Origin of the sequence: Bacillus sp. RK1064, assembly GCF_051488405.1 — a bacterium.
Taxonomy (GTDB): Bacteria; Bacillota; Bacilli; order Bacillales; family Bacillaceae; genus Bacillus.
In genome coordinates this window covers 1376007-1433677 of the sequence record NZ_JBPSCZ010000001.1, presented here as the reverse complement: position 1 = coordinate 1433677, position 57671 = coordinate 1376007, and the positions used below count along the sequence as shown (strand labels likewise).

Below are 57671 nucleotides of genomic sequence, written 5' to 3'. Positions count from 1 at the left end.
CCCAGTTAATTTGCGGAAGTAGTTCAGTGGTAGAACACCACCTTGCCAAGGTGGGGGTCGCGGGTTCGAATCCCGTCTTCCGCTCCAATAATGGCGGCATAGCCAAGTGGTAAGGCAGAGGTCTGCAAAACCTTTATCCCCGGTTCAAATCCGGGTGTCGCCTTTTTTGAAAAGACTGCCGGGGTGGTGGAATTGGCAGACACACAGGACTTAAAATCCTGCGGTAGGTGACTACCGTGCCGGTTCAAGTCCGGCCCTCGGCACCATTGTTTTTTTATAATAAGTTGCGCTCTTTAATGATCATGCCGGTGTGGCGGAATTGGCAGACGCGCACGACTCAAAATCGTGTTCCTCACGGAGTGCCGGTTCGACCCCGGCCACCGGTATCTATTAAAAGTTTCATGATCGGTTTTTACCGTCAGCCTAACGTTTCACCATTGTGGTGAAACGTTTTTTTGTGGTTAAAACGAGTTATTTAGATGAAAATATAAACTTATTAGAAAATTTTGCAACAGCAGTTAGGCGTTATACCACTCTTATCAAGCAGAGCGTGTAGCTGCCTCCCTTGAAATAAGAAGGACCAATAGAATATGCTAAATGCTGAAGGAAATGAATTCGCCTAGGATTATCTCGATTTTGAACATGGCTTGTGTTTAGATGACTACGGGGAGACATTCTCAGCAGCTGAAAGCGTGTATCATGTTGAAGATCGTTGGGAGAACTACGATAAAATCAAAGAAGTGATTCAAAAGCGTTATATAGATTGGGTGAATCAACGTTAAGGAATCTAGTTTTGTTTCAATAAATAAGAGCTTCTCATCTTTGTACTGTTTCATGTGGACATTACAATTGGCTATAGGAGATAAATAGAATGAATTTAGAGGGGCGGAGTTGTTATCTTGCAAACGAAGACGATATTACAGACCATCATTGAAGACGAGGGATCACGAGATTATCCGCTTTTTAGACAGTACTGTGAGAGAAAAGAGCAGGGTCTGCGTAAAGATGCGCTTAAAGTTCTTCAGTCCTTTATTGCGGAGATGAAGGAGAACGAGGTTGAAGCAAAGCGTGTATTTGTTGCTTGGCTGTTTGAGTGGATTGAACGGTTTGAGGATGGTCATCATTTGCTTGTGTTTCCATTGGTAAATGAGGTGATTCAGCCTGTTTTGCAAGAGTGGGAGAAGGTTGATCCAATGGATGTGAGACCGTATCGCTGGCAAGGCTTGTTTGTGCATCAGGGAGAAGGGCTGCCTTACTTATTGAAGGCACTAGAGCTTGGAGGCAGCAAGGAGCAGCGTGTGATAGTTCAAATTTGTGAAACCTATCTATCGGCCTTATGGTATTCGTTTCATCATATACATGAAGATCTTTATTTAAGCACCTATGAGAAAGATCAAGAGCGAATTCAGGGCATTGAAGATGTCATGACACTGATTGAAGATAAGAGGATTCGTACCAATGTTGAAAAACATTCGGTCTACTATAACCAGCTTTTATCGGATTGGAAGGAATTTCAGCAGACGGAGACAAGAGGCTTTATGAAATGGTGTGCGGAGCGTAAGAAGCCCTATGAGTGGGTAGAGGCATTTTATTATCATCAATAGATGAGGAAACGGCAGAATTCATTCTGCCGTTTTTTTACTTATGCCATATTCGCTTTATTTCTACATGATCTGGTCTAAAATATTGCAGAACATAGACATCTGGATTGCTTAGCTGATCCCACTCCTTGATTCCAATCGTGGGATCGGCGTGTTTTAGAAGCAGGCTCATAATATTGCCATGTGTGGCGAATAAGGTATGATCTTTTCCTAAATTTATTTGTTCATAGAGTGCCTCTACAATACGGTTCATCGCTTCTTGGCTCGATTCTCCGCCTTCACAGGTCATATGTAAGTCCGAAAAACTGAGCTTTAGTTTCTCATACCAATCGTCCATTGGTTTGCTGCTTAACACACGTTCAGAAAGACGCTGATCAATTTGTATCTCGAGCTGTTTCACATGAGCAAGGGGCTCAGTGGTTTGGATCGCTCGTTTATAAGGACTTGAGATGATCTGATTGAGGTGGATACCGGAAAAGAACTGTGCTAGTTCGTGAGATTGTGCGATGCCTTGTGGCGTTAAAGACGCATCCTCGGATTGTCCATTTGCTTGGCAATGTCTGACGATATAATATGTTTTCATGGGGCACATCTCTCATCGAGTATAAAAAAATCATCCAGGATTGGATGAGGATTCATGAAGGTCTAGGTTCATTTGTTCGGATCTGTTTCTTTATAGGGATCTGTTAGCTTCGAGGTTAGGTCTAAGTTGAACAAAAAATCGTCTACGGTGTCTGTGCCAAAGGGAAGTGTGGAGAAGTTGATTGGGATGCTGTCTTCTTGCTTTTCTGAAGTGACCTGCTGTTTAGGCTGCTTTTTTCTCCAGTACTTAAACAAGCACATGTAAAGCCCCCTTTTCTATGAAAAAGATGGATTTATACATAATATACGGGGAGAGTTGTCCAGGCGTCAAATGTTTTCTTAGAGAACGATGAAAAGAGCCACAGGAAAGTGCGGCTCTTTTTGTACATTTACATAGCACGACGTAATGCTTTCAGCACTTTACGTTCGCATTTTAAGTTGTATCGCTTGTGATGGAGTTTATCCGTGTTACATCTGCCAATGACTTGTCTGACATCTGGATGATAAATGATGAGATTCCTGAAAGTTGGATCATTTAATAACGTGTGAAACCAGCTGAATTTTTTGAGATGTGCTGCATTTCTAGAGATATCCTCTTCATCTACCTGTAGAAAAGGGATATACACAGCAAGTGAAAAGATATCGAAAATGAATCCCATGTTGGTTTCCTAATTCCATATTTTTCCTACGATTAGAAGGAGGCAAGGTTTCATTCAATAAACCTTTAAAAACAATCCCAGTGCATCAACCATTCTTTTTTGTCTTTGTCGTAATAGAAATACATCGTGCCGTTATCACCAATCATGAACCGAGGTTTTTCTTCTGAGGCGATTTGCAGCATGAATTCTCCTGGTTGATGACGGGGTGGGGATTGAATATATGCGCCATATCCATCGATTTTTGTGAATGAATAATTTGCGTATTGCTTAAAGAAGTGTTCTGTCGCTTCCTCACTTTCATTTACTTCTGATAAATCAACATATGACCACGCTTTTCCCCAGCAAGGGTAGTCCTTTTGCTCATTTTCATTCCATTGAATTTGAAAGGGTTTGAGCCCCCGAACTTCTTCAGGAGTCTCAACTACTTCGAATCCTTCCATAGTTGCGTATTCAATAAGCTTCCAGCCTTCGCCGTTTTTGGTGATATCAATCGGAAGTGCTTTCTGATTAAGAAAGATTTGAATCATCTTACATTCATTGCATCCGTTCATTCCTCCTGGCACTTCAGGTAAATAAATTTGTAAGATTGGAATCATGACATCATCTTGATCTGCTGGCCAGCCATGATCGGGGTGGATGAAGAAATGACCGGCAAACCAGCTGTGTGCTGCTGGATCAGGACGAAAACCGCCAATCTTAGCCACGACGGGTGTTTTTCCTAGTTGTTCTAATTCGTGAAAAGCCTTTATCCCATTACTTATCCCTCAATCTTTAGCCTGCAATGTGGGCATCTTGAAACGTGCCATTGATGTTGCCTGTGACAATGATGACATGTCCCCAAAATAAATCACCGTCATGACAGTAGACTTCAAACTCTCCATCTGGGTAAGCATGCAGGCTTTCGAGTGAGATGCGGCTCATAAATTGATCCAGTGTGAGCTCTTCTTGTTTTTCAGCGGAGTCATCTTGTGCCTGCCAGTTTTTAGCTAGTTCAATCAGTTGATTTGCTGCAAATGATTTAATGGAAGAGTTCCATGTGGTCTGCTCTTCCATGAGTTGTCTAGCGGTTCGAAGAGAGTCGTTTACTTTTTCATCTTCTTCGAGGTTGAAGTAGATCAGGCACTCTTGATTGCTCCATTGGATCGTTGTTTCAAATAAGTCTAGTCCTTTCACTAATTCAAAGGTGCCCAGCATGTCATCATGGTAAAAGACAGGTTTTTGAGCTTCTTCTCGTATCTCTTGAAGCTCTTGATCCTGTGTATCTGTATCGATGAGTGATACAAGCATGAACTCACCTTCACCTTTTCGGACCTGAAGTGTCACGATTGATTCTTTATGTAATTGTGCCTGCTTTTCCCGCAAGCCCTCTTCATCTGTTAACCAGCAGAGCCTTATGTTTTCGGTTGTGATGAGGTCTTTTTCCTTCCATGCAATCAGTGGAATAGAAGCGGTCCAAAGAGATTCCTGTCCGGTTTTTCCTGCGCCTACTCCTGAAGGTCCTGTGACAGCAATGATGTGATCTATTTCTTCTGAAAATCTTTCTTTAAATGCGCTTATTTGTTTGTTATTCTTCATGTGATGTCCTCCAGCCTGCTTTTTGAAAATCTATATCTTTATCACACCGCACATCAGGAGGAGAAATCAAGCTTTTTTTTGCTTAAAACTTTTTTAGATTGACAGAGGGAGAGAAAATACATGGATTGCTGGAGGGTGAGTCACAATAAAAAACAAATGGATTATGTATTGAATTTTGTATAAATTTAGGTGAAAGAGTCGAAAGGCCTAGGTGATTCTTCCTTTTCTTTATAATTACTTTGACACGAATAGATGAAAAAAGTAAAGTAGTACTGAGTGATTTACAAACCCTTCTTCATCCACTAAAACATGAAGTGTGTGTAAATGAAGTGTAAATGGATATTTTTCCTTTTATTTACTCGTATTTTTTTTTGAAACCTTTGAAGCTTCTCATACGTTATATTAAAGGAGCACATATATCCGGCGGAAACAGAGCATCGGAATGCTTGGTGAAGAAGATTTACATTTGCAAAATCAATGTAAATTTTTTATGATTTCATTTATATCAGAACGATAACTAAGAAAGAAGAGGTTTTATGAAAAAAATATTTGCGAACAAATATAGCTTTTTTGTATTGGCTGTCCTTTTATTTTGGGCGAAATCGTACGCTGCCTACAAAATGGACTTTAATTTAGGAGTGAAAGGTTCTTTTCAAGAGGGGCTTCTCTTATTAAATCCATTTAGTTCAGCCATTGTGTTTTTGGGACTGGCTCTCTTTTTGAAGGGTCGTAAATCTGCCATTGTTTTAATTGTTATTGACTTTATTATGACCGCACTTTTATATGCGAATGTAGCGTACTACCGTTTCTTTGATGACTTTTTGACTTTCTCCACAATGAAGCAAGCAGGCAATCTTGGAGGAGGCATGACTGGCGGTGTATTATCTAGTATTAAGCCGCATGACCTTTTGTATTTCCTTGATATCATTATCTTGATTGCGATTGTGATTTGGAGACCAGAAGTGAAGAAATTCCAAATGAAAAAGACATTTGCACTGCTGATTGTGGCTGCAGGTGTAGGACTGTTTTTTGTAAATCTTCATTTAGCTGAAAAGGACCGTCCAGAATTATTAACAAGAACATTTGATCACAAGTATGTTGTCAAATACTTAGGTGTTTATAATTATACGATTTATGACGGAGTACAATCAGCACAAAATGCAACACAGGTAGCAAATGCGAGCAGTGAAGATTTAACGGATGTTGTAAACTATACGGCTTCTCACTATGCGAAGCCAAACGCAGAGTATTTTGGTAAAGCAAAAGGGAAAAACATCATTAAAATCCATTTAGAAAGCTTCCAGTCTTTCTTAATTGACTACAAACTAAATGGAGAAGAAGTGACGCCGTTTTTAAACAAACTAGCTCATGGTAAAGAGGATTTTACGTATTTCGACAACTTCTTCCATCAGACAGGTCAAGGAAAGACAGCTGATGCTGAGCTAATGATGGATAATAGTATGTTCGGCTTGCCAGAGGGAGCAGCGTTTGTGACAAAAGGTGAAAATACTTACCAATCACTCCCTGCCATCCTAGATCAAAAAGCAGGCTATACGAGCGCAGTGCTTCACGGGGACTATAAATCTTTCTGGAACCGTGACACGATTTATAAGCATATGGGATATGATCAATTCTTCGATGCTTCATATTACAACATGGATGAAGAAAATCTTGTGAATATGGGTCTGAAGGATAAACCATTCTTCAAAGAATCAATCCCGATGCTAGAATCAATGAAAAAGCCATTTTATGCACATTTAATGACATTGACTAATCACTATCCATTTAATTTAGATGAAAAAGATGCGACAATTGCTAAGGCAACAACTGGTGACAAAACAGTAGATAACTACTTCCAAACAGCAAGATATCTAGATGAGTCATTAGAGCAATTCTTTAAAGACTTGAAAAAATCAGGTATGTATAAAGACTCGGTAATTTTATTATATGGTGATCACAACGGTATTTCTGAAAACCATAACCGTGCAATGAGCGAAATTCAAGGGAAAGAAATTACACCTTATCAAAATGCACAAAACCAGCGTGTACCACTCATGATTCGTATTCCTGGCAAACAGGGCGGCGTGAACCATACGTATGGTGGTGAAGTAGACGTGATGCCTACGCTTCTTCACTTACAAGGTATTGATTCAAATGAGTATGTGAATTTTGGAACAGATCTATTCTCTAAGAAGCATGATCAAACTGTTGCATTCCGTAACGGAAACTATGTGACACCAAAATATACACTTGTAGATAACACTGTCTACGATACAAAAACAGGTAAAGTTGTGAAACAAAATAAAAAGACAGAGGCGATTAAAGCCCGTGTCGATAATCAGTTAAGCCTTTCAGATAAAGTGCTTTATAGGGATCTTCTTCGATTCCATAAGCTGTCTGACTTTAAACCAGTGAATCCATCTGATTATTTCTATGGTAAATCAAAAGAAAAAGAAGAGGATTCTTCTGCTAAGTAACTGAGTTTTGGGCAAGCACAGAAGGGTGCTTGCCTTTTTCTCTCTCACCGCTTGATTTGTTGGCAAAATATGTTTATATTTAGGGTGATACAAGCGTGATGCTGGCGTGCAGCTGGCGGAACTCATTTCGTCCTAGGGGATTTCAGGAGGAGCTTATGACAACAAATACAAAAACACAAAAAAAGAAATCAGAATTATGGGGCTGGTTCAAAGCCATCTTAATCGCATTCATTGCTGTTTTTATCATTCGTAACTTTTTATTCGCACCGTATATTGTAAAAGGAACCTCTATGGATCCAACACTGCATAATACAGAGCGGGTTTTTGTGAATAAAACGGTTGATTACTTCGGCGATTACAAACGGGGACAGATCATTGTTCTTGATGGGGAAGATCGCAGCACTCATTATGTAAAACGATTAATTGGTTTACCCGGTGATAAAATTGAAATGAAAAATGACCAGCTATATGTCAATGGACAAAAAGTGGCGGAGCCTTACTTAGCGTCAAACAAAAAGAAAGCAGCCGCAGATGGGACCTTGCTGACACCTGATTTTGGTCCTCTTACCGTTCCAAAAGGAAAGTATTTTGTCATGGGTGACAATCGTCAAAACTCAATGGACAGCCGTAATGGCTTAGGTCTTTTTACAAAGAGTGATATTCAAGGAACCACTTCATTTGTGTTTTACCCTTTCCAAGACATTCGACTACTCAATGATTAATGACTCATAAAAAAAAGCACACAGAGGTGTGCTTCAGATTGTTGACAAAGGGCTAAAATGAACTTTATTTTAGCCCTTTGTCTTTATTCAGCGTGATAGAAAGCCTTTGAAGTCTAGGAAGAACGAGCATCGAAGCGGAGCGAATTAAATATTCGTGAGCACCGGAGCGCAGGACTGACAAAGAATGCGAAGGTTTGTCTACACGCTGAAAGCACACAGAGGTGTGCTTTTTCTATTTCATTCAGCCTGGCTTTTTGTGATCGCCTGTTCAAGATCTGCAAGGATGTCTTCAATCGCTTCTGTTCCAACAGATAAACGAATGAGTTCTGGTGTGACGCCTGTCGCTTTTTGTTCTGCTTCACTTAATTGTTGATGTGTTGTGCTGGCAGGATGAATAATCAGTGATTTGGAATCGCCCACATTTGCAAGGTGTGAGAAAAGCTTAACGGAATCAATGAGCTTTTTACCAGCTACTCGTCCACCTTTAATACCGAATGTGAGAATGGCGCCTTGTCCTTTTGGCAAATACGTTTGAGCAAGCTCATAAGATTCATGGCTTTCAAGACCTGGGTAGCTTACCCAATCTACAAGAGGGTGATCTTGTAAAAATTGCGCTGTTTTTAATGCATTTTCACTATGACGCTCGAGACGCAGATGCAAAGTTTCTAGGCCTTGCAGAAGTAAAAATGAGTTAAATGGAGACAGGGCAGCCCCTAAATCCCGCAAGAGCTGTACACGTGCTTTTGTGATATAAGCGGCTTCTCCAATTGCTTCGGTATACGTCAGACCGTGATAACTTGGATCTGGTTCAGTCAGCCCTTTGAACTTATCACTGTCAGCCCAAGGAAACTGGCCGCTATCGACAATGACACCGCCGATTGATGTACCATGACCGCCAATGAATTTCGTAGCGGAATGGACGACAATGTCTGCACCAAACTCGATCGGTCTTAATAAATAGGGGCTTGCGAGCGTATTGTCCACAATAAGCGGAATATGGTGCTTGTGTGCAATGGCCGAGACGGCTTCAATATGTAGAATGTCGCCTTTAGGATTCCCAATGCTTTCTGCATACACTGCCTTCGTTTTGTCTGTAATCGCTGCTTCGAGTTCTGCCAAGTTGGATGAATCAACAAATTTCACTGTAATGCCGAGCTTTTTGAGTGTATGGGCAAATAAATTGTACGTGCCTCCATAAAGGCTGCTGGAGGATACAATTTCGTCACCAGCTCCTGCAATGTTTAAAATAGAATAAGTTGTCGCTGCTTGTCCAGAAGAGACAGCAAGTGCACCAATGCCGCCCTCAAGCTCAGCGATCCGTTTTTCAAAGACGTCATTTGTAGGGTTCATAATGCGAGAATAAATATTTCCGGGTTCCTGCAGTCCAAATAAATTCGCCGCATGCTCACTATCTCTAAAACCGAAAGAGCTTGTTTGGTAAATAGGCACGGCTCTTGAATAGGTTGCTGAATCAAGCTCCTGACCTGCGTGAATGGCTTTTGTTTCTAAACGGAATGGACGTTCTTCTGACATGTGTGTATCCTCCTTTTGTTAGATAAAACCAACTACTTTGATAAGAAATATTTAATAAGACTATAAATCTTGTTTCATGCTTGGTCAATCATTTTTTAGATAAATCTGAAAAAATAATCAATAAAGTTGATGGACTTTTTTATTTCAATTGGAAGGGTGTATATGTTGGTGAAAAGAGAGATTGTTTCATTAGAGAGTGCGGATCAGTTTTTTTAGAAAGCAGCAAATCATTCAAGTGTTGTTTGAAAAGATCATGCTCGCCATCGTTTTAGATGAATTCTATAAGCGATTAATCTAATTTGAAGCACAAAGAATGCCAGCTGGTGGAATCATGGGGAAAGCCTATGCTGTAGGTTGCTTTTTCATAGAAAGGAGCGTGTCATATGTTGGATGTTACTCAAGAAGGCAAGGGCTTTTTTCCCAATGATCTCTCTTGTATATACATATTTTAAGTGACAAGAGAAGAAGGAAAATATGCTCACTTTTTTGTCGGAATTATCAGTAAATATTTCATAAATGGAGTTATAACGACATATAATCAGGACTTTTATATCTGATATATCGGGGGAATTCTTTCTATCTCACAAAAAAGAAAGAATATATAAAGGAGATGATAAAAATGACCTATTTCAAAAAAAGAAGAAAAAAGATGGTTTAATTGCCATTATCTGGGTTTTGTGGTTCTTATGGAGTGGAAAAACCTAGTTAATAAGAGAGGGGTTATACACTTAAAAGTGAATAATTGAATAAAAAGTCACATTTTACCCAAAAGTATGTTCGGTCAAAAATGGGATCTTCTGTTGATGTTTGGAGAGTGACGCCTATGATACGATCATCATAAGCTGGGAGGTGAAAAGTATGACTTATGCAGCGCCGCAAGTTGACTATTCCACTATGGAACCTGCTATTATGGACCAAGCTTGGTTCTTAGTATTTGTTGCTGTCCTTCTTGGATTGGGAGCAACAGTTGTTCTAGGAGCAGCAGTTTGGTGTTTAGCAAACGGCAAGGGTAGCTTTACAGGAGCCGTTCAGTGGGAAAGTGGCTTAAAAGTCAAAATTGAATGTAAGTAGCTATACTTAGGATTCATCTTTTTACTTCTATGAAATGACACCAGGGCTAAACCGTCTGTGGCGGGCGGTTTAGCCTGATCTGTTTTTAAAGAATATGCAGACACTTGGAGGTTATATGTTTACGATCGAGAATTTAACTAAGACGTATAAAAATAACGTGACTGCTGTCAATGATTTTCATCTACAGATCGACCCTCATCAAATCGTTGCTGTTGCTGGACCGAATGGTTCCGGTAAAACAACGATGATTAACTGTATACTCGGCATCATTAAGCATACAGAAGGAACGATTCTCTTGCAGGACGTCACAAATGACGAACCATCCTTTAAAAAACAAGTAGCCTATGTTCCAGATGATCTGCTACTCCCTGAAGCATTGACTGGTGCTGAATATTTAGATTTTGTTTCTTCTATGTATGAATGTAAAACAATTCATAGAAGAAATCAACTAATTGAACTGTTTGATATGGACTCGGCTTTATCAAGACCGATCGAAACCTATTCACATGGTATGAAAAAAAAGACACAGCTGATTGCCGCCTTTATGCTTGATAGTCAATTGGTGATCATGGATGAGCCCTTTAGAGGACTTGATATTGAAGCGGTTATAAACACAAAGAAACTGATGAAGCGTTATGCCGAGCACCATGGTGCGATCTTGCTTTCAACGCATGATATGCTTTCAGCGGAAGAGCTGTGCCACAAAATCGCCATTATTTCTAAGGGAAATAAAATGGATGAAGGAACGGTCTCAGCCTTAAAGGAGAAGTATCAATCAAGCACATTGGAACAGGTGTTTCTGAAAGCTTCAATGTTAAGTGATAGGGGTGCACATTTTGATGAAATCATTAATCATTTCTAGAATGATGCTTAAAATGTGGCAGCAGGAGATGTATAAGCTCTTTGATACTCAGACGAAGCGGATCATTGTGATCTTATTCTTTTTGTTTGCCGTCACAATGGGAGCTATCATCGGATACAGTTTTACGGGTGTCTTTATGAAGGCTTTCTTAAATGGAGATGAACGTTCACTTGGATTACTCGTTGTGTCAATGGCGATCAATGCATCCATATTTACAAGCTTGTTATTCGTTTTGATCAAGGTCAGAACGCCTGAGCAAGACCGTTTTTCTATGCAGCTCAGCTGGTTCCCGCTTTCTACCTTTCAGAAAAGCCTTGGATACTTTATTCCGATGGTGACAGTGGTGGCAGGACTTGTGTTATTTTTTATCGGTATCCTGCTTTTACCTAACTTTATTGCCCAGGGAATCGGTATTTTCTTTATCTTTACGTTCTTTTTAATGGTGATTTTGCAATCGCTTTTTGTCTTAATGCTTCTGCAACTCATTTATAATATTACCTATTTGGTCGTTCTGAAATTAAAATTACCGTTGCAAAAATTTGCAGCGATCTTTGTTTTATTAGCACTGGTTGTGGCGTATGGAATGACGCATTTTGATATCAGTCAAATTCAGCAATCATATATACAGTTTGATTATCATTTGATGTATTTTACAGCACCGTTTTTCTTAGCGGCTCAAGGAATGTCTCCTGAAGGGGTAAATTATGCAATGTTGATCCTGTTCATCCTTTTATCGGCGGGCGGCGCATTTCTTTCTCTTGCGATGATGCCGATTATGGCAGAGAAAAAAGCGTTAACCTTTTTAAACAAACTGCCGTTCTCTTCTTCAAAAAAATGGTCACTTATTGTAAAGGAAATGAAATCACAGGTGCGAAATGAAGAAAACATTTTAAACTTTCTCATTCTCCTCATTGTGATCTTATTCGTCCGTTATCAGTTTGGATTCCGCTTTGAAGAAGAAGCGTTTTTTGTTCTCTGCGCTCTTGCTGGATTAACCGCCTTCAATTCATTTGGCAATGATAAACGAATGCTGGGGATGTACAAAACATTTGGCCTAAGATCGTGGGAAGTGGCTCTGTATAAGTTTATCGGGCTTTTGCTTGTTGGTATACTGCAAATTGCGTTATTCATGCTGACAACGCTGACGCTTCCTGATCAGGTTTGGAACGTATTGATTGGGGCCGCTGTTTTATGCAATGCCACTGCGCTCTTTTATGTGGTAGGTATTTTACTTCCGCTTGATCGAAACAATCCCTACACAGGCATTTTTTCATTTGGAGCACTTATTTTACTCATGATTCCGATTGTTTTTATTGGAAACTATGTCATAGGGGAGTCGAGTCAAACACTTCAGTGGCTGCTTGTAGCTGCATTTGAAGGTCTGCTCATCTTTGCCATATACAAAGGTTTTTCATGGAGGTATTCACATGATTCAACTTCTTAACAATAAGCTAAAGATTGAGCGGGTACCGGCACTCGCGCCGTATGTGACCTTACAAAAGAGGCTTCTCACTGATACGCAGTATGGAAGCACACTCCCGATTAATGAAAGTGCCTATCATATGTTAACGAAAGTAGATGGCAAAAGGACAGAAGCGAGTATTACCGCAGAGCTCGCCGATTTGTTTCAGGTCGATGAATCTGTGATTTCTCGTGACTTTTATCAACTGATAATGGGGTTAAATCAGCATCACTTGCTGTCTATTCATTATCAATCACCATATCGGATTGTGACAGCCTGTTGTCAATTTTTCAAACAGTATCAAGTGAAAATGAAGGAACGATTTGATTGCACTGGTCACTCGTTCCTGCACATTTTGGGGACGGCTTTGCTCATGGTGACGCGTAAAATCATCTTTTTCTGGATGCTTTTTATGGTCATGGCAGGGATCGCTTTTTTATTCATTCCTGACCAGTCGATTGCAGCCATTGCGATTTATTTTACTATTATTTATTTTGGATTAATTACCGGGACCGCCTTACATGAGGCAGCACACGGCTATGCGCATCGGAAATTTGCGGGACGGGATGGTCCTCAAGGCTTTTTTGCGAGTGATATGATGTCTGTGAAATTTGTGAGACCTGTATTAGATCCGTTTCAGAAAAAGCAAGTATGGATTACTCTGCTTGGGCCGCTTGTCCCGGGTGTGATCGGGGCAGCAGGGATCATTGTGACCGTATTATTTCTGAAAGAAAATCCAATTTCGACAGGTTTCTTTATTTTTTCAATCACGTATTTTATTCAATTACTCTATCTTCTTCCATTTATGGGGGATGGTAAATCCATTATGAAGCAGCTATTGCTTGGGGGAATGGGAGGACAACGATCATGAACGTACAGGCGATGAAACAAGGCGCTATTGTTGGTGGCTTTCTAGGATTTTTAGGCTTTCCGATGCTGACAATCGGTGTATTGTTCTATCATTTATTTCAATCAAAAACGAATGATACCTTATTATTTAACAGTCTCGCTTTTGAGATGGAAGGTTCATCCGCATTTACTTTTCAGATCAAGCCAAACTTTTTTATTTATATGATTGTGATTTTTGCCGCGAGTTTTCTCATTGTGGCTTTCTTATCAGCAATGAAGCAGAAAAAAGCAAAAGATTAGGAGAATCCTCCTAATCTTTTTTTGTATAATCAACCAAATTTTAGTATAATAGAAAAAACATCAAAGGGGATCTCAATGTTAAAAAAATGGAGTGTTCTTATATTCACTGTTTTTCTATTAGCAGGATGCGGCGAGAAGGCCGAAGAAACCACGACAACCGAGAACACGGTATCTACAATAAACACGGAGTCTGCTACTAAGAAGCAAGTAACCATCGAACAAATGAAACTGACAAAAAAAGAAAAAAACTTACTAGAAGCATCAACCCCTAATGAAATGGTGGCTTTGACACTAAAAGGATTAACGAAGAAGGATAAGAGTATTACGTTTATCGGGAGTCATTACAAAAATGGCCGATTAGCTAATCAGGAAGCATCATCTGCCACCTTTACTTTACATCAGAATGGAACCGACCAAACGATGAATGTGCTCTTGCAATTAAAGCATGAGAAAGATACATATGAATCACAATTTAGTATTTGGTCAGACAAAAAGAATGAGGGAATGACGAAAGCGACATCAAGTTTCCCGTTCAAAGTAAGTGACTATGTTTTTTCTGCACAATCTGAAACTGTCAAAGTCTCTTCTGGAGGAAAGGCATTGATTGCATATACAGCAGCAATGGGGAAAGACGGGAATTCACCTATGCTTGAAGAGATTGAGAAGAATCCAAAGCAAGCAATGAAGAATAAGTCACATGCATACTTATTTTATATTCAGCTAGATAAATAACTATCGTAATATATACGGAGAATATGAAGTTTTTTGACGAAAAATCTTCATATTCTCTTGACGAATTGTTAAGAAAGTTGTAACATAATAAAAGTCAACGCGATGATGTTGCTTTTGAAAAATTGATGCGGGTGTAGTTTAGTGGTAAAACCTCAGCCTTCCAAGCTGATGTCGTGAGTTCGATTCTCATCACCCGCTCCAATACATAATTTTGTTTATAACGCAGTATTTCGTTTCATAGATAAACGAAGTGTTGCGTTTTTTATTATGTCAGTATAATGTGAAAAGCACTGTCAAGCTACAGTGCTTTTTCAATAAGTTCATATTTACTTTCTCCACCATGTATTTGTACAAACATCTTCGTCAAGGATTGGATTAGAGCTTCACTCTTTTCCCGGGAAATAGATGGCGGAAAGAGGATGATTTGCAGAATGTTTTTTGTGTCTTGAGAAATTTGTGCTTTACTTGCATGAGAAAATAATCCCTTAAGTCCCGCGTCGTCCTGCCATTCAATGTGGCCAGTCTCATGTTTTGCTAGTGAAAGCGGCTCTTCTATGCGATCAGCATCGAATGTCAGGATGGGCAAGAAATATTTTAAAGAGAAAAATATCGACAAATCCTGTACGGAATTGGTCGAGTCAATAAATTGTTCCTTTTGGATATCAGCAAGAATTGGCAGGAAAGGAACGTCTTTTAAAAGATCCGTCCATTCTTTGATTGCTGGTACTTCTTCTAAGACTTTATCTTCGTATTCAAAGAATAAAGATTCTTGAAACAGGCGTAGTCGGCCTTTTAACATTTGAGGGGATGTACCAACTTCAATATGCGAATATTCAATCTGTCCAACATGGATAGACGGGTTTTCAGGATGAGAAATTTCCATATGTATCTTCACAGTGACTCACTCCAATCGGTCATGATACACTCGTATTATACTGAAAACAACAGAAGAAACAAAGAAAGGAGGTTTGCAAGGTGATTCATGTTGGAGAATTAAAAGAAGAATTGATTCAATATGCGAAAGAAATTGGTGTCGATAAAATCCGATTTGCAAGTGCTGATACATTTGATTCATTAAAGGACCGCCTCATCTTACATGAATCGTTAGGGTATTTGTCAGGTTTTGAAGAGCCTGACATCGAAAAACGAACAAACCCTTCTTTGCTGCTTCCGAAGGCCAAATCAATTGTTGCGATAGCGCTCGCGTATCCTTCCAAAATGAAAGATGCTCCTCGAAGTACAAGAGATGCAAGAAGAGGGATCTTTTGCCGGGCTTCTTGGGGAACGGACTATCATGTTGTGCTGAAAAAAAAGCTCGATATGCTCGAAGAATTCTTGCGAAGCAAACATGTCGATATACGAACAAAATCAATGGTGGACACAGGGGAACTGTCTGATCGTGCAGTAGCGGAACGCGCTGGCATAGGTTTTAGTGCAAAGAACTGTATGATTATCACGCCAGAGTTTGGATCTTATGTGTATTTGGCTGAAATGATCACAAATGTCCCATTTGAACCGGATGAAAAAATTGAAGACCAGTGCGGAACGTGCAATAAATGTGTAGATTCGTGCCCAACTGGTGCACTTGTGAATCCAGGACAGCTGAATTCTCAACGATGTATTTCATTTTTAACGCAGACAAAAGGATTTTTGCCTGACGAATTTCGTTCGAAAATAGGAAATCGATTGTATGGGTGTGATACGTGCCAAATCGTCTGCCCGATCAATAAAGGAAAAGACTTTCATTTGCATCCTGAAATGGAGCCGGACCCTGAAATTGCTAAGCCGCTCTTAAAGCCGCTTCTTACGATCAGTAATCGTGAGTTTAAGGAAAAATACGGTCATGTTTCAGGTTCATGGCGGGGGAAAAAGCCGATTCAGCGAAATGCGATTTTGGCACTTGCTCACTTTAAAGATACATCTGCCTTACCAGTGTTGATTGATTTGATGCACAAGGATCCACGGCCTGTTATTCGAGGCACGGCTGCTTGGGCAATAGGGAAAATTGGCGACGAGAAGCTGCTCCCAGAGTTGGAAAAAGCCCTTGAGCGGGAAAGTGATGAGGAAGCGAAACAAGAAATTGTCAAAGGGATTGAGTTTTTACAGACACCTTTAAATACTAAATAACATCCCTATGAACATAGAATGAACCAAACAGAGATTTCAAAAAAAGTTTGGTGGTGTCTGTGTGAAACAATTATTAGAGCAAACATTAGAAGACAGGCTTGGTTATTTATTAAATGGGAGTGCAATTAAACAGCCGCAGCTCATGTCTGATGTGGAAGCAGTCGAACGGAAAAAAGAGCTTTTTGCTAGAAGACAGGTGGAGATTGTCAAGGCGAAAGCCAAAGCAAAACTTCTTGATTCATCGATTCAGGATGACGGGGCTCAGCATGTGCAGTATCTCGCTCATCTCACTTATGTATGCAAGGATGCAGACGACTCTTTTTATTTAGAGGAGCAGGTAGAAAAAAGAGAAGCGTTCCTTTACAACGACATGCTTGTCAAAGATCGGATGATGCTAGAAAAACGGCAAATGGAAGAGCAGATGGATGAGCGCTTTCAGACCGAAGAACAGTTTGGGAGAGCCTTTCACTATGACCGGCGGGCAGCCGTGCAATATGCGGAGACGTACTGGAATAAACGAAATCCTGCCTATAAAAATTTTGAAGATAACTGCACAAATTTTATTTCACAATGCTTGAAAGCAGGGAATGCACCAACGAGAGGGTATCCGAACCGCGGATCTGGCTGGTGGGTGCGTCCTCATACGTGGAGCTATAGCTGGACGGTGGCTCATTCGATGAAAAATTATTTAGCGAATTCGAAAGCGGGTTTAAGAGCAAAGAAACTCAAAGAAGCGCAGGAGCTTCAAATTGGTGATGTCATTTGCTACGATTTTGAGGGAGATGGCAGGTATAATCATACAACCATTGTCGTCGATCATGATAAAGGCGGAATGCCTCTTGTGAATGCACAGACATATGACAGCCGTATGCGTTATTGGTCGTATGAGGATTCGACCGCCTATACACCTGCTATTCGTTATACGTTTTTTCACATTTTGGACGATGCCGCGAAGGATAGTTAATGGTATAATGTTGAGCGGAAAAGAAAATTAGAGGTGAACTTTTTTGGGACTTCATGTCGTTTTATATCAACCAGAGATTCCAGCTAATACTGGAAATATTGCGCGTACATGTGCAGCAACAAATACAACTCTTCATCTGATTCGTCCGCTTGGTTTTTCGACAGATGACAAAATGCTGAAGCGTGCAGGACTCGATTATTGGAAATATGCCAATGTGGTCTATCATGACTCGCTTGATGAATTGTTTGAGGCTCATCCGAAGGGACAATTCTTCTATATCACAAAATTTGGCCAAAAGCCGCATACGACATTTGATTACTCTCAGTTAAATGAAGACTACTTCTTCGTTTTTGGCAGAGAGACAAGTGGATTGCCGAAAGATTTGATCGAGCGAAATATGGACCGCTGCCTTCGTTTACCGATGACAGAGCATGTTCGTTCTCTGAATCTATCGAATACGGCAGCAATTCTTGTGTATGAGGCACTTCGCCAGCAGCAATACCGAGATCTGATTTAAGGTCATAATGAAAGCCGGGATACCTATCTCGGCTTTTTTTATATGAGATAAGAAATATAAAGAAGGAAAATACGACTTTTTTTATACTTTTTTTGACATGTAAAAATAGGTAGTATGATAGATTGTAATCGCGTTTTCAAAAAATAATGAATCCATTAAATGAGATGAAAAAGCTACTGATCACTAGTGCCATTAGCTCTGCTATTTTAATGGAGACGATTCCAGTCAGTATCCCAGGTCTCTCTCAGACGCAGGAAATAGAAGCAGCGCAATTATCGAAAGGTATCGGCGGGCGTACTTATATCAATAGCAATGGATCAATATTGGTCACAAAGATTCAACTCCCTCCCGCAATGAGTGTGTCAAATGGGACAGCTTATATTTATTCTGGATTCACAGGTTCAAAAGAAGCAGACATCGGTCTTCAATAGAGTCCAACCTAAACAAATAATCAAGAGACATATATCGAAGGAAAAAATGATTTTACGTATACAAAAGGATTTAAGCCTGGAAGTACTGTGCAAATGACCATTTATAAAAACTTGAATGGACATACAAGAGCGACGTTCTGGGGGACAAATAATGTTGGTTATACCGGGCGTATCATCACAGAAATTCAAAACTCAAACATTGGCTCTGTGACTAAGTGGAAATTACTGTCGACAGTAGCAGTGACTGACGATATCTACCGGAAAGATATTCGGGCGAACTTCTCTACTCGTTTTACTGACATCACATTAGACAGTCGTGCCGTCACACCTGTGATTGATACGCAAGACTTTACGTCCATTCAGGTATCAGGGAATACAGTGAATATGCAGGTGCTAAAAACAACGAATTAAATGAAAAAAGGATGTTCCGCTCATGGAACATCCTTTCTTTCATTTACCAGGCTTGCCTTCGTAGCCAGCTGTGAAAATGGATACTAAAAACGTAATGATGACGCCCATCATAATGACCGTTCTCATATAAGCTTCCCCCTTATCCCTTTGTTTCTATCGCTGCCTGTTTCATATGGTGCGAAGTTCGCCTTGAAAAGCAGGAGAAGAAGATCATTTTTCTCCTGTTTTTCCTTTATTATGAAGGGTCTTGCGGATGGTTGTCAATTCAGTTTGCCAATTCGTCATTTTGAAGAACGAAAGCATGTAATAGGACGCCTCCGCATAGATTGTAAAACAGTATCTGATTACTTGCTTCAATCTTGAAAGAGGAGGTTCATATGGATATTTTAAAGAAAATCGAACAGCACAGAGAAGAAGAGCAGCGTCTCAAATGGGAAGGCACATTCAGCGATTATTTAGACATTATAAAGGAAAATCCACTTGTCGCTCAATCTGCTCATTCTCGCGTTTATCATATGATTAAAGACAGCGGGATTGAAGAGGAGAATGGGGTCAGAACGTACAAATTTTTTGATCAGGAGCTTTTTGGGTTAGAGGAATCATTGGAAAGATTAGTGGAGGAATATTTTCATCCTGCTGCCAAGCGTCTCGATGTGAGGAAGCGTATTTTGTTATTGATGGGACCAGTAAGCGGGGGAAAATCTACGCTTGTTACTAGGCTGAAAAGAGGACTAGAAGAATATTCACTGACAGATCATGGCGCAGTCTATGCGATCAAAGGCTGCCCGATGCATGAAGACCCGCTTCATCTTATTCCGCAAAATCTGCGGGAGGATTTCTATAGAGAATATGGCATTCGTGTGCAGGGGAATTTGTCCCCTCTGAATATGATGAGGCTCGAAGAGGAATATGGCGGGCGAATTGAGGATGTAAGGGTTGAACGGATCTTTTTCTCAGAGGATAAAAGAACTGGCATTGGTACCTTTAGTCCATCTGATCCGAAATCTCAGGACATTGCTGATTTAACAGGAAGCATCGATTTTTCAACCATTGCTGAATTTGGATCAGAGTCAGATCCCCGTGCCTACCGCTTTGATGGAGAACTCAATAAAGCAAACCGAGGGATGATGGAGTTTCAGGAGATGTTAAAGTGTGATGAGAAATTTCTATGGCACCTTCTGTCATTAACGCAGGAAGGAAATTTTAAAGCAGGCCGTTTTGCCTTGATTAGTGCAGATGAATTGATCGTCGCTCATACGAATGAAACCGAGTACCGGTCGTTTATTTCAAATAAAAAGAACGAGGCCTTGCATTCAAGAATTATTGTGATGCCGATTCCTTATAACTTGAAGGTGACAGAGGAGGAACGCATTTATCATAAAATGATTTCAGAAAGTGATGTTTCTGATGTGCATATTGCCCCGCATACGCTGAAGGTGGCAGCGATGTTCTCCATTTTGACAAGACTCAAAGAGCCGAAGCGTTCTGATATTGATTTGGTGAAAAAAATGCGTCTGTATGACGGAGAGAGTGTCGAAGGCTTCCAATCTGCTGATATTGATGAGATGAAAAAGGAATTTCATGATGAAGGGATGAGCGGAATTGACCCGCGGTATGTGATTAACCGAATTTCCTCCACTATTATTCGAAAGAATATGGAATCGATCAATGCACTGGATGTCCTTCGATCCTTAAAAGAAGGACTCGATCAGCATCCGTCTATCTCCAGCGAGGACCGGGAGCGTTATTTGAATTTTATTTCTGTTGCGCGAAAAGAGTACGACGATATTGCGAAGAAGGAAGTTCAAAAGGCATTTGTGTATTCCTATGAGGAGTCTGCGAAAACACTGATGGATAATTACTTAGATAATGTCGAGGCGTACTGTAATAAAAACAAGCTGCGTGATCCGTTAACTGGTGAAGAAATGAATCCTGATGAAAAGCTTATGCGTTCAATTGAGGAGCAGATCGGTATTTCTGAAAACGCCAAAAAGGCATTCAGAGAAGAAATTCTGATTCGTATTTCGGCTTATGCGAGAAAGGGCAAACGCTTTGATTATAATTCTCATGAGAGATTGCGAGAGGCGATTCAGAAGAAGCTGTTTGCTGATCTAAAAGATGTGGTGAAAATTACGACGTCAACGAAGACACCGGATGAACAGCAGCTGAAGAAGGTCAATGAAGTAGTGGCTAGATTGATTGATGAACATGGCTATAATTCAACAAGTGCAAATGAACTTTTAAAATATGTAGGCAGTCTTCTGAATCGTTAATAAATGAAGGAGGCATTATTGGCGCACCTGCACCGGTAATGTCTTTTTTAGAAATGATCGTCAACTTGGGTGACGAGCAGCATAGGATAAAGGAATCGGTGGTTAGAAGAATTGTGCAAACAGGTGAGGAGGGGGATGGATGTCCCGGCAAGAAAAAAGTCAGTTTATTGTATCTCAGGAAGACTGGTCCCTCCATCGAAAAGGCTATGACGACCAGCAGCGTCATCAGAAAAAAGTCAAAGAAGCGATTAAAAACAATTTGCCGGATCTTGTCACAGAAGAAAGCATCATCATGTCTAATGGAAAAGATGTTGTCAAAATTCCAATTCGTTCGTTAGATGAATATAAAATTCGGTACAACTACGATAAAAATAAGCATGTGGGTCAAGGGGATGGAGACAGCGAGGTTGGAGATATTGTCGCGCGCGATGGATCAGACAGTAAGCAAGGGCAAGGAAAGGGGCAGGGCGCTGGAGATCAGGCTGGTGAGGATTATTACGAAGCAGAGGTCTCATTAATGGATCTTGAGGAAGCGCTGTTTCGGGAGCTAGAGCTGCCAAACCTTAAACAAAAGGAGCTTGACGACATCATTGTCGAGCAAATTGAGTTTAACGATATTCGCAAAACCGGGTTAACAGGCAATATCCATAAAAAACGAACGATGCTGTCTGCATTTAAACGAAATGCGATGACAGGCAGACCTTCCTTTTATCCAATCTACCCAGAGGATATCAAATATAAGACGTGGAATGAAGTGACCAAACCAGAGTCGAAAGCCGTCGTTTTGGCGATGATGGATACGAGCGGAAGTATGGGGCTTTGGGAAAAATATATGGCGAGAAGTTTTTTCTTTTGGATGACACGTTTCTTACGGACAAAGTATGAGACGGTCGATATTGAATTTATTGCCCACCATACGGAGGCGAAGGTTGTAGATGAAGAGCATTTCTTCTCGCGGGGCGAGAGCGGAGGGACCATTTGCTCTTCTGTCTATCGAAAGGCACTAGAGCTCATAGACGAACGATACCCGCCGTCGCAATATAATATTTATCCTTTTCATTTTTCTGATGGAGACAATTTGACCTCAGACAATGCACGGTGCGTGAAGCTTGTTTCTGAAATTATGAAAAAAGCCAACTTATTCTGTTATGGTGAAGTGAATCAATACAACCGGCATTCTACATTAATGTCAGCATATAAGCATATACAGGATGAGAAATTTAAGCATTATATTTTGAAGCAAAAATCAGATGTTTTTCTCGCACTAAAAAATTTTTTTCAGCAGGAAGAAGTTCTTTCGTAAATAGCACATTTGAAAAAACCTTTCAGCATAAGGGCTGAAGGGTTTTTTGTATGGAGAAGGAAGGGATCACCAGAAAAAAAGTAAAACTTTCTCTTTGACATTTCAATTTTCATTTATTAATATTTAATCTTGTTAAATATAAGTTTTTCAAAAAAGATGCCGATCGTCTTTTCTTCTTTTTCTACTCTTTGCTCATGAGTGAACAATAAGTATAAATGGGCTGCACACCATTTTTCAGGCGGAGTAGATGAAGGAGAAATAACAGCTTTATGAGCTTGTTTCATATTCTGTCAGATGATGGGCATTCTAAGTTTGCTAAAGCAGATGACACTATATTTTTATACATGAAAGGAGAAACAAAACATGAACAGAGGGCGTTTATTGCTAACGAACATTATTGGCCTTATTGTGATTCTTGCCATTATTGCCGGAGGTGCTTATTACTACTACGAAAGCACAAATTTTGTCAAAACTGACGAGGCGAAAGTGACAGGTGACATGTATCAAATCACAGCACCAGCAGCTGGACAAATCAAAGGCTGGGATATCAATGAAGGTGACGAAGTGCAAAAAGACAGCACAGTTGCAAAAGTTGAAGGAGAAACAAAAACAAACATTAAATCAGTGGCTGATGGCACATTAGTCAAAAAAGAAGTACAAAACAATCAACAAGTGCAGCCTGGTACAGTTCTTGGTGAAACCATTGATTTAAGCAAGCTTTACATCACAGCGAATATCAAAGAAACAGATATTAAAAGCATTGAAAAAGGCGACAAAGTCGACATCGTGGTAGATGGTGATCCTGATACAACATTTGAAGGAACAGTTGAACAAATTGGTTATGCGACAAACTCAACATTCAATATGCTGCCAGCAACAAATTCAAGTGGTAACTATACAAAAGTCACACAAAAAGTAGCAGTGAAAATTTCAATTAAAAATCCATCAGACAAAGTACTTCCTGGTATGAATGCTTCTGTCAAAATTTCATCTTAATGATGTTTGATATCAAAAAATGAAAGGAGGTTGTCTGAGATGGCAAATCAACCTGCAGCAACAAAACAGGGAGCAGGCTCCTTGTCTTTACTGATCATTCTAATGGCCGGCTTGTTCGTAGCGATTTTGAACCAAACGCTTCTGAACGTAGCCATGCCCCATTTAATGACTGAATTTAATGTGAGTGCAACGACGATTCAGTGGCTTACAACAGGTTATATGCTTGTCAACGGTGTGCTGATTCCGTTATCTGCGTTTTTAATCACACGCTTTGGACAGCGCAGCTTATTTCTAGTCGCCATGATCTCGTTTACACTAGGGACCTTTATTTGCGGGATTGCACCGAACTTTTCAACGATGCTCATCGGTCGTTTGATTCAGGCAATCGGCGGCGGTATCCTGCAGCCGCTCGTGATGACAACAATCCTTTTTATTTTCCCTCCGGAAAACAGAGGGAAAGGAATGGGGATTTTCGGTCTTGCGATGATGTTTGCTCCTGCGGTAGGACCAACATTATCTGGTTATATTATTGAACATTATTCTTGGCGTATTATGTTTTATGGACTTGTACCAATCGGAGCGATTGTCATTATCGCGGCTTTCTTTATGTTTAGAAATATTGTAGAGCCTAAAAAAATCAAGCTGGACAGCCTTGGTGCAATTCTTTCCATCGTTGGTTTTGCTTCGCTTCTATACGGAGTGAGTGAAGCGGGAAGTGATGGCTGGACAGATCCGATCGTCTTATCGACGATTATTGTTGGTGCGATTGCGATCATTCTCTTTATTTTCCAACAGCTGAAAGCTGATAATCCGATGCTTGATTTCCGCGTGTTTAAATACAGCATCTTCTCATTATCAAGTGTCATTAATATTATTATTACAGTTGCCTTATACACTGGGATGTTCTTACTTCCGATTTATCTGCAGAACCTCGTTGGGTTTACGGCATTGCAATCCGGGCTATTAATGCTTCCAGGGGCACTTGCGATGCTGATTATGTCCCCGATTTCAGGGATTTTGTTTGATAAATTTGGACCTCGTCCGCTTGCGATTGTGGGGATGCTCATTACCGTTGTCACCACATTCGAGTTTACAAGGCTGACCATTGATACATCGTATAGTCACATTGTGCTCATGTATGCAGTTCGTGCATTCGGTATGTCACTCTTGATGATGCCGGTGATGACAGCTGGGATGAACCAATTACCACAGCACTTAAACAGCCATGGTACAGCGATGTCTAATACATTAAGACAAATAAGCGGTTCGATCGGTACGAGTTTGATCACAACGATTTATACGAATCGGACAACATTCCATTATTCCAATATGGCGGATCAAACAAATACAGCGGACCCGTTCTTTATGAATTCATTCCAGGCGGCTGTGTCGAATGTGATGCATCATATGGGCATGACAGCTGAAGCTGCTCAAAAATATGTATCCACCCAGCTCTTTACGAAAGCACAGGTCGATTCAAACGTAATGGGCATCAATGATGCTTACATGTGGGTAACGTTATTCTGTGCCGCTGGTGTCATTCTCAGCTTGTTCCTGCGTGATGTACGTAAGGATAAAAAGCGAAAAGATCAGCAGCATAAAAAACAAGAAATGACACTGCTTCCAGCACCTAAGGAAGCAAACCAAGATGCAAGATAAGTGTGGAGGGACCGTACATGAAAATTTATGTCGTATACGATAGTGAAGGTGACCATACAAAAGCACTGGCAGAAGCAATTGCAGCAGGCGCAGGTGAAACAGAGCAGGCTGAAGTATTCGTCGATCACGTGAAAGATGCGGATATTCGCAAGCTGGATCAAATGGATGCGATCATTTGGGGCTGCCCTGGTCACTTTGGTACCATTAGTTCTGGGTTAAAGACATGGATTGACCGTCTTGGCTACCTATGGGCAGAGGGAAAACTGATCGATAAAGTCGGTGCCGTTTTCTGTACAACTGCTACAACGCACGGCGGTTTAGAAATGACGATGCATAATTTGATTACACCAATGTTCCATCAAGGGATGCTTGTCGTTGGCCTTCCTGGAAATGTGCCAGAGAATGCTTTATACGGCTCTTACTATGGAGCAGGTGTGACGTGTCCGATTGATTCTGATGAAGTGATTTCTACAGAAGGCATTGAACTCGGCAAAGCATTAGGAAGACGTGTAGCATCAGTCACTGCGTCATTTAAGCGATAAGGAGAGGGTTCTTTTGGCGACGATTATTGTAGCGTTAGTAGCTGCTGTTCTAGTCATTATCGGATTAGTAGCGTTCAATGTCAGACACGCTTCGGTCGAGAAGAAAGAGATCAAAGAAGATGTGCCCAATCAGCCTGACGTGCCGCGCAGCGAGTCAGAAGTTGCGGCGAGACCTGTAGAGCCTGAAGAAGAAGAGGAAGCGTCAAAGCCTTCTCAAACGGATGAACGAGTGTCTGGCGATGATTTTTATAGACAGGCGCTTCAAAAGTTTAAGCAGCCAGAACCACCTGTCAAAGAAGAAGAACCAGAGACAAAAATGAATGATGATATGTATCGTTCTGCTTTACAGAAGCTAAAGCAGAAGGACAAATAAAAAAGAGAACCTCTCGTCAGGTTCTCTTTTTTTTATGGCACAAAAAAACCGCCGGCAGAAGCCGGACGGTTTTCCTTCACTCTATAAAGTGCTAAAGAGCAGATGCTCTTAAATTACGCTTTGTTAACGTTAGCAGCTTGTGGTCCACGGTTACCTTCAACGATTTCGAAAGAAACTGCTTGACCTTCTTCTAAAGTTTTGAAGCCTTCGCCTTGGATAGCAGAGAAGTGAACGAATACATCGTCTTGACCTTCTACTTCGATGAATCCGAAACCTTTTTCAGAGTTGAACCATTTTACTTTACCTTCTAACATGAAATTTCCTCCTAAAGCGATCTTAACGCTTAAATTCACTATTCTTGCTCTTACACAAACTTCAAAGACGAAAACTCTTTCAAAACTTTCTTCTTAAAGATGATACGAACAAAAATAATTACCTTTACTTTACCAGTGTTTGCGGGAAAAAACAACTGTTATCCGAAAACTTTTTTAAAAATAATTAGCGCTAACAAATTGAGGAAAAAGCCTATATTAATTGGCCTCTTTTTCTCTCTGAGAAGCTCACTTGATTTCGGCCAGACTGCTTCGCTTTATAGAGCTCCTGATCAGCCATAATCGGTAATTGTTTGATGTCTGCACTTGTTCCGGGGTAATAAGCACACCCAAGTGATACTGTGATATGAATGGACATGCCATTTTGTAAATAAATCGGCTGATCTGCTATTTTTCTCCGTAAGCGTTCTGCAATCTGCCATGTTTTTTCAACTGTACAATTTGGTAGAAGGACAGCAAATTCCTCACCGCCGATCCGGCCAATATAATCAGAGCTTCTTGTGTTTTTCATCAGCCTTTTTCCGATTTCTTTTAAAACCATATCTCCCTCATGATGTCCATATTGGTCATTGATGGATTTGAAGTAATCGATGTCTAAGTAAATAAGGGACATTTGATGGATAGGCTGCTTAAATTTCATAGAAAAAGCATCACTTAAGACCTCATCGAACTTCCGTTTATTTAAAACACCTGTTAAAAAGTCATAATGAGCTTGGAATTTATACAAATTTAAAAGCTGATATGCTTTTGTTTGATGCTCAATGACGTAAAAGTTAAACAGTCCTGCAACATATGAGAACATCCAATAGGCAGAATGGACTTCAATAGAGGTCTCATGTGCAATCGTAATAAACAAAAAAGTTGCAATCACATTGCTGATCGTAATGGACAAAAGCATTTTCGCAACTTGATTCATATGGCGCTCAGCAATTAAAAAAGAGGCTGTTGCAATGATCATCATGGAAAAAATATTGATGAAAGAACCGACGTTGGCATCAATTAATAATCGGCCAATGATCACAACACAGGCTGCAATGATGGTTTGGACGATGCCTCCATAAAAGGCCGTTAAAATAAGGGGGATATGTCTTAAATCGATGATGGCTGGACCTGCTTTGATAGAGAAGAACATTAAAAGGACACCGAGTAATCCAGAAAGAATGCCTTTGCATAGCTGTCTGAGCAGGGTATCTTCTTTCTTCAGAAAATTCTCTTTAAACACAAGCATAAATAAATAATGGAAAGTGACAAGAATTGTTAAATTAATAAAGAGGTCTCTTAGCAAAATAAAATCACCTTTTTAAAATTACTAAAATTTGTTGCAAAAGAAAAGGGGAAAAAGGATAATTAATAAAAATTTCACTTATGAGGGGATCGAAACACATGCGAGGAAAACGCTTCCCAGATGAAACGGACTGGCTTTCTTTTTTTGAAACGGAGCCTGATGAAAGGTTCGAGAGAGGTATGCCTATTGAATATCAAAACCTGACATTTCGATTTGAGAATCAAGACGAGCGCTTCGTTGTCACGATGTACCTTGGTAATCAAGAATTTACGTTAAAGGCTGTTCGAAAAAAAGACGCATTCGTTTTAGGCATATATGATTTTAAAACCGTGCAGCATGTAGAGATAAAAAAGGACCGGCCAAACGAGAAAGAGCTCTTAATCATAGTAGAAGCTTATGACGATTTTATCACAACAGTTGAAATCGCCTTTTTACCTTTCTTCTCTGTGATGGTGAAAGAACATTTTTCAGGAGAATAAACAGGAGCCTCTATTTATGAAGGCTCCTGTTTTCTTATTTGTGCTCGATGTCATTGATTACTTGCTGGATTGATTCATCATCCATCACATTCATGACACTTTCATCAATATGGAGAGACTGTGCATAAGACTCTCTTGGCTGATGGTTTCTTGATGTCGATTGGTGCTGATTTGTATGATTTGGCTGTACAGCAGTGAATGCCTGCTTCATCATTTGTCCGATTTCCGCAGTTCCCTTTGATTCATTCTGTGCGTGTGACTCGTGACGAGATGAGTCATGGTGCTGATGGCTTTTTCCTTTCATCATTGAAGACATATTCATTTGCGTCATGCTTTTCAGCCTTCTTCGTAAAACCGGAGAAAATAATGCAATGATGGCTGTTGATACTGCGATCATTGCGCCAGTGCTCATGCCTTTTCTTTTCTTAAACAAACGAATCCCTCCATTTGATCATGATGATACTTCTTCATCATGTTTAGGATGACCAAAGCAGGCTGAATTATGAATTCATTTTATGAAATAGAAATGTGTGCATAAAAAGCCGGCTGGATGAAAAACCTATGAGCAAAAGGAGGGAATAATTGATGAATAAGAAATGGATGCTATCTTTACTACTCGTTCCAACATTGATCACCACTGGATGTGGCATGAACAACCAGGGAGATGAGCGAAGAGGAACAATGAAACGACAGTATGAAAATGTCACATATAAGAATGACAATATGAGACAGGACGAACCAAATGTTCAAACACCTCAGAAGGTCAAAGTGGCAGATAAAGCGTCAGAGCTTGTAGCCAACATGTCTGAAGTGAAAACAGCGAACGTGCTTGTCACAGGAAAAAATGCATTTGTTGCCGTTATGCTTGAAGGCGATAAAAGCGGTAATGTGACGGACGATCTGAAAAAGAAAATTTCAGACAAAGTCAAATCAACGGATCAACAAATCGACAACGTGTATGTATCTGCGAATCCAGACTTTATCGATCGTATGGAAGGATACGGAAAACGTATTAGAAGCGGAGAGCCAATTTCAGGATTTTTCGATGAATTTACTGAAACGGTTCGGCGTGTCTTCCCTGAATCAAAATAGCTACGACAAAAGCCGTATGTCATATGCGGCTTTTTTGTTTGGAACCGCACCTTGCGCACCTGACTGCATAAAGTAAAAAATATATCACCTCTTGTTGATCTTTGTTTCTTCATAGAAAGAGAAAGAGGCTGCAGGATGAATTCAGGTGGGGAGCAAATGAAAGCCAAGCCGTCATTGATTCATAAAAAGCTTGTAGGCGGAATGATTGCAGCAGGTCTCATTTTTTATGCTTTCACCGCGTACTTGATTTATGTTGCGTTTCAGCTGGCAGGACAATATTTAGAGCAGCAGTCTTCTCCTAAAACCATATTAACGGAGGGACTCAATAAGCAAGTTTATGAACATATTAGAATATACTATGCAGAGGAAGAGGACGCTTTTGTTGACCTGACAATCGAGGCCATGGATCAGGCAAAGAAGAGGACAGCGTCAGTGTTTCAGTTTGAAACTGACAAACCTTTAGACATTATTTATTTTGATGATAAAGAGACGATCGAGCAATTTGCCGGAATCAAGCATATTACGGGTTTTTACTCCGATCATGATCAAATGATTGGGTTATATCCAGATAAACGGGAAGCATTATTGAAGAAAGAGACACTGCCTTTATACTTTTTCAACACGTTATTTATTCATGAATATGCTCACTTTGTTTTCTATGAAAAAGTTCATTCTTATGAAGTGTCTCCAGTGATCTTTCCGCTTTGGTTCCATGAAGGAACAGCAGAATGGACGGCCTATGACGTGTTAAATGCCACGTCTGAACGGTTCGACGTCATTCCCTTTCAATCTCTTCATTCCGATCAAGATTGGCAGGACTCCCGGATGACGTATGAGACAGATGTTTATTTGCAAAGTTATTATATGATCTATGAGCTGGTTCAGCTTTACGGACGAGATATCATACATGAGATCATGCAGGAAACGGCGAAAACAGGTCAATTTGCTAAAGGCTTTGAACAGGCGACAGGGGAGCGGCTCGCAGATTTTGAAGATCAGTTTAACAAGATGTATCAAAGAAAAAACGGCTGACCAGAGGAAAGGGTCAGCCGTTTTTTTAATGAAGGGGTTTTTGCTGATTGGCTTTGCTTGTCGGCATTTGAACCTGCCCTTGAAGCGGTGCGAAAGCTGATGTCATGGCCGTCATGTCTTGTCTGGAAAGCTGGGGAACTTGATAGTAGCCATGCTTGTTTTGATACAAGAAAATTTCATACGCCATTTCAATAAAGTTCGGGATTTGCGCAGCAAGCACACGTCTGACAACTGGATTTGTTACTTCTAATGCAGACATGGAAAGTAATCCAGCATGTGATTTGACCAGGCTGAGCATATGCCCTGTGATGCCCAAGTCTTTTACATCCTGTAATGACTGATTCGGCTTCTTCGGCTGAGAAGGCTTGATCCCGTACGTCACTTGTGTGTGCTCTTTCATCATATAAGTAGCGGTTTCTTCACTAGGCTTTTGTCCAGTAGAAAAACAATCTACAGTGACATTGTACTGAGATAAAACGAATTGGTATTGTCGATCCAAGATGTCGGATAATGCAGGATCCTGAATAAACTGCCGCAGGATCATATACTGATCCAAAATATTAATCGTGCCGGCTAAAATTTCATGTAAATCGAATAACTCATGTCCGCCATGATTGAGCTCGGGCTGGGGAGCGCTTCCTTGAAACATTGGTTGCTGATCGTTTTGCATTGAGATTCCTCCTTCTGTTTATACAATCTGTTTTAATGTGAGGATGTTTTCCTTCTTTCATGCAAAAACATTATTTACAATTAGAGGGTTTTCTTCCTTTTTGTCGAAAAAAAGTATCAGACGAATGAACATGGGGGTACCAGATGCAGGACAAAATCATTAATCGTTTGATAGAAGACGAACATGTGCAGGCACCAGTGATTGGCATCGGTGTTTCACCGTTTGAACAGCATCATCTTGAGGCTTTTTTTCAATCATTTCCACATGAATTAAATGCCTCTTTTATTGTTGTGCAAAATCATGTGACGGACGATTGTATAACTGATTTGGAAGCACTTGTTTTACCGATTGGCTACCGGGCAAAAACGATTAAACATGGTGAGAAAGTCATGAAGAAGACGATTTATTTTTGTCCACAGCATGCGGTTGTGACGTTAACAGAAGATCAGCGGCTGCACCTATCAGAGCAGCTGCCGGCGTGCATGGCTTGCTCTGTGGACTTGCTTTTTCAGTCTCTTGCCAGCGTTCAAAAGGAAGAGGCTTTTGCGATTTTCTTTCAAAAAGGTCATTGTGTGGGAAGTGGCTTGCTTCAGTTGGTTGAGCAAGGCGGTACAGCTTTATCGTGCAGTGAGGTAGAAAGTGGTTTTGACACCTTGTATCAACAAACATTCAAAGACCCTTCAACCCTTGCGGCATATATCGCCAATATCATCAACGTCCCGCATGTCGATGAGGCAGATCCTGTTTTACTGAGAATTATTGAACGTCTTGAAATGTATAAAGGCATTGCCTTTTCAACCTATCAAAAGAAAAGGCTGCTATCTGTCATTCAAAAACGAATGAGGATTGCAAAAAAACGGATTTCATTATTATCAGAGTACGACTGCTTATTAGAAAGAGAACCAGATGAGCTTGATCGCCTGCACGCACAGCTTTTAAGCGGCATGACGTCTTTTTTTAGGGATATGGAGGCTTTTCGTGTATGTGAACATCAGGTCATTCCGTCGATCATTGAAAATGCGGTGAAAAACGGGAAATCTCGATGCCGTATTTGGATTGCGGGATGTTCGACAGGAGAGGAGGCCTATTCTTTTACGATCTTATTTTTAGAAGAAATGAAGCGAAGACAAGTGACCATTGAACTTCAAGTATTTGCAACAGATATCAACCGGAAAGCCATTCAAACAGCTAGTAAAGGTCTTTACTCAGTAGAGTCTATGGCAAGGATGCCGGAAAAATGGCGGGCGCGATATTTCGAAAGGAAAGGTGACGCTTTTATTGTGAAGCAGTCGCTTAGAAAACATATTGTCTTTGCACCTCACAATTTATTGATCGATTCACCTTTTATCCACCTCGATTTTATCAGTTGCCGAAATGTTCTGATGTACTTCCAGCCTGAAGTGCAAAAACGAATATTGTCCCGATTCCAATATGCTTTAAAAGATCAAGGGATGTTGATATTAGGGCCAAATGAAACTGTACCCAATATCCCTCGTTTGTTTCATTTGTTCAATGAAAAATGGAACATTTACACCCATTCAAACGTTTCTAAACCACATGTCCCTTGGGCACTAAATGCTCGTGATATCGAGTTGAAAGCGCGAGCCGCACAATATATGCAAGAAGTAAGCGAGGATTATGATGCATGTATGATTATCAACGATAGTGACGAAATCCTGGCATTATCAAATGGTGCGTATTCTTTTTTAGACCATACAGAAGTGTCAGATCAAGCATGTGAATATGTAACACCTGATTATATGAAAGAGATGTTGAGTCAAACCTTTCAAAAGGTGTGGACAGACGAGACAGAGGTTGTGTTTCAACATGTTCTCATTTCGGAAAAAGGCAGCAAGCAGTATGCAGATTTTACCGTGAAAAGTTTTGACCGCCGTTTTAAGGGAGTTTACGTCATTCTCATTCGAATGGATGAGAGAGGAAAAAATCAAAATAACGGCAGGGGCAAAGGAATGTCAGATCAGAATTCAGTCTATCAACAGCGTATTGTCGATTTAGAAAATGAACTCAATGAAGTCAAGCAAAAGGAGCAGGAGGCAAGGGCTCAATTAAAAGCGAAACACACGCAATTAGAGGAGTTTGAGAAAAAACACGAGCATTTTATTAATATCATAAACAACTTAAGGGTGACAAGAAAAGAACTGTACAGACCCTCTGTCAAGCCGGAGCTTGCGACGTTGTTTGTGGACAGGGACATGAATATTCGCTATTACACTCCTACAGCTGCCTCTTTATTTACTTCAGCGAAAATCAGGCATCAGCAATCCTTTCAGTCGATGGCTAAAAAGCTTACGAAGGAAACGCTCTATCATGATATCCAATGCGTCATTTCGGATAGGCGCGCGATCGAACGTGAAATTGAAACGAACGAAGGAGAGCAATTCACCGTTCACATCACACCTATCTTCGATCAAGAGCATGAAGGAGCGGTGATGACTTGGATTAAAATGACCGAAGTAACGAAAATCAAACAGTCGCTTCATCTAGCGGTGACGGCGCTTGATAACAGCCACATTCATATTGTTGTTGCAACTGAAGAAGGGGTCATCCAATGCGTGAATCAGCGTTTCTGTCAGTTTGTCCAGCAGCATGAATATGACCTGATCGGCAAAGATATTTTTTCTGTCTACCATTCGCTATGTCAATGTGATGATTTAGAGAAGCAATGGAAGGTTTGTTTAAAAGAGGGCAGCTGGACAGGTGAGCTGTACTTTCAAGATTTATCTGGGTGCGAACGATGGGAGAGAGTCTCTTTACATCGAATCGATGATCCTGACAAAATGCAGTCAACCGTGATGCGGATTTCAGAGGATATCACCAATCAAAAGCAGTCAGAGAAGATGCTGATGAAATCAGAGATGCTGTCGGCAGTAGGGCAGCTTGCAGCAGGTATCGCTCATGAGATACGGAACCCGCTGACATCGTTAAAAGGATTTTTACAGCTGATGATTCAAAGTAAGAAGTATCAGAAAGATTATGCAGATGTGATGATGTCAGAGTTTAATCGGCTCGAGTCAATTATTAATGAATTCCTCGTTCTTTCTAGAAGCAAATCGGTGAAATTTGAACCGGTACATGTCAATCTTCTGCTCGAAGAAGTGATCATGGTTGTTGAATCCCAGGCGGTCTTAAAAGGCGTGTCCATTCAGAAAAATCTGTCTCCATCTCTCCCTAACATTCAAGGCATTCCGAATGAATTAAAACAAGTCTTCCTGAACATCCTTAAAAACGGAATTGAAGCGATGGATGGTGTGACAGGTGTCATCAAGGTGACCTCTCTCATGAAAGATCATCAAATGATGTTGATATTTGAAGACCAAGGAAAGGGAATACCAGAGGACGAAATAGGGAAGCTCGGTGAACCTTTTTATACTACAAAAGAAAAGGGGACAGGCCTTGGTTTAATGATGACCATTAAAATCATTGAAAGCCATGGCGGCACCATTCGTTTTGAAAGTAAAAGCTTTGAGGGAACACGTGTGATTATTACCTTTCCGATGAGTTAAAAAAGACAAGTTTTACATGAAATCCATTCAACATCAATATTTACTTTGTACACTATGAGAGATGAAGCGCAAAGGGGAGAGGTCTAATGAAACGAATGCTATCTATTCGAATGATTTGTTGTTTGGTTTTGATGATCTTTAGTCTGCAATCCTTACTGCCTGGCATGATCACAGGAGGCGAGGTCAGTGCATCTGAAAAGAAGGAAATGGTGTGGAAGCAAAAAAAGATCGTGCAGATCAAAAAAGCCCGTCAGCTAATAGGAGAGACCGTGACGGTGAGCGGAATTGTGACAGCAGATCAATCCGCTGTAGGTAATGGGAAATTGTCCACATACATTCAAGACAAATCAGCTGGAATCAATATTTATTCAGCGCAGCCCAATCACTTCCCGGAACTAAAAGCAGGCATGAAGGTGACAGTGACTGGTAAGATCACGTCTTATAAAGGAATGATTGAAATTGTGCCAGATCAAGGTCGCCTGAAGATAGATGCTGTGAATCAAACCTTGCCAAAGGCGAAGCGAGTGTCCGTTAAACAACTAGAAACGGATCAAGCCGGTAAACATGAAGGAAGACTAGTGAAGATTAAAGGCTATGTTGAGGCAAAACCAGCGCAGCCGGCTGGCGGTGGATACAATGTGGTGATCATTGATAAAAAATACCACAGCACCATCCTGAGAGTGATGGTCGATACAAATGCTATTGATAAAGTAAAGACAGGGAAATGGTACGAGTTTACAGGGGTGTTAAGCAGGTATGATACGCTGCAGGTGCTTCCAAGACATAAGGATGATATCAAACTGCTGAAACGCCAGCCAAAGCCGCCAAAGATTAAGAAGGAATACACAGCAACGGTTGACCGTGTGGTGGATGGAGATACGATTCATCTAAAGAAGCCTGTTCTAGGTACAACAAAGGTGCGTTTTGTGAATATGGACACACCGGAAACATATCATCAGCCAAAAAATGAATTAGACCAAAACCAATTGCGTTTTGGACAGCAGGCGACTGACTATTTAAAAACACTTCTTTCAAGCGGTGACCAAGTCACATTAAAGATTGGTCCTGAAGCGAAGGACAGCTATGGACGTCTTTTAGCTCAAGTGAAAACCAAAAAAGGGCTAAATACAAATCTAGAGCTTGTGAAAAAAGGATATGCCCCTACTTACTTCATCTGGCCAGTTGGAGATGAAAAGGACTATCATACGTTTCAAAAAGCAGTAAAAGAAGCAAAAGAAAAAGGACAGGGCATATGGAACGAAGCGGACCCTCTGCTGGAACAGCCGTTTGAATTTAGAGCACGTGAGCAGAAAAAAGGACTGGCACGTTATGTCGGCGACTCAGCTGTAAAAACCTACGTCTCCCCTGACAACTGGAAAGAAATCGATGTGGAAAAACGGATCTTTTTTGCTTCCAAAGAAGAAGCAGAGCAGGCTGGCTATCAGCCGGCAAAGGATGCAAGCGAAGTACCATTAACGATTTTAAGTATGAATGATTTACACGGTAAAATTGATCAAGAATACGAGCTGGATCTCAAAGGTGATGGCAATAAAGGCATGTACGGCCGGATGGATTATGTCGCCGCCTATATGAAACAAAAACAAGCAGCGCACAAAAATACGATCACGGTCCATGCTGGAGATATGATTGGCGGGAGCTCTCCCATATCTTCTCTACTGCAAGATGAACCAACCGTTGAACTCATGGAGAACATTGGCTTTGATGTGGGCACGGTCGGCAACCATGAATTTGATGAAGGGGTAGACGAGCTATTGCGTATCTTAAATGGCGGAGAACATCCTAAAGGCACAAAGGGGTATGACGGACAGAACTTCCCGCTCGTTTGTGCGAACTGTGAATACAAGGATACAAGCAAACCGCTTTTACCGGCTTATGAAATCATCGATGTCGAAGGAATCCCAGTCGCATTTATCGGTGTTGTGACCAAGTCAGCCGCAGGAATGGTCATGCCAGAAGGGATTAAAGACATTCAGTTTACAGATGAAGTCAAAGCCGTGAATGAAGCCGCGAAGGAACTAAAACAAAAAGGGGTTAAAGCCATTGCGGTTTTAGCTCATATGACAGCCTCTCAAAATGGCGATACGATCACTGGAGAGAGTGCAAAGCTTGCCAAAGAAGGTGATGATGAAATTGACGTCATCTTTGCAGGGCATAATCACGAAGTGGTCAATGGAGAGGTCAATGGGAAATTAATTGTGCAAGCCTTTGAATATGGGAAGGCGATTGGCGAAGTCAATGTGACACTTGACCGCAAAACGAAGGATATCGTCAAAAAGAGTGCAAATATCCAGTATGTAGATCAAGCTGGTATAGAAAAGGACAAGGAAGCAGCAGACATCTTGGCTCATTATGGGAAAGAAGTGGAGCCGATTATTAGTGAGGTTGTTGGAGAAGCTGGGGTTAAAATGGAAGGCGGCTATTCAAATGATGGGGACACGCCGCTCGGTAATTTGATTGCGGATGGTATGAGATATTCAATGAAAAGTGACTTTGCCATGATGAATGGAGGGGGCATTAGGCAAAACCTTGAGAAAGGGCCGATAACGTGGGGAGATCTGTTTAATATTCAGCCATTCGGCAACGTTTTAGTCAAACTGGAGATCAAGGGGAAAGACTTGGTTGAAATCATAGAAGCTCAAATTTCTCCACAATTTGGACCAGATTATAGCATTTCAGGCTTTTCATATTCCTATGATCCGGTAACATATAAAGTAGTCGACTTGAAGCTGACGGATGGTTCAGCCGTAGCTTTCGATCAAACGTATACACTCACTGTGAATAACTTCATGGCAACTGCAACTGGCAGTAAATATGCACCAATAGGCAGGCTTGGTAAAAACCCTGAAACAGGTCCAGAAGACTTAGAAGCCACTGTCGATTTTGTCAAAAGCTTTGAGGGAGCTTCCATTGTGTATCAAAAAGAGGGGCGAATTCAAAAAGCAAAACAAGAAGAAAAAGCAGCAAGCTAAAGAGCGAATCATCTAAGAGAAATGTAACAGGCAAAGGAGTTTAAGCATGAAAAAGTGGCTTGCATTGACTGTGATGACAGCCGGGATTGTTCTGCTCGGCTGGGGAATTTGGCAAATCGCCTCTACTCATCTTCAAACAGCCCAATCATTAGACGAAGCGAAGAAGGCCGTAGCGGACGATCAAGGGATGTCCAAGAAGCAGTTTGCTCCAGAAGTGGGGAAAGCTTCTGGCATCCTGACGATTCCAAAATTAAAAGCAGACCTTCCCATTGTCGAAGGGACGGATGCGGATGACCTTGCAAAGGGAGTAGGACACTACAAAGGCAGTTATTATCCTGATCAGAATGGACAAATCGTCCTTTCCGGTCACCGTGACACGGTGTTTCGCCGGACAGGTGAACTGGATATTGGAGATCAGCTGAAAATCACTGTGCCGTATGGTGAATTTATATATGAAATCACACATACAAAAATTGTCGATCAGCATGATACATCCATTATTACGTTGCAGAATGAAAAGGAAGAGCTGGTGTTAACCACATGCTATCCTTTTCATTTTGTCGGCAATGCACCAGAGCGGTACATTATTTATGCAAAAAGAGCGTCTGTCTAAAGAAAAAGAGCCTGCGTATGAAAGCAGGCTCTTTTGTTAATGGATGATTTGACTCATGAGCTGGTCCATATCAGGTGGTAGAGGTGCTTCTATGATCAGATGCTCACCTGTAAAAGGGTGTTTCATGTCTACTTGCTTGGCATGAAGAGCACACCTGTTGATGTAATCTCGAACTCCGTCATATAATGTATCCCCAGCTAGTGGATGCCCGAGACTGCTAAGGTGGACACGAATTTGATGCGTTCTACCCGTCTCTAATTGCAGTTTAACGGCTGTCATTTGCAGACGTTTATTCATGTCCATGACCTGAAAATGAGTCACAGCTTTTTGTCCAGTAGGGGAGATTCTTCGTCTGACTGCATGGTGTTTGTCACGGCCGATCGCTGCATCAATGGTGCCTTTCTTTTTTTTGAAAAGCCCCTCTGCGATGGCGATGTATGTTCGGCTGATTGTTTTTTTAGAAAGCATTTGATCAAGAGCCGCATGGGCTAATCTATGCTTTGCAAAAATGACGGTGCCGCTTGTGTCTTGATCCAGCCTGTGGATATGTCTCACCCTCTTTTCTTCTCCATTTGCTTGAAAATGGAAGGCCACAAGGTTAGCCAGTGTGCCCGTTTGTCCTTGTTCATTCGGATGAGTTGGCCGTCCAGCAGGTTTTTGCACAATTAATAAATGCTCGTCCTCGAAGAGCACCTCTAATTCACCGTATTCTGGTGCCACATCACTTTCTTCTGTTTCAAATAAATCAATGATGATCTGATCGCCTTTACTGACTTTAGCCGCGTGATGGGCAGGCTTTTGATTTAAACGGACTTTTTGATGCTCCATCCAAAAATGAATAATTGGTTTTGATGCAGATACGGCTGTCTTTAAAAAATGACTGAGTGATGTGTGATGATACTGCTCGTCTACTTTGAGTGAGAGCGTGTGCCCTTTTATGATCATGATATCCGTTCCTCTCTATGGGTATATATAGGAAACACTTACCTTGGCGAACGCCTTTTTTTCTGTGCTATTCTGAATGGAGAAATAACGACAGAGAGGTAGATGACACGTGAGATTAATGAAAGCTGCTACAGACCTGCAAGAGCAGGCAATTGAAGAAATATCAAAGGATGTTGAAGATCTTCTTTCTCATGCTGTCAATGGACAGCAGCGGGATATGCGTCAAAAAGACCTCTCCCTTACCTTTATTGATGGCGTATATAACGGGACGATGGATGATGCTTTTCGTATTTTATCGGGACTTCAGCTATTACATACCATTATTGTAAAACCGAAACGTCATATCACCAAACGTGATCGTGAGTTATTCGAGCGAAACCGTGAGCAGGTCAATGCCTGCGGCTTTTCTTTTCCTTTTGATCTAGACGATTTTGCCAGCCGTCACCTTCAAAATGCGTAAAAGATGGTGTGAACTTCCTTGTTAACTTACAAGGCCCTCGCACATACTATTTTTAAGGGAACGGAGAATCCTTTAAGATCTGTAATACCAAACCCGCTCTTTTTCAACATTGCCTATTTCTCCACGAATCGGAGCGCTTGGATCTCTTGCAGAATGAACAGAACACGGGTAGGAGCCTGACAAAATGGTGCAGGCTCCTTTTATACATAATCATTTTAGCAGACATTCATCTTTGAAAGTCAATTTTATTCACGATATGATAGCATGGAGTATATGTTTAAGACTTTTGTAAAAAAAAGGAGTGGCCTCATTGGTAAAGGCGATTATATTTGATTTTGACGGATTAATTTTAGATACAGAAACACATGAATATGAGGTTTTACAAGAAATGTTTGCGGAGCATGAGTCAGATCTGCCTCTTTCCGTATGGGGCAAGGTCATTGGCACGCAGGCAGGCTTTAAGCCATTTGAATATTTGGAAAAGCAGCTAGGGAAGACGCTGGATCATGAGACACTCACAGCAGATCGGCGTTCTCGTTTTCAAAAAAGAATGAAGGACGAATCAGCAAGACCTGGCGTAGAAGCTTATTTAGAAGCAGCAAAGGAGCTCGGGATCAAGATTGGACTTGCTTCCAGCTCAGACTATAAATGGGTGTCAGATCACCTAAAGCAGATTGGTCTTTTCGACTACTTTGAATGTATCCGCACGTCAGATGATGTGGAAGAAGTCAAACCAAATCCAGAGCTCTATTTGCAAACCGCACGCTGCTTAGGGGTAGAGCCAAAAGATTGCGTGGCATTTGAGGATTCTGTGAATGGATCAGTAGCTGCCAAACGGGCAGGCATGAAATGCGTCATCGTCCCAAACAAAGTGACGAGCACGCTGCAATTTGAAGAATATGATGTCAGATTAGAATCCATGGCTGAAATCGAATTGCTCCAGCTATTCCATCAGCTTGAAAAAGAGGATCAGTAAGGGGGCAAAAACATCATGGCAGAAAAACTAGACTTAACGCGGTTTGAAAAAAGAATGGTGATCCGTAATATCCGTGAAGAGGATATTGACCGAATCATTGCCTTGCAAGAGGTATGCTTTCCAGGCATGGACCCTTGGAAACGAGAGCATCTTGAAAGCCACCTTGAGCATTTCCCAGAAGGACAGTTTTGTGCTGAATTCGAGGGAGAAATCATTGGCTCTTGTTCAAGTTTATTAATTAACTTTGATGAATACGATGATCGCCACACGTGGCAGGACATTACAGATGATGGGTACATTACAAACCATAATCCAGATGGGATGAATATGTACGGAATCGAAGTCATGGTGAGTCCTGAGTACCGCCGCATGAAAATTGGACATCGTTTGTATGAAGCAAGAAAAGACTTAGCGAGAAGATTAAATTTAAAAAGCATCATCATTGGCGGACGCATTCCGAATTATCATAAATACCAAGAGGAAATGACGCCTCGCCAGTATGTGGAGCAGGTGATGCTTCACCAAATCTATGATCCCGTTTTATCTTTTCAGCTGTTAAATGAATTTAGTCTCATGCGGATCAATCCGAATTACCTGCCGGATGATAAAGCATCCAGCACATATGCGACGTTAATGGAATGGAACAATGTCGACTATCGCCCGCAATCGAAAAGGTATTATAAATCGGCGTTCCCCGTTCGAATTTGTGTGATTCAATATGCAATGAAACAAATTCATTCCTTTGAGGAATTTATGAATCAGGTGGAGTATTATGTGGATGTCGCATCAGATGCATCAGCTGACTTTGCCGTATTCCCAGAAATTTTCACAACGCAGCTCATGTCTTATTTAGAAGAGCGTTCACCAAGTCTTGCCGTACAGCGGATTACGGAATATACCGAGGACTACATTAATTTGTTCACAGACCTTTCTGTGAAATATAACATTAATATCATCGGCGGTTCCCACTTTGTAGAAGAGGAAGGGAAAATCTACAATATCGCCTATTTATTTAGACGTGATGGAACGATTGAAAAGCAATATAAGCTTCACATCACGCCGAATGAAAGAAAATGGTGGGGGATTTCTGCTGGTGACCAGGTCCGGGTATTTGATACAGACTGCGGCAAAATTGCGATCCAAATTTGCTACGATATTGAATTTCCTGAGCTTGCACGGATCGCGGCTGACAAAGGAGCGAAAATTATTTTCACACCGTTCTGTACAGAAGACCGCCAAGGCTATTTAAGAGTACGTTACTGTGCACAGGCAAGAGCGGTCGAAAACCAGATTTATACCGTCATCTCGGGAACAGTTGGCAACCTTCCGCAAACCGAAAATATGGATGTTCAATATGCACAATCGGCTATATTTGCCCCATCAGACTTTGAATTTGCAAGAGATGGGATTGTAGGAGAGTGTAATCCAAACATTGAGATGGTCGTCGTAGGTGATGTCGATTTAGAAATTTTAAGAAGACAAAGGCAAGACGGGACCGTACGTCAGCTGAAAGACCGAAGAAGAGACGTGTACCATATTGAATATAAAAAATAAAGAAAAGAAGCGCCTATTGTTGAGGCGCTTCTTTTTGATGACATTTTTTTAAGAGACAATGTGGCGCCATGAGTGATCGCTAACCACTGCTAAAAAAGGGATAAGATTTTTCGACTGACAAAGGGATGCTGGAGCAAAAGCAGAATATACTGAAAGGAGATCATGTGTTCAAAAAGGAGAGGAATATGGGGCGACAATCTAAACATCTGTATATCAATTTGCCGGTAAAGCACGTGAAGGAATCTATCGCTTTTTTTGAGCAGCTGGGTTTTGACTTTGAGCAGCAGTTCACGAATGATCAGGCGGCCTGTTTGGTCATTGATGACACGATCACCGTCATGCTGTTATCTCTTAGGCATTTTCAATCCATCTCAGAGAAACAATTAGTGGATGCAAAAGAGGCATCAGAGATGATTATCTCTATTCGTGTCAATTCACGAGAAGAGGTCGATGAGCTTGTCGAGCAGGCAATGGCAGCAGGCGGTTCACCGTTTAAGGAGAAGCAGGATCATGAGTTCATGTATGGATGGAGCTTTCAGGATCTTGATGGTCATTTGTGGGAAGTGTTTTATATGGATGAGGAAAGAAGCGGCCTTTCATAAGGGTGCTTCTTTTTTATTGTTTATCAGTGGTATGATAATGAGGAAGCAGAAGGAATCTGGAATTCAACTAGAGAAAAGTAGGTGCAGCATGGAGTTTTTACTTGTCTTACTGCCAGTGTTCGGCATATTTCTGATTGGGTATATCGGGCAGAAGGCGATTGGTTTTGACATACATACGCTCTCATCAATGTCTTTATATTTAATGTCACCATTTCTTGCGTTTGAAACCTTTTATCAAAACAAAGTGTCGATGGACTATGTGTATTTATCCATTTTTGTTGTCGGGCTTTGTCTTGCACTTATTTTATGTGTCTTTATATTATCTCGTATTTATGGTTATTCGAATGAAACGTATTGTGCCATGATTCTGTCGTCAGCCTTTATGAACAATGGAAACTACGGCACGCCCGTTGTGCTGCTTGTCTTCGGAGCAGCAGGTTTGGATATTGCGATCGTATTGATGGTGCTGCAGCAGCTTGTCATGAGTACAATCGGTATGTATTATGCAGCAAAGGGCGGAGAGGATGCGGGAGATGGAAAGGTCGTGCTGAAAAAAGTGCTGCGTATGCCGGTTGCTTACGGGGCGCTCATCGGTCTATTATTTCAGCTGATTGACCTTTCATTACCTAAAGAGCTGATGACGGGTATTCAGCTTGTAGGGAATGCTGCCATACCGACGATTATGCTTATTTTAGGTATGCAGCTTGCCGTGATCTCTTTTAAGCAAGTGGATTATCGAAATATTTCTTATGCTGTATTGCTGAAGCTGTTTATCTCCCCACTCATCGCATTTGGCTTTACGGTTATTTTACCGGTAGATGATATGGTGAAACAAATTATGATCTTAGTGGCAGCCATGCCGACAGCAGCAAATACCACGCTGATGGCTGTACAATTTCGAACGAAGCCTGAGTTTGTCTCAAGCACGACATTTCTCAGTACAATCTTAAGTATCGTGACATTACCAGTTTTATTATGGATTTTATCCATGCACCCTCTGGGATAGGGGATAGGCGGCAAACAAAGGGGGACATATGAATGAATGTAGATGTTCATTTCCAAGTGAGTGACGTGTTGAAAACGAAGCATTTTGCGCATGCAAAAGTGTTAGCAGGGGAAAAAGGATTGTTTCGGCAGGTCAAATGGATCCATGTGTTAGAAGTGCCTGATGTAGAGGATTTGTTAAATGGAGGCGAGCTTATATTAACGACAGCCGCAGGCTTCCATGATCAACTGGATGTGTTTCAAGCGTTTTTACGGCAGCTGATTGATTCAGGGGCAGCCGGCTTGTGTATTGAATTTATTCCGCTAAGATTCGATGTGCCGGAAGAATTGCTGATCTATGCAGAAGAAAGAGATTTTCCGCTTATTCTGTTTACAAAAGAAGTGAAGTTCGTCAACATCACGCAGCATCTTCATACGATGATGATCGAGCGTCAGTATCAAATGATGGCAGATTTAGAAGCACTATCATCAAAGCTGAATGAGCTTTTACTGACCCCGCATCCGCAGATGGATATTTTGGATCAAGTGTATCAGCACGTAAGGGGGATTCTTTTACTCCTCCCTGTTCAGGGCGAGCCGATTATTTTATGTGATTCTTCCAAACCAACCGAAGAACTGGTCATGAATTATTTGCAGTTTGCTTCCGTGCCAAAAGGATACGAAGTGACGCAAAAACAAGTGCTTGCACTCAAACAAACATTTGCAGATCTTGTGCTCATTCATCAAGCGGACACGCTCTCTGAATTTGAACTGCTCGTGATGGATAAAGGAGCGAATGCTCTAGCCCAGCAAACATTAAGAGAGCTTTATACAGAAGAGCTGAAGAAAACAAAAGAGAATGAATGGCTGCAAAAATGGTTCCAAGAAGAGCATACAGAACGAGAGATCATAGAGCACCTTGAAGAAACAGAAGGGTTGAAAAAGCCAACTGGCTGCGTAGTTTTGCTCTTTCAAAAGCATCATCAAATCGAAGAAATTGCAGGGAATCTTTACTTTCTCGTATCTTGCCGCTCCATTTTTCAGCGTGCGGGTTTCTATCTGATTGCATATGAGCATCAAGGACAAACCTTGTTTATTTTATTAAACACGAGAAAGAAAGAGGACTGGAAAGAGCGTGCAGAAAAGGCTGCAAACGACATCAAACAATTGTATGACCGGGAGCAGCCCCGAGGGGCCGAGATCAATTTTGGTATCGGGCAATATTGTGAACAGTTTCAGCACATGAGAAAAAGCTTTCAAGCAGCCAAAGAAGTACTGCATTTAAAAAAAGTGATGCCTCAGCGGGTGGAAAGTCCATTTTATCAAGATCTACATATGCTCCGTCTCATGCCTATGATGAAGGAAAGCGGTCTGCTTGAATGCATGGTGAAAGAGTATTTAGAGCCCGTGATTGTATACGATAATCAAAATAGCGGGAGACTCTATCAAACGCTGAATATCTTTTTACAGACAAACGGTTCTAAAAAAGAAACCGCAAGCCAGCTCTATATTGTCAGGCAAACCCTTTATCATAGACTGGATAAACTGCATGCCTTGCTTGGTGAGGATATGATGCAGGCGCCGAAACGCCAGGCACTTGAATTTGCGATTCTTGCTTATGAATTCCTGCAAGGAAATCGACGTTAGCGGAGTGTGTTCCATTTTGCCAAGGCATCAAGAAAAGTGTCTTATGGTTCTGTTCAATCAGTTGACGATCTGTCTAATGTAATCGGCCTGACCCCTTTTTTATAATGAAAGGAACGATTGGTTCTTTCTTACGGGCAGCCTAGTTCCGGTTTCATATGCTTCGCGTTTCATCCATATAATGAATGGAGAGGCAATATGCTATTGAACTGGTCTAAGCTTCTTTAATGATGAAAACGGATACATGGGGGCGGGAAGATGAAAATACATGAGCAGGCGCAAAATCTTCAGACGAAAGATGATCAGTTGATCTGGCATCATATGAAAGGGACAAACAAGGAAAATGAAAGTATGGTCATTCACGAGGCAGAAGGCGCATGGGTGACAGATATTCATGGAAATCGCTATTTAGACGGGATGTCAGGCCTTTGGTGTGTAAATGCCGGATATGGCCGCAAAGAGCTTGCAGAAGCGGCGTATAAGCAATTAAAGACAATGCCTTACTATCCGCTTACACAAAGCCACGTGCCGGCGATTCAGCTGGCTGAAAAGCTAAATGAGTGGCTTGGCGGGGACTATGTCATCTTCTTTTCTAACAGCGGTTCTGAAGCCAATGAAGCCGCATTTAAAATTGTCAAACAATATCATGCGCAAAAAGGAGAGAGTACAAGGACAAAGTTCATCTCCCGGTACCGGTCGTATCACGGCAATACAGCAGCTGCTCTTGCCGCAACCGGTCAAGCGCAGCGTAAATATAAATATGAACCATTAGGTCAGGGCTTTATCCACGTTGCACCTCCTGATGTGTATCGTCATCCTGAAGACCAAGAGAATTTGGCGAGTGCTGCGGCGATTGATCAGGCTATGACGTGGGAACTAAGCGAGACCATTGCTGGGGTCATTATGGAGCCGATCATTACGGGCGGAGGTATCTTAATGCCGCCAAAAGGGTATTTGAAGAAGGTCAAAGACATCTGTGAAGCTCATGGGGCGCTTCTTATCGTAGATGAAGTCATCTGCGGCTTTGGCCGGACAGGGAAGCGGTTTGGTTTTATGCATGAGGAAGTAAAGCCGGATATTATCACCATGGCAAAAGGGATTACAAGCGGCTATTTACCGCTTTCTGCAACGTGCGTGAAACGAGAAATCTATGAAGCTTATGCAGGGGAAGATACGTATGACCGGCTGCGCCATGTGAATACATTTGGCGGTCACCCTGCTTCCTGTGCGGTGGCACTTGCCAACCTAGAGATTATGGAAAACGAGCAATTAGTGGAACGGTCAGATGCGCTGGGGCGAGATATGCTTGAACGTTTGCAAGAGTTAAAAGAGCACCCATTTGTCGGAGATGTCAGAGGAAAAGGCTTGCTGTTTGGCATTGAGCTTGTTCAGGATCAGCAGTCCAAAAAACCAGCTGAGCCACATGTTGTCGGTCAACTGATCGCAGAATGTAAAAAACGCGGGCTGATCATCGGGAAAAATGGTGATACAGTTGCCGGCTATAATAACGTTGCCCAGCTTGCACCGCCGCTTAATATCACAGATGATGACGCCTCATTTATCATCAATACCTTAAAAGAAAGCCTGGCACAGCTATAGCAGAGAGACTTCTCTGCTTTTTTCTATGGAATAAAAGCATGCTTTCCAGCATTGATGATGTGAGGTGAAATCGGTATTGGACACACTAGGTGTATTGAAAAATAGAAGAGTTTCTATTACTGTTAGGAGAAGACTGATCCAATACACTTTTGAAGGAGACGGCATATGAGTTTTCATGATCAACCTATTCTACCTGCTGTTCGCAATATGAAGCAATTTGAGGAATTTTTAAAAAGTCCATTTACATATGGTGTCTTACTTGATGTTCACTTAGGCCGGCTAAAGGGCATCATGAATGAGGCAAATGCTCATCACAAAAAAATGTTTGTCCATGTCGATCTCATTCACGGGATTAAACATGATGAGTATGGAACGGAATTTATTTGTCAGGAAATGAAGCCAGCAGGAATTATTTCTACTAGGTCTTCTGTCATAGTAAAAGCCAAGCAAAAAAAGGTATATGCCATTCAGCGAATGTTTTTACTTGATACGAGTGCCATGGAAAAAAGCATGGAGTTCGTCGGGAAACATCGTCCAGATTTTATTGAAGTGTTGCCGGGAGTCGTACCAGATTTAATTACAGAAGTGCGCGAGCGAGCTGGGATCCCAATATTTGCAGGTGGATTTATCCGTACAAAAGAAGATGTAGAAAGAGCGCTTGAAGCAGGGGCTACAGCTGTGACGACCTCGAATACCACCCTTTGGAAAGCGTTCCAAAAGTGAAGAAGAGAAAATGTGAATATTTATTGACAACGTTTTCATCCTCTGATACTATTGCACTAAGTTAATATCATGTGATGGAGAAACGGAGATCCACAACAGCGCTTTACTAGGTGACAAATGACCCTGATGTAAAGTATGTTTGTTGTGGATCTTTTTCTTTATCTTTTCTACACATTCATAGGGGATGGCAACTGAACCAGAGGAGGAATTTTTCATGACACCATTTTGGGGAGAAGTCGTAGGTACAATGCTGCTCATCATATTTGGAGGCGGTGTGTGTGCGGCAGTTAATTTAAAGAAATCGCTCGCATATCAATCCGGATGGATTGTAATCGCTTTCGGATGGGGATTTGCAGTGGCCATTGCAGCTTATGCAACGGGTGGAATCAGCGGAGCGCATTTAAATCCCGCACTAACAATTGGGCTTGCGCTAGAAGGAAGTTTTCCTTGGGCTGATGTTCCAATGTATATTGTTGGTCAAATGCTTGGCGCATTAATAGGGGCTATTATTGTCTTTTTACATTACTTACCGCACTGGAAAGCAACAGATGATCCAGGTGCAAAGCTAGGTGTATTCTCAACTGGTCCTGCGATTCCGCATACTTTTGCAAACGTACTTAGTGAAGTCATTGGTACATTTGTATTGGTTCTAGGAATCTTAGCGATTGGTGCAAATAAATTTGCAGACGGAGTCAATCCGCTGATTGTTGGTTTCTTAATTGTTGCAATTGGTCTTTCTTTAGGTGGAACAACTGGTTATGCAATTAACCCTGCACGTGATTTAGGTCCGAGAATTGCACATGCGATCCTGCCGATTCCAGGGAAAGGCCCATCGAATTGGAAGTATGCTTGGGTGCCAGTTATTGGTCCAATTTTAGGCGGCGCATTTGGCGGTGTTTTCTACAATGCAGCCTTTAAAGCGAACGTCACTCCAGCCTTTTGGATTGTAAGCGTTATTTTAGTTGTGGTATTGTTAGGACTCTATGTCTCTACGAAAAACCAAACAAATGCTGTAAATGAAAGTATGTAAGGGGAGGAAAACATCATGACAAAAGAAAAATATATTCTTGCATTAGATCAAGGGACAACAAGCTCAAGAGCGATCTTATTTGATCAAGAAGGCAAAATTGCACATACAGCTCAGAAGGAATTTAATCAATATTTTCCGAACCCAGGCTGGGTAGAACACAATGCAAATGAAATTTGGAGCTCTGTTCTATCGGTCATTTCAACTGCTTTAATTGAATCAGGAATTGAAGCAGATCAAATCGCTGGTATCGGAATTACGAACCAGCGTGAGACAGCTGTTGTTTGGGATAAACATACAGGCGCACCTATTTACAATGCAATTGTTTGGCAGTCAAGACAAACGTCTGGCATTTGTGAAGATTTAAAAGCGCAAGGACACAATGAAACGTTTAGAAATAAAACAGGTCTTCTCATCGATGCTTATTTCTCAGGTACAAAGGTAAAATGGATTTTAGACAATGTAGAAGGTGCCCGTGAGAAAGCAGAAAATGGCGACTTACTGTTTGGCACAATCGATACTTGGCTTATTTGGAAGATGACAGGCGGTAAATCACACGTCACAGATTATTCCAATGCGTCAAGAACGTTAATGTTCAACATTTACGATCTGAAATGGGATGAAGAATTACTTGATATCCTTGGCGTACCTGCATCTATGCTTCCGGAGGTTAAACCATCTTCACACATTTATGGTGAAACAACAGACTATCACTTCTTCGGCAGAAATATTCCGATTGCAGGAGCGGCGGGAGATCAGCAGGCTGCTTTATTCGGTCAGGCTTGCTTTGAAGAAGGAATGGCGAAGAACACATATGGTACAGGATGTTTCATGTTGATGAATACAGGGGAAAAAGCCATTAAGTCGGATCATGGTTTATTAACGACGATTGCATGGGGCATTGACGGCAAAGTTGAATATGCTTTAGAAGGAAGTATTTTCGTTGCTGGCTCAGCGATTCAGTGGCTGCGTGACGGACTGAGAATGTTTAAAGACTCGAAAGACAGCGAAGCATATGCAGAGCGCGTTGAGTCAACAGAGGGCGTATATGTCGTTCCGGCATTCGTTGGTCTAGGCACACCATACTGGGATAGTGATGTCAGAGGCGCTGTTTTCGGGTTAACACGCGGTACTTCTAAAGAGCACTTTGTCCGAGCAACGTTAGAATCACTTGCTTATCAAACGAAAGATGTGTTAGATGCGATGGAAAAGGATTCAAACATTTCATTAAAAACATTGCGTGTTGATGGCGGAGCTGTGAAGAATGATTTCTTAATGGGCTTCCAAAGTGATCTGTTGGATGTGCCTGTAGAGCGTCCAGAAATTAATGAAACGACGGCACTCGGTGCGGCCTATCTTGCGGGAATAGCAGTTGGCTTCTGGAACGACCGTTCAGACATTGCAAAACAATGGAACCTTGACAAGCGCTTTGACCCTAAGATGGAAGAGGACAGCCGTGACTCGTTATACAGCGGGTGGAAAAAGGCTGTAAAAGCAGCTCAAGCTTTCAAATAAACCAAAAGTATGGTATACTTCAAGTAAGTTAATAGAACGGTTGGAGAACTGGAGAGACCGCAGGCACCGAAGTGTAGAAATACGCTTTGGGTGTTTGCGGTCTCTTTTTCTTTACCGTACAACATGGGAGGAACAAGAGATGACTTTTTCTAGCTTAGAAAGGGAACAAATGCTGCAGGAAATGACAAAAAAACCATATGATGTGTTTATCATTGGCGGGGGTATTACAGGCGCTGGTACAGCACTTGATGCGGCTTCACGCGGGATGCGCGTTGGTCTTGCAGAAATGCAGGATTTCGCAGCAGGTACGTCTAGCCGCTCAACGAAACTAGTGCACGGTGGACTTCGTTATTTAAAACAATTCGAAGTGAAGATGGTCGCAGAGGTCGGTAAAGAGCGTGCCATTGTATACGAAAACGGTCCTCATGTGACAACACCAGAATGGATGCTTCTACCGATGCATAAAGGCGGGACATTCGGTAAGTTTTCAACATCCATTGGGCTTAGAGTGTATGACTTTTTAGCTGGTGTCAAGCATAGCGAGCGTAGAAGCATGCTAAGTGCGAAGGAAACACTTGCAAAAGAACCGCTTGTGAAAAAGGACGGCTTAAAAGGCGGCGGCTACTATGTTGAATACCGTACAGATGATGCACGCCTGACAATCGAAGTCATGAAAGAAGCTGTGAAATTCGGGGCAGAAGCGGTCAACTATGCGAAAGTAAAAGAATTTATTTATGATAAAGGCAAAGTTGTCGGTGTTGTCATTGAAGATGTCATGACGCAGAAAACCTACGATGTATATGCGAAGAAAATCGTCAATGCGACAGGTCCATGGGTCGATCAGCTAAGAGACAAGGATCACTCAAAAGAAGGGAAGCACTTACAGCATACAAAAGGTATTCACTTAGTATTCGACCAATCAGTCTTCCCATTAAAACAAGCGATCTACTTTGACACACCTGATAAACGTATGGTCTTTGCGATTCCAAGAGAAGGCAAAACGTATGTAGGAACAACAGATACAGTGTACAAAAAGCAGCTGGAGCATCCGCGTATGACAAAAGCAGATCGTGATTATGTCATCAAAGCGATTCAATACATGTTCCCTGATCTCAATATTACAGAAAAAGATGTTGAATCTAACTGGGCTGGTCTTCGTCCACTCATTCATGAAGAGGGCAAAGACCCTTCAGAAATTTCTCGTAAGGATGAAGTATGGACATCATCTTCAGGCTTAATCACTATTGCTGGCGGTAAATTAACAGGCTACCGCAAAATGGCTGAGCACATTGTGAATCTCGTACGTGATGGACTGAAAGAAGAAACGGGCAAAGACTTCGGGCCATGTAAAACAAAGCATATGCCAATTTCAGGCGGTCATGTAGGCGGGTCTAAAAATATGGCATCCTTTGTCCAAGCGAAAACAGCAGAAGGAGTATCTGTTGGTTTAACAGAACCGATTGCTCAAAAACTCGCTGAAAAATATGGCTCAAACGTCAGCAGTCTCTTCAAGCGTGTAGAGCAGCTTCAAGGTGAAGCGAACAAACGAAACATTCCAGCGTATGTACTGGCAGAGCTTGTCTATGCAATCGAAGAAGAATTAGCTGTTACCCCTGTTGATTTCTTCTTAAGAAGAACAGGAAGCCTATTATTTAATATCAACTGGGCGAAAAAATATGCACAGCCTGTCGTTGACTATATGGCAGAGCGTTTTGGCTGGGATGAAGCAGCAAAACAGAAACATCAAACACAATTAGATCAACTATTCCATGAAGCAGTTGTACCACTTGATGCTGAATAAAAGAAAAGCCGATCAAAGCCGATCATGTATCGGCTTTTTTATTTGTTCAGCATTTTCTTCATCTGCCAATGATATAGCATGACATAAAGGATGATTCCATATAAAATAACAGTAGATGTATTTTATTGATGATAAGAGCTGGGAGGACGACCATGAGTTGGAAGACGAATTATGAGCGATGGATCAATGAGAAGCACCTGGATGCTGAGCTAAGGGAATGGCTGGAGGCACATCAAGATGATCAACAAGCACTTGAAGACTGTTTCTACAAAAACCTTGAGTTCGGCACTGGAGGAATGCGCGGGGAGATTGGTGCCGGCACGAACCGAATGAATGTGTACACGGTTCGTAAAGCATCTGCAGGCCTTGCTGCGTATATTGCGAAACATGGAGAGGATGCAAAAACAAGAGGCGTCGCCATTGCATATGATTCACGCCATAAATCGCCTGAATTTGCAATGGAAGCAGCCAAAACACTTGCTTCACAGGGCATTCAAACGTACGTATTTAATGAACTGCGTCCAACACCAGAGCTCTCCTTTGCTGTTCGAGAGCTGAATGCATTTGCTGGGATTGTCGTAACAGCAAGTCATAACCCACCAGAATATAATGGCTATAAAGTATATGGAGAAGACGGCGGGCAGCTGCCTCCACTTCAAGCAGATCAAGTCATTCAAGAAGTAGATGCAATAGAAAATGAATTGTCGATTTCAGTTGATTCAGAAGAAATGTTAAAACAACAAGGGCTGATCAACATGATCGGAGCAGAAATCGATCATGCTTATATTGAAAAATTAAAAACCATCAGTGTGCACCCTGAGCTGGCAGGTGAGGTCGATGTCAAAGTCGTTTTTACCCCGCTTCATGGTACGGCCAACCAGCCTGTCCGAAAAGGGCTTCAGGCTCTAGGCTATCAGCATGTGACTGTTGTGCCTGAACAGGAAAAACCAGATCCGCAATTTTCAACAGTGACATCGCCAAATCCAGAGGAGCATGCAGCATTTGAGTATGCCATCAAGCTTGGCGAAAAGCAAAATGCTGATATCCTCATTGCAACAGACCCAGATGCGGATAGGTTAGGTATTGCGGTCAGAGATCATAATGGAGAGTTTACCGTCTTAACAGGCAACCAAACAGGAGCCCTGCTGCTCCATTATTTATTGTCTGAAAAACAAAAGCTTGGTCAGCTGCCGCCTCGTCCCGTTGTGATGAAAACCATTGTCACAAGTGAGCTTGGGCGTGCTGTTGCTTCAGCATTTGGTGCCCATACGATTGACACGCTTACTGGTTTTAAATTTATCGGAGAAAAAATCAAGCAATTCGAAGAGAGCGGAGAATACACGTTTCAATTCGGGTACGAAGAAAGCTATGGCTATTTGATCGGTGACTTTGCCCGAGATAAAGATGCGGTGCAGGCTGCGCTGTTAGCTGTCGAAGTCGCTGCTTTCTATAAAAAACAAGGCAAGTCCTTGTACGACGCGCTTGTCGATATGTTCAAGGAGTTTGGATTTTACCGGGAAGGGTTAAAGTCGTTAACCTTAAAAGGAAAAGAAGGAGCAGAGCAAATTTCAGCGATCCTTCATACCTTTAGAACAAATCCGCCAGCAGCCATCGCGGGTCAGCGCATCACTGTCATCGAGGATTACCAATCAAGTCAAAGACACCTCGTTGCCGAAAAGAAAGAAGAAACCATTCACCTGCCCGCTTCAAACGTGCTGAAATATTTCCTTGAGGATGGCTCGTGGTTCTGCTTAAGACCTTCCGGCACTGAGCCTAAAGTGAAATTTTATATTGCAGTCAAAGGTACATCTTTAACAGATAGCGAAGAAAAGCTGAAGCATCTGTCAAAAGAAGTGATGAAAGTCGTTTATGAGATTGTGGAAGAAACGGCTAAATAAACAAACAAGGCCATCGTGTGAATGCATGATGGCTTTTTCTCAGTCAAAAGGATGAGAAAAAATCATCCTTTTAGAGAAAGAGCCGGCAGAATGCTCATGGTATAATGAGCGTAATGAAAAGAGAAGGCAGCAAATGCCGGGGGTAAACAGTATGGGAGAATACCAAGAGAAGGTTGAAACATTAAAAACGTTAAAAGAAATTGCTGAAAAGCTAAATGAAGGCATGGAAATGAAAGATACGCTTCATGAAGTGCTCCATATGCTGATGGATATCACAGGCTTTCATTCAGCATGGATTTATTTTATAGAAAAAGACGGCTCGTATGAACTGATGGCAGAGGTCTCCTTACCCGAAGCGCTGGCAAAGCATCAAAAGCAGCTGATGTGTCAAAACGATTGCTATTGCATCAATCGATACACAAAGGGCTCACTGCAATCAGCCACCAACATTATTAACTGTAAACGGATCGAAACGGCGATTGAGCAAAAGCTTGGGGATACAGAAGGGATTACGCATCATGCGACCGTTCCTCTCAAAGCGTGTAAGCGTACGTTTGGGTTATTAAATGTGGCGGCAAAAGGAAAAGTCACATTTAACCAGGAAGAACTGAATTTGCTTGAAAGCATTGCGCTTCAAATTGGTACCGCCATTCAACGGATGAAGCTTGTGCAAAACGAACATCAGCATGCTCTTTTGGAAGAAAGAAACCGGCTTGCACAGGACTTACATGATTCCGTCAACCAGATGCTATTTTCAGTCAGTCTGACTGCTAAAGCTGCCCGTCAAATGACTAATGATCAGAATCTAGGGGAAATGATTGATTTTATTCAGCATTTGTCACAAGATGCACTGGTTGAAATGCGGTCACTCATTTGGCAGCTAAGACCAAGAGGACTTGAAAAAGGATTCACAACAGGGATTCAAGACTATGCAAAGCTTTTAGGATTACGCTGTACATTATCGTTATCCGGCTGTATGGAGATGGATCATTCGCAGCATGAAACGTTGTTTCGGGTATGCCAAGAAGCGCTGAATAATTGTCAAAAACATGCGGAAGTAGAGGAAGTCAAGGTCCAGCTTGAACAATCAAAAGACACGTTTGAGATGAAAATCATTGACCGCGGAAAAGGGTTTCAGTATGACGAGCAAATGAGCCTCCCTTCACTTGGTCTGAAAGGCATGTCTGACCGTATCAAAAGAGCTGGTGGAACATTTTGTATAGAGTCTGAGCTCGGTAAAGGAACCACCATTCAAGTGAAGGTGCCATTTTCTCAAGAAAGGAAGGGGTCGTCATGAGAGTCGTGATTGCAGATGATCATCATATTGTGAGAAAAGGGCTTGTGTTTTTCTTGCAGACACAGCCTGACGTCGAAATCGTTGGTGAGGCTTCTAATGGAGAAGAAGCATTAGAAGTTGTCAGACAAATGCGGCCTGACATTGTTCTAATGGATCTATCGATGCCTGTGATGAATGGTATTGAAGCCACGAAACAAATGATGCTTGAAATGCCCGATACCCGCATTGTGATTCTGACAAGCTATGCGGATAAAGATTATGTTATTCCCGCTATTCAAGCAGGGGCAAAAGCCTATCAGCTCAAGGATGTAGCGCCAGAAAAACTCCTTACGACAATGATTGACGTACAAAAGGGCACCTATCAATTAGATGCTCATATCACCAACTTTCTTGTGCAGCATTTGACCGAGCCAAAAGGGCAAAAATGGAAGTTAATGAAAGAGCTGACCAATAGAGAGCGAGATGTCTTATTCGAAATTGCAAAGGGGAAAAGCAATAAAGAAATTGCCTCATCACTGTTTATTTCTGAAAAGACTGTCAAAACACACGTATCTCATGTATTATCAAAACTAGAGCTGGCAGATCGTACACAAGCGGCTCTGTATGCAGTGGATTATCAAAAAAATCAGCCGAAAGAGCTGCTATGACAGAAGGGAATTTAGTCGTTATGCTAAAACTTTTAAGCGCACATTCAATTCAATGAATTGAATAAAAAAGGGCACAGATGTTGGTTTATTTGACGTGCCCTTTTGCGTGAAAAGAAGCATGTCCAGTCTAATTTCTAAGAATGAAACGATAAAAGGCTTGATGAGTATATGCTCATCAAGTCTTTTTTTATTTTGAGGGAGGTGATGAACCGGCTGAAAGGTGAATTTAAAAAAGGAGGGCACAAAGTGGAGACATATGAATTAGTGAATGGTTATCGCCATGATGACAAATTGAAAGAAAGCTTTAATGCGTTAGCGATCAATACATTTGATTTGGATTTTAGTGACTGGTATAAAAGAGGGTACTGGGATGAAAAATATATTCCTTATTCCTTTGTCCATCACGGGAAAGTGATCTCAAACGCTTCCGTCTACCTCATGTCACTGATCATTGATGGCCAAACGTATCGAGCTGTTCAAATTGGCACGGTGATGACGGATCAAGCCTACCGCCATAAAGGATTAGCGACAAAGTTAATGCAGCATATTATGGATACGTACGAAAATGACTATGATATGATTTTTCTTTTTGCCAATGACACTGTACTGGATTTTTATCCAAGATTCGGCTTTACCCGTTACCACGAAAGCGAATTTAGTCTAAATATCGGCAAAAGCGCCATTCAAATGAAAAAGGACATGCGCAAAAAGCAGCTGACGTTGGAACATGACCTGCCATTACTTGAACAGTTCGCAGAAAAACGTCAAACGGGCTCAATGAAATTAGATGCTGAGGACCATGGCAGCTTATTGATGTTTTATTTTACATTCGTTTGGCCGGATGCCATTTTCTATATTGAAGCGTTGGATACCATTGTCCTGATGAATGAAGAAAATGAAACCATACATGTCTTTGATATCATTTCTCTCCAGCCGCAAAATATAGAGGAAGTTGTGGCACATATTGTGAATGAAACGACGGAAAAAGTGATATTCTATTTTACACCTGATACGTCAATTGACGGCTTACATGTGGTTATGGCGCCAAATGACGAGGATGCGCTGTTTATTTATACAAAAAAAGAATGGGTAAAAGACCACTTTATGCTTCCAATCACTGCGCACTGCTAAGTGTATGTAAAAAGGCTGATAATCAGCCTTTTTCTTTATGTGTACATCGGTTGTGAATAAACTTCAGAAGCAGCAGCCTCTGAAGCATGGTCAATGTACTGCAGGAGCCCATATAAACATTTTTCAACATCAGCATCGTTCCGGTTAAATTGATACGCGTGTAAGAAATGCTCAATACGTTTCGAGAGCAAGTCATCTTGCGTACGTACCATAAGAATAAGTAAATTATCCCATTGCGAGCGATGCGTATAATAAAGTGCTTTATCATAATCCGCCACATTCATCAAACCTTCTCCTTTCCCTTGAGAAGTCCTCATTAGTTTGCTCGGAACATATCGACATTTTCAGGGGAAAAGTTGGTGTCCGCATTAATCATGTACCGGGAATTTTAGGCTGAATAAATGCTTCATGTATGAAAAAGGATCGACCAGCAAAACATAAACAAAATATACATGAAAGTGAGATCAATGATATTATGCAGCCGAAATGGTGGATGCCTTTTGCAGCAGGAATGGTTTTGTATGGCATTTTCATGATCTATCCTGCAACAAATGCAGCGATGCAGCCTGAAAATTGGGAAAGACTTGCGTACACAGCGTTGCAAGAGGAATATGAAGGCGCCGCTTTAAACGATTATCAATATATTGGGCGTACACAAGTAAATGAAGATCAGACAAAAGATGTGTTTCGTGTCACCGTGAAGGAAGGTTCAACGCTTTTTGCCGCACATGCAGAAATCTATTTTCACCCGGTGACCGGTCATTTGATTAGTATTAACGTATTCCGGCTATAAAAAAAGCACCTCTAATAAAGAGGTGCTCCAGCGTGTA

At 41.4% G+C, this 57671-nt stretch carries 53 protein-coding genes, 6 tRNA genes and 1 pseudogene (1 of these 60 only partly in view); 47 read left to right on the top strand and 13 right to left on the bottom strand.

Going from position 1 to position 57671, the window contains the following annotated elements; genetic code table 11:
- The 6 genes from ACSSTM_RS07640 to ACSSTM_RS07615 form a co-directional block, all read left to right on the top strand.
- Nucleotides 1-5: transfer RNA gene (locus ACSSTM_RS07640), tRNA-Gln, on the top strand (it extends 67 nt beyond the left edge of the window).
- 7 nt (nt 6-12) lie between these two features.
- Nucleotides 13-87: transfer RNA gene (locus ACSSTM_RS07635), tRNA-Gly, on the top strand.
- Nucleotides 88-92: 5 nt separating this feature from the next.
- Nucleotides 93-163 (top strand) — tRNA-Cys (locus ACSSTM_RS07630).
- Between the two features lie 14 nt (nt 164-177).
- Nucleotides 178-266 (top strand) — tRNA-Leu (locus tag ACSSTM_RS07625).
- A 38-nt stretch (nt 267-304) separates the two neighbouring features.
- Nucleotides 305-386 (top strand) — tRNA-Leu (locus tag ACSSTM_RS07620).
- Nucleotides 387-899: 513 nt separating this feature from the next.
- Nucleotides 900-1604 (top strand): hypothetical protein, encoded by a 705-nt coding sequence (locus ACSSTM_RS07615; RefSeq protein ID WP_034663843.1) that lies wholly within the window; start codon nt 900-902, stop codon nt 1602-1604.
- Between the two features lie 34 nt (nt 1605-1638).
- On the opposite strand, the gene ACSSTM_RS07610 is transcribed toward ACSSTM_RS07615, so the two are convergent.
- The 5 genes from ACSSTM_RS07610 to ACSSTM_RS07590 all read right to left on the bottom strand — a co-directional run bounded on the left by ACSSTM_RS07610 (nt 1639) and on the right by ACSSTM_RS07590 (nt 4417).
- Nucleotides 1639-2184 carry a histidine phosphatase family protein gene (locus ACSSTM_RS07610; protein WP_420735057.1) on the bottom strand — a complete coding sequence of 182 codons (546 nt, stop codon included), beginning with the start codon at nt 2182-2184 and terminating at the stop codon, nt 1639-1641.
- A 68-nt stretch (nt 2185-2252) separates the two neighbouring features.
- The gene (locus ACSSTM_RS07605) at nt 2253-2444 is read right to left on the bottom strand and encodes a hypothetical protein (RefSeq protein WP_437404113.1); all 192 of its coding nucleotides are present in this window, start codon (nt 2442-2444) and stop codon (nt 2253-2255) included.
- A gap of 128 nt (nt 2445-2572) precedes the next feature.
- Nucleotides 2573-2842 (bottom strand): hypothetical protein, encoded by a 270-nt coding sequence (locus ACSSTM_RS07600; RefSeq protein ID WP_034663836.1) that lies wholly within the window; start codon nt 2840-2842, stop codon nt 2573-2575.
- A 65-nt stretch (nt 2843-2907) separates the two neighbouring features.
- Entirely contained in the window at nt 2908-3591 is a 684-nt protein-coding gene (locus ACSSTM_RS07595; protein ID WP_420735091.1) for a DUF1963 domain-containing protein, read from the bottom strand.
- A 22-nt stretch (nt 3592-3613) separates the two neighbouring features.
- Complete coding sequence (locus tag ACSSTM_RS07590) at nt 3614-4417, bottom strand: DUF2262 domain-containing protein (RefSeq protein ID WP_034663831.1); 804 nt, start codon at nt 4415-4417, stop codon at nt 3614-3616.
- A 536-nt stretch (nt 4418-4953) separates the two neighbouring features.
- Here ACSSTM_RS07590 and ACSSTM_RS07585 point away from each other — a divergent pair.
- Both ACSSTM_RS07585 and lepB read left to right on the top strand, forming a co-directional pair.
- A complete protein-coding gene (locus ACSSTM_RS07585; protein ID WP_034663829.1) occupies nt 4954-6894 on the top strand; it encodes an LTA synthase family protein in 1941 nt (646 codons plus the stop codon).
- Nucleotides 6895-7049: 155 nt separating this feature from the next.
- Complete coding sequence (gene lepB / locus ACSSTM_RS07580; protein ID WP_034663827.1) at nt 7050-7616, top strand: signal peptidase I; 567 nt, start codon at nt 7050-7052, stop codon at nt 7614-7616.
- A 237-nt stretch (nt 7617-7853) separates the two neighbouring features.
- On the opposite strand, the gene ACSSTM_RS07575 is transcribed toward lepB, so the two are convergent.
- On the bottom strand, nt 7854-9149 hold the full coding sequence (locus ACSSTM_RS07575; protein ID WP_420735058.1) for a homocysteine synthase: 1296 nt from the start codon (nt 9147-9149) through the stop codon (nt 7854-7856).
- Nucleotides 9150-10007: 858 nt separating this feature from the next.
- Between ACSSTM_RS07575 and ACSSTM_RS07570 the strand changes: the two genes are divergently transcribed.
- The 7 genes from ACSSTM_RS07570 (at nt 10008) to ACSSTM_RS07540 (ending at nt 14626) form a co-directional block, all read left to right on the top strand.
- Nucleotides 10008-10220, top strand: a complete 213-nt coding sequence (locus ACSSTM_RS07570) for a hypothetical protein (RefSeq protein WP_034663822.1) — start codon at nt 10008-10010, stop codon at nt 10218-10220.
- A gap of 115 nt (nt 10221-10335) precedes the next feature.
- Nucleotides 10336-11082 (top strand): ABC transporter ATP-binding protein, encoded by a 747-nt coding sequence (locus ACSSTM_RS07565; protein WP_034663820.1) that lies wholly within the window; start codon nt 10336-10338, stop codon nt 11080-11082.
- Nucleotides 11060-12526, top strand: a complete 1467-nt coding sequence (locus ACSSTM_RS07560) for a hypothetical protein (protein WP_034663818.1) — start codon at nt 11060-11062, stop codon at nt 12524-12526. The genes ACSSTM_RS07565 and ACSSTM_RS07560 overlap by 23 nt, the downstream gene beginning before the upstream one ends.
- The gene (locus ACSSTM_RS07555) at nt 12510-13415 is read left to right on the top strand and encodes a PqqD family protein (protein ID WP_034663815.1); all 906 of its coding nucleotides are present in this window, start codon (nt 12510-12512) and stop codon (nt 13413-13415) included. The genes ACSSTM_RS07560 and ACSSTM_RS07555 overlap by 17 nt, the downstream gene beginning before the upstream one ends.
- Nucleotides 13412-13693: a hypothetical protein gene (locus ACSSTM_RS07550; RefSeq protein ID WP_034663812.1), complete on the top strand. Its 282-nt coding sequence runs from the start codon at nt 13412-13414 to the stop codon at nt 13691-13693. Before ACSSTM_RS07555 ends, ACSSTM_RS07550 begins: the two co-directional genes overlap by 4 nt.
- A gap of 75 nt (nt 13694-13768) precedes the next feature.
- The gene (locus ACSSTM_RS07545; RefSeq protein ID WP_106037905.1) at nt 13769-14425 is read left to right on the top strand and encodes a hypothetical protein; all 657 of its coding nucleotides are present in this window, start codon (nt 13769-13771) and stop codon (nt 14423-14425) included.
- Nucleotides 14426-14552: 127 nt separating this feature from the next.
- Nucleotides 14553-14626: transfer RNA gene (locus ACSSTM_RS07540), tRNA-Gly, on the top strand.
- 97 nt (nt 14627-14723) lie between these two features.
- On the opposite strand, the gene ACSSTM_RS07535 is transcribed toward ACSSTM_RS07540, so the two are convergent.
- Nucleotides 14724-15320 carry a hypothetical protein gene (locus tag ACSSTM_RS07535; protein WP_223249867.1) on the bottom strand — a complete coding sequence of 199 codons (597 nt, stop codon included), beginning with the start codon at nt 15318-15320 and terminating at the stop codon, nt 14724-14726.
- An 83-nt stretch (nt 15321-15403) separates the two neighbouring features.
- Here ACSSTM_RS07535 and queG point away from each other — a divergent pair, with 83 nt between their 5' ends.
- The 10 genes and pseudogenes from queG (at nt 15404) to ACSSTM_RS07485 (ending at nt 26021) form a co-directional block, all read left to right on the top strand.
- Nucleotides 15404-16552 (top strand): tRNA epoxyqueuosine(34) reductase QueG, encoded by a 1149-nt coding sequence (queG, locus tag ACSSTM_RS07530; protein WP_095284952.1) that lies wholly within the window; start codon nt 15404-15406, stop codon nt 16550-16552.
- 61 nt (nt 16553-16613) lie between these two features.
- On the top strand, nt 16614-17516 hold the full coding sequence (locus ACSSTM_RS07525; protein WP_034663808.1) for an amidase domain-containing protein: 903 nt from the start codon (nt 16614-16616) through the stop codon (nt 17514-17516).
- Nucleotides 17517-17559: 43 nt separating this feature from the next.
- Nucleotides 17560-18033, top strand: a complete 474-nt coding sequence (gene trmL / locus ACSSTM_RS07520; RefSeq protein WP_034663807.1) for a tRNA (uridine(34)/cytosine(34)/5-carboxymethylaminomethyluridine(34)-2'-O)-methyltransferase TrmL — start codon at nt 17560-17562, stop codon at nt 18031-18033.
- Between the two features lie 146 nt (nt 18034-18179).
- A pseudogene (locus tag ACSSTM_RS07515) lies at nt 18180-18875 on the top strand (YrpD family protein).
- Nucleotides 18876-19252: 377 nt separating this feature from the next.
- Nucleotides 19253-21148 carry a PrkA family serine protein kinase gene (locus ACSSTM_RS07510; RefSeq protein ID WP_034663803.1) on the top strand — a complete coding sequence of 632 codons (1896 nt, stop codon included), beginning with the start codon at nt 19253-19255 and terminating at the stop codon, nt 21146-21148.
- A 139-nt stretch (nt 21149-21287) separates the two neighbouring features.
- Nucleotides 21288-22451: a sporulation protein YhbH gene (gene yhbH, locus ACSSTM_RS07505; protein WP_309415290.1), complete on the top strand. Its 1164-nt coding sequence runs from the start codon at nt 21288-21290 to the stop codon at nt 22449-22451.
- A gap of 363 nt (nt 22452-22814) precedes the next feature.
- On the top strand, nt 22815-23447 hold the full coding sequence (locus ACSSTM_RS07500; RefSeq protein ID WP_034663794.1) for an HlyD family efflux transporter periplasmic adaptor subunit: 633 nt from the start codon (nt 22815-22817) through the stop codon (nt 23445-23447).
- 39 nt (nt 23448-23486) lie between these two features.
- Nucleotides 23487-25106 (top strand): DHA2 family efflux MFS transporter permease subunit, encoded by a 1620-nt coding sequence (locus tag ACSSTM_RS07495; protein ID WP_034663790.1) that lies wholly within the window; start codon nt 23487-23489, stop codon nt 25104-25106.
- Between the two features lie 17 nt (nt 25107-25123).
- Nucleotides 25124-25648, top strand: coding sequence for a flavodoxin family protein (locus tag ACSSTM_RS07490; protein WP_034663787.1), 525 nt, complete (start codon nt 25124-25126; stop codon nt 25646-25648).
- Nucleotides 25649-25661: 13 nt separating this feature from the next.
- Nucleotides 25662-26021, top strand: a complete 360-nt coding sequence (locus ACSSTM_RS07485) for a hypothetical protein (protein WP_034663784.1) — start codon at nt 25662-25664, stop codon at nt 26019-26021.
- 113 nt (nt 26022-26134) lie between these two features.
- Here the strand turns inward: ACSSTM_RS07485 and cspB are convergent, their stop codons facing one another.
- Both cspB and ACSSTM_RS07475 read right to left on the bottom strand, forming a co-directional pair.
- A complete protein-coding gene (cspB, locus tag ACSSTM_RS07480; protein ID WP_003212277.1) occupies nt 26135-26335 on the bottom strand; it encodes a cold shock-like protein CspB in 201 nt (66 codons plus the stop codon).
- A gap of 211 nt (nt 26336-26546) precedes the next feature.
- A complete protein-coding gene (locus ACSSTM_RS07475) occupies nt 26547-27638 on the bottom strand; it encodes a diguanylate cyclase (RefSeq protein ID WP_034663781.1) in 1092 nt (363 codons plus the stop codon).
- A gap of 98 nt (nt 27639-27736) precedes the next feature.
- Between ACSSTM_RS07475 and ACSSTM_RS07470 the strand changes: the two genes are divergently transcribed.
- The gene (locus tag ACSSTM_RS07470) at nt 27737-28117 is read left to right on the top strand and encodes a hypothetical protein (protein WP_034663778.1); all 381 of its coding nucleotides are present in this window, start codon (nt 27737-27739) and stop codon (nt 28115-28117) included.
- A 34-nt stretch (nt 28118-28151) separates the two neighbouring features.
- Here ACSSTM_RS07470 and ACSSTM_RS07465 read toward each other — a convergent pair whose 3' ends face one another.
- Nucleotides 28152-28550 carry a hypothetical protein gene (locus ACSSTM_RS07465; RefSeq protein ID WP_034663775.1) on the bottom strand — a complete coding sequence of 133 codons (399 nt, stop codon included), beginning with the start codon at nt 28548-28550 and terminating at the stop codon, nt 28152-28154.
- A 152-nt stretch (nt 28551-28702) separates the two neighbouring features.
- On the opposite strand from ACSSTM_RS07465, the gene ACSSTM_RS07460 reads away from it, so the two are divergent.
- Nucleotides 28703-29209, top strand: coding sequence for a YhcN/YlaJ family sporulation lipoprotein (locus ACSSTM_RS07460; RefSeq protein ID WP_034663773.1), 507 nt, complete (start codon nt 28703-28705; stop codon nt 29207-29209).
- 156 nt (nt 29210-29365) lie between these two features.
- Nucleotides 29366-30241 carry a hypothetical protein gene (locus tag ACSSTM_RS07455; protein ID WP_034663912.1) on the top strand — a complete coding sequence of 292 codons (876 nt, stop codon included), beginning with the start codon at nt 29366-29368 and terminating at the stop codon, nt 30239-30241.
- Nucleotides 30242-30266: 25 nt separating this feature from the next.
- Here the strand turns inward: ACSSTM_RS07455 and ACSSTM_RS07450 are convergent, their stop codons facing one another.
- The gene (locus tag ACSSTM_RS07450) at nt 30267-30911 is read right to left on the bottom strand and encodes a spore coat protein (protein WP_034663770.1); all 645 of its coding nucleotides are present in this window, start codon (nt 30909-30911) and stop codon (nt 30267-30269) included.
- A gap of 143 nt (nt 30912-31054) precedes the next feature.
- Between ACSSTM_RS07450 and ACSSTM_RS07445 the strand changes: the two genes are divergently transcribed.
- The 3 genes from ACSSTM_RS07445 (at nt 31055) to ACSSTM_RS07435 (ending at nt 38038) form a co-directional block, all read left to right on the top strand.
- Nucleotides 31055-34435 (top strand): CheR family methyltransferase, encoded by a 3381-nt coding sequence (locus tag ACSSTM_RS07445; RefSeq protein WP_034663766.1) that lies wholly within the window; start codon nt 31055-31057, stop codon nt 34433-34435.
- Nucleotides 34436-34521: 86 nt separating this feature from the next.
- A complete protein-coding gene (locus tag ACSSTM_RS07440) occupies nt 34522-37425 on the top strand; it encodes a 5'-nucleotidase C-terminal domain-containing protein (protein WP_437404112.1) in 2904 nt (967 codons plus the stop codon).
- A gap of 46 nt (nt 37426-37471) precedes the next feature.
- Nucleotides 37472-38038: a class D sortase gene (locus tag ACSSTM_RS07435; RefSeq protein ID WP_034663759.1), complete on the top strand. Its 567-nt coding sequence runs from the start codon at nt 37472-37474 to the stop codon at nt 38036-38038.
- Nucleotides 38039-38074: 36 nt separating this feature from the next.
- Here the strand turns inward: ACSSTM_RS07435 and ACSSTM_RS07430 are convergent, their stop codons facing one another.
- Nucleotides 38075-38983: an RluA family pseudouridine synthase gene (locus ACSSTM_RS07430; RefSeq protein WP_106037900.1), complete on the bottom strand. Its 909-nt coding sequence runs from the start codon at nt 38981-38983 to the stop codon at nt 38075-38077.
- A 109-nt stretch (nt 38984-39092) separates the two neighbouring features.
- On the opposite strand from ACSSTM_RS07430, the gene ACSSTM_RS07425 reads away from it, so the two are divergent.
- From ACSSTM_RS07425 to ACSSTM_RS07355, 15 genes are all read left to right on the top strand, one after another.
- Nucleotides 39093-39443 (top strand): DUF5365 family protein, encoded by a 351-nt coding sequence (locus tag ACSSTM_RS07425; protein WP_309415298.1) that lies wholly within the window; start codon nt 39093-39095, stop codon nt 39441-39443.
- Between the two features lie 310 nt (nt 39444-39753).
- Complete coding sequence (locus tag ACSSTM_RS07420; RefSeq protein WP_003211898.1) at nt 39754-40419, top strand: HAD family hydrolase; 666 nt, start codon at nt 39754-39756, stop codon at nt 40417-40419.
- Between the two features lie 15 nt (nt 40420-40434).
- Nucleotides 40435-41973 (top strand): bifunctional GNAT family N-acetyltransferase/carbon-nitrogen hydrolase family protein, encoded by a 1539-nt coding sequence (locus ACSSTM_RS07415; RefSeq protein WP_012009394.1) that lies wholly within the window; start codon nt 40435-40437, stop codon nt 41971-41973.
- Between the two features lie 185 nt (nt 41974-42158).
- Nucleotides 42159-42575: a VOC family protein gene (locus ACSSTM_RS07410; protein ID WP_034663748.1), complete on the top strand. Its 417-nt coding sequence runs from the start codon at nt 42159-42161 to the stop codon at nt 42573-42575.
- Nucleotides 42576-42663: 88 nt separating this feature from the next.
- Nucleotides 42664-43581, top strand: a complete 918-nt coding sequence (locus tag ACSSTM_RS07405; RefSeq protein ID WP_034663910.1) for an AEC family transporter — start codon at nt 42664-42666, stop codon at nt 43579-43581.
- Nucleotides 43582-43613: 32 nt separating this feature from the next.
- Nucleotides 43614-45206, top strand: coding sequence for a PucR family transcriptional regulator (locus ACSSTM_RS07400; RefSeq protein WP_437404111.1), 1593 nt, complete (start codon nt 43614-43616; stop codon nt 45204-45206).
- A 255-nt stretch (nt 45207-45461) separates the two neighbouring features.
- Entirely contained in the window at nt 45462-46802 is a 1341-nt protein-coding gene (locus ACSSTM_RS07395) for an aspartate aminotransferase family protein (RefSeq protein WP_309415302.1), read from the top strand.
- A gap of 165 nt (nt 46803-46967) precedes the next feature.
- Nucleotides 46968-47525 (top strand): glycerol-3-phosphate responsive antiterminator, encoded by a 558-nt coding sequence (locus tag ACSSTM_RS07390; protein ID WP_034663739.1) that lies wholly within the window; start codon nt 46968-46970, stop codon nt 47523-47525.
- Between the two features lie 214 nt (nt 47526-47739).
- Nucleotides 47740-48555 (top strand): MIP/aquaporin family protein, encoded by an 816-nt coding sequence (locus tag ACSSTM_RS07385; RefSeq protein WP_095284949.1) that lies wholly within the window; start codon nt 47740-47742, stop codon nt 48553-48555.
- A gap of 15 nt (nt 48556-48570) precedes the next feature.
- Entirely contained in the window at nt 48571-50067 is a 1497-nt protein-coding gene (glpK, locus tag ACSSTM_RS07380; RefSeq protein ID WP_060595850.1) for a glycerol kinase GlpK, read from the top strand.
- 139 nt (nt 50068-50206) lie between these two features.
- Nucleotides 50207-51868, top strand: a complete 1662-nt coding sequence (gene glpD, locus ACSSTM_RS07375; RefSeq protein ID WP_095284950.1) for a glycerol-3-phosphate dehydrogenase — start codon at nt 50207-50209, stop codon at nt 51866-51868.
- Between the two features lie 152 nt (nt 51869-52020).
- Entirely contained in the window at nt 52021-53766 is a 1746-nt protein-coding gene (locus tag ACSSTM_RS07370; protein ID WP_034663731.1) for a phospho-sugar mutase, read from the top strand.
- Nucleotides 53767-53917: 151 nt separating this feature from the next.
- Nucleotides 53918-55063 carry a GAF domain-containing sensor histidine kinase gene (locus ACSSTM_RS07365; protein WP_034663730.1) on the top strand — a complete coding sequence of 382 codons (1146 nt, stop codon included), beginning with the start codon at nt 53918-53920 and terminating at the stop codon, nt 55061-55063.
- A complete protein-coding gene (locus tag ACSSTM_RS07360; RefSeq protein WP_034663727.1) occupies nt 55060-55710 on the top strand; it encodes a response regulator in 651 nt (216 codons plus the stop codon). The genes ACSSTM_RS07365 and ACSSTM_RS07360 overlap by 4 nt, the downstream gene beginning before the upstream one ends.
- Nucleotides 55711-55956: 246 nt before the next feature.
- On the top strand, nt 55957-56841 hold the full coding sequence (locus ACSSTM_RS07355) for a GNAT family N-acetyltransferase (protein WP_034663907.1): 885 nt from the start codon (nt 55957-55959) through the stop codon (nt 56839-56841).
- A 35-nt stretch (nt 56842-56876) separates the two neighbouring features.
- On the opposite strand, the gene ACSSTM_RS07350 is transcribed toward ACSSTM_RS07355, so the two are convergent.
- Nucleotides 56877-57125 carry a YhdB family protein gene (locus ACSSTM_RS07350; RefSeq protein ID WP_024426598.1) on the bottom strand — a complete coding sequence of 83 codons (249 nt, stop codon included), beginning with the start codon at nt 57123-57125 and terminating at the stop codon, nt 56877-56879.
- 128 nt (nt 57126-57253) lie between these two features.
- Here ACSSTM_RS07350 and ACSSTM_RS07345 point away from each other — a divergent pair, with 128 nt between their 5' ends.
- Nucleotides 57254-57634, top strand: a complete 381-nt coding sequence (locus tag ACSSTM_RS07345) for a YqzG/YhdC family protein (RefSeq protein ID WP_095284951.1) — start codon at nt 57254-57256, stop codon at nt 57632-57634.
- The last annotated feature ends 37 nt before the right edge of the window (nt 57635-57671 follow it).

Coding starts and splice junctions, on each gene's coding strand:
- ACSSTM_RS07440 (WP_437404112.1), top strand. CDS start 34,522: ATGAAACGAATGCTATCTATTCGAATGATTTGTTGTTTGGTTTTGATG.
- ACSSTM_RS07550 (WP_034663812.1), top strand. CDS start 13,412: ATGAACGTACAGGCGATGAAACAAGGCGCTATTGTTGGTGGCTTTCTA.
- ACSSTM_RS07430 (WP_106037900.1), bottom strand. CDS start 38,983: ATGATCATAAAAGGGCACACGCTCTCACTCAAAGTAGACGAGCAGTAT.
- ACSSTM_RS07570 (WP_034663822.1), top strand. CDS start 10,008: ATGACTTATGCAGCGCCGCAAGTTGACTATTCCACTATGGAACCTGCT.
- ACSSTM_RS07390 (WP_034663739.1), top strand. CDS start 46,968: ATGAGTTTTCATGATCAACCTATTCTACCTGCTGTTCGCAATATGAAG.
- ACSSTM_RS07365 (WP_034663730.1), top strand. CDS start 53,918: ATGGGAGAATACCAAGAGAAGGTTGAAACATTAAAAACGTTAAAAGAA.
- ACSSTM_RS07600 (WP_034663836.1), bottom strand. CDS start 2,842: ATGGGATTCATTTTCGATATCTTTTCACTTGCTGTGTATATCCCTTTT.
- ACSSTM_RS07490 (WP_034663787.1), top strand. CDS start 25,124: ATGAAAATTTATGTCGTATACGATAGTGAAGGTGACCATACAAAAGCA.
- ACSSTM_RS07500 (WP_034663794.1), top strand. CDS start 22,815: ATGAACAGAGGGCGTTTATTGCTAACGAACATTATTGGCCTTATTGTG.
- ACSSTM_RS07400 (WP_437404111.1), top strand. CDS start 43,614: ATGAATGTAGATGTTCATTTCCAAGTGAGTGACGTGTTGAAAACGAAG.
- ACSSTM_RS07360 (WP_034663727.1), top strand. CDS start 55,060: ATGAGAGTCGTGATTGCAGATGATCATCATATTGTGAGAAAAGGGCTT.
- ACSSTM_RS07450 (WP_034663770.1), bottom strand. CDS start 30,911: ATGCAAAACGATCAGCAACCAATGTTTCAAGGAAGCGCTCCCCAGCCC.
- ACSSTM_RS07470 (WP_034663778.1), top strand. CDS start 27,737: ATGCGAGGAAAACGCTTCCCAGATGAAACGGACTGGCTTTCTTTTTTT.
- ACSSTM_RS07560 (WP_034663818.1), top strand. CDS start 11,060: ATGAAATCATTAATCATTTCTAGAATGATGCTTAAAATGTGGCAGCAG.
- ACSSTM_RS07575 (WP_420735058.1), bottom strand. CDS start 9,149: ATGTCAGAAGAACGTCCATTCCGTTTAGAAACAAAAGCCATTCACGCA.
- ACSSTM_RS07585 (WP_034663829.1), top strand. CDS start 4,954: ATGAAAAAAATATTTGCGAACAAATATAGCTTTTTTGTATTGGCTGTC.
- lepB (WP_034663827.1), top strand. CDS start 7,050: ATGACAACAAATACAAAAACACAAAAAAAGAAATCAGAATTATGGGGC.
- ACSSTM_RS07590 (WP_034663831.1), bottom strand. CDS start 4,417: ATGAAGAATAACAAACAAATAAGCGCATTTAAAGAAAGATTTTCAGAA.
- yhbH (WP_309415290.1), top strand. CDS start 21,288: ATGTCCCGGCAAGAAAAAAGTCAGTTTATTGTATCTCAGGAAGACTGG.
- cspB (WP_003212277.1), bottom strand. CDS start 26,335: ATGTTAGAAGGTAAAGTAAAATGGTTCAACTCTGAAAAAGGTTTCGGA.
- ACSSTM_RS07495 (WP_034663790.1), top strand. CDS start 23,487: ATGGCAAATCAACCTGCAGCAACAAAACAGGGAGCAGGCTCCTTGTCT.
- ACSSTM_RS07565 (WP_034663820.1), top strand. CDS start 10,336: ATGTTTACGATCGAGAATTTAACTAAGACGTATAAAAATAACGTGACT.
- ACSSTM_RS07405 (WP_034663910.1), top strand. CDS start 42,664: ATGGAGTTTTTACTTGTCTTACTGCCAGTGTTCGGCATATTTCTGATT.
- ACSSTM_RS07395 (WP_309415302.1), top strand. CDS start 45,462: ATGAAAATACATGAGCAGGCGCAAAATCTTCAGACGAAAGATGATCAG.
- glpK (WP_060595850.1), top strand. CDS start 48,571: ATGACAAAAGAAAAATATATTCTTGCATTAGATCAAGGGACAACAAGC.
- ACSSTM_RS07385 (WP_095284949.1), top strand. CDS start 47,740: ATGACACCATTTTGGGGAGAAGTCGTAGGTACAATGCTGCTCATCATA.
- ACSSTM_RS07555 (WP_034663815.1), top strand. CDS start 12,510: ATGATTCAACTTCTTAACAATAAGCTAAAGATTGAGCGGGTACCGGCA.
- ACSSTM_RS07370 (WP_034663731.1), top strand. CDS start 52,021: ATGAGTTGGAAGACGAATTATGAGCGATGGATCAATGAGAAGCACCTG.
- ACSSTM_RS07415 (WP_012009394.1), top strand. CDS start 40,435: ATGGCAGAAAAACTAGACTTAACGCGGTTTGAAAAAAGAATGGTGATC.
- ACSSTM_RS07510 (WP_034663803.1), top strand. CDS start 19,253: ATGGATATTTTAAAGAAAATCGAACAGCACAGAGAAGAAGAGCAGCGT.
- glpD (WP_095284950.1), top strand. CDS start 50,207: ATGACTTTTTCTAGCTTAGAAAGGGAACAAATGCTGCAGGAAATGACA.
- ACSSTM_RS07445 (WP_034663766.1), top strand. CDS start 31,055: ATGCAGGACAAAATCATTAATCGTTTGATAGAAGACGAACATGTGCAG.
- ACSSTM_RS07350 (WP_024426598.1), bottom strand. CDS start 57,125: ATGAATGTGGCGGATTATGATAAAGCACTTTATTATACGCATCGCTCG.
- ACSSTM_RS07545 (WP_106037905.1), top strand. CDS start 13,769: ATGTTAAAAAAATGGAGTGTTCTTATATTCACTGTTTTTCTATTAGCA.
- ACSSTM_RS07435 (WP_034663759.1), top strand. CDS start 37,472: ATGAAAAAGTGGCTTGCATTGACTGTGATGACAGCCGGGATTGTTCTG.
- ACSSTM_RS07410 (WP_034663748.1), top strand. CDS start 42,159: ATGGGGCGACAATCTAAACATCTGTATATCAATTTGCCGGTAAAGCAC.
- ACSSTM_RS07610 (WP_420735057.1), bottom strand. CDS start 2,184: ATGAAAACATATTATATCGTCAGACATTGCCAAGCAAATGGACAATCC.
- ACSSTM_RS07605 (WP_437404113.1), bottom strand. CDS start 2,444: ATGTGCTTGTTTAAGTACTGGAGAAAAAAGCAGCCTAAACAGCAGGTC.
- ACSSTM_RS07460 (WP_034663773.1), top strand. CDS start 28,703: ATGAATAAGAAATGGATGCTATCTTTACTACTCGTTCCAACATTGATC.
- ACSSTM_RS07345 (WP_095284951.1), top strand. CDS start 57,254: ATGAAAAAGGATCGACCAGCAAAACATAAACAAAATATACATGAAAGT.
- ACSSTM_RS07455 (WP_034663912.1), top strand. CDS start 29,366: ATGAAAGCCAAGCCGTCATTGATTCATAAAAAGCTTGTAGGCGGAATG.